Below are 50204 nucleotides of genomic sequence, written 5' to 3'. Positions count from 1 at the left end.
CTAAGCGGAGAAGAGCCGTTTTTCTAATTCAAATTATAGATTTTTATCTTGCTCAACTTCACACTTTTAGATTGATAAAAGTGCCTAGCCTCACTAATATCTCGCGCCGAAAGAGCGATACTTTCAACGCTGGCCATTAGTTTCATTATTCATATTAATTATATTTCGTAGTTGCACTATTGTGCAGGAGATAGACCATGTCCGCATCGTTTCCGTTAGTGAAACTCACATTTTTAATTGCGATTTTGACCGCTGTCGGCCAAATGACACAAACGATGTACGTCCCGTCCATTGGCCATATGGCGGGAGAATTTTTAGTTTCTCCTGCATCACTGCAGGCGGTCATGGCATGTTATTTAATCCCTTATGGACTATCACAATTTGTCTATGGTCCATTGTCAGACCGCCTAGGACGCAAACCGATTATTATCGCTGGGTTGCTGATTTATATTGCAGGATCACTACTCGCATTATTTGCTCACCAATACGATTGGTTTTTGGTCGGTAGTTTTATTCAAGGGCTTGGCATTGGGTGTGGTGGCGCAATGTCTCGAACCCTTACTCGAGACTGTTTCTCAGGAGCAGAATTGCATAAGGCCAATAGCCTTATCAGCATGTGCGTTATTTTTTCGCCACTCATTGCTCCTGTTCTTGGTGGGTACTTAACAGAAAGTTTTGGCTGGCGCTCTAGTTACTTATTTTTATCCCTATTCGCGATTGCCGTGGTGATCACTATGATGACGAGTATGGTAGAAACATTGCCTAAAGCGGCTCGCAGACACGAATCGGTTGCAAACAGCTATCGCTATGTGCTGAGTGACAAACGTTTCCAAGGGTATTTAATTTGTCTCGTGGCGACTTTCTCTGGCGTCGCGGTGTTTGAAGCCGCTGCAGGTGTATTACTTGGTGGCGTTTTGCAACTGCCTGCCACCACCGTCAGCTTATTGTTTGTCTTACCGATCCCTGGTTATTTAGTTGGTGCGGCGCTATCGAGTGTTATTGCGTTGAACTTCAACGAAAAAAGCGCCTTGTATGTGGGCTTGGTAGCGATAGCATTAGGTTCATTGGTGGTGTTTGTTCCTGGAGTGTTGGGGCAAACCAGCGCATTGACCCTAATTGGTGGTGCCACTGTCTATTTTCTCGGTGCAGGCATTCTCTTTCCCGCAGCGACCACTGGAGCGTTAACACCTCTGCCTTACCATGCAGGAACCGGAGGTGCTGTGTTAGGCGGTATGCAAAACCTTGGGGCTGGTTTAGCCACCCTTTTAGCGTCGGCTATTCCAGCTCATGACCAAATGCCACTTGGCGCATTGATGCTGTTGATGTCTGTGTTTGCTGTGGTTGGTTTGATTCGTGTTTACAGTAAACATGATCCATCAAATGAAATGCCATTGGCTGTTTAATAAACTGTAATGAAGAAAAAGCAGACAGGTCACCGCCTCTCTGCTTTTTTTATTTTAGACGTAATGCTGAATTCGACAATTCAATACAATCCCATCAAAGTCAGTCAATCTTCATCCATCCTTCCGGCACGCTTAACCCCCAACGAGACATTTCTCCCTGATGGTAAATAGCACGACCTTGTTGGCCGATTTGGATAGGAATGCGGCTTGCGTCTTCATTATTATTTAAAATACGTAACACCGTTTTGCCCGCCATTTCGCCTTGATCACGACCCGCTAACACAACACCTCCAGCCGCTTTGCCCGCACCGATCGAAAAATCCCAAAAACCAAATAAAGGAACCTCTGTATGTTGGTTTGTCCACGTTAATACAGTATCCGCTGGCACATTATTTTCGCTCTCATCGACCAAGGTTTGGTAAAGCCCCACGACTATGGCGCCAAATCCTTGCTCTTTAGCTGTGCTTATTCTTGTCTGCCATTCTTTCTCTGTCGCCACCGAAGCTATCTCTGTCGCAATGCCTAAATTCTTTTCAATCATACTCGCTTGGGTTTGCATAAATTCCAACGCAATACTCGCCGTACTACCCGAATCAAATAACACCAATACTTTACGTTTATCTTTATCGAGCATCCGGCCAATTTCTCCCATGGTTTTCACATAGAGGGGGCGCTCTAAAACACCGGTCACTTTGGCTTGCCCTTGGTATTGAGCCATGAATTTTCGTGGGTTTGAATTAATACCCAGAAACACGATTGAGATTGGCTCGTTGTAGAGTTTCGGCAACATATGAACCAACGCATTGTCGTCTCCTAAAACCACTACCTGTGGTTTCAGTTGCTGATATCGGCTAAAGGCTTGTTCGGCGATTTGTGAATAACGGCTCGCTGGTACACGTTTGGTGTCCATCTCAAAGGTATGCAGTTCATGCGCAGGCGTTAACGACTGCTTAAGGGCGGATACATAGCTAGCGTCCCATTCATAACCTTGCTCGTAGCTCTCTATTAAGAGTACTTTTCCCGCCATCACGGGCGCACTTATCACACACAATATCCATATCCAACGCATGAACTGCCTCCAATGATTCGGCTATTTTTTATAGTGTAGTCAATAAGATGTTATTCACACTTCCCATGTGACATCTATACTCAAATTATCACTCAAAAAAATGAGAAGCAGGATGAACAAAAGCCGAACATTTAATGAAAGCATAGATAACCCACTATCGAGTCGCATTGGTCGCAGGATCATTTTTTTCCTTGTCATTTTGAGTGGTGCTGTCACCTTGATGACAACGTTAGCACAAACGTATTTCGACTATGACAGAGAGTTCGATGATGTGGCTCAGCGTCATCACGAAATAGAATTCGTTCATGCCGAACTGCTTGCCACTTCTTTATGGAATTATGATCTCGTTGCACTTCAACAGCGCTTAGATGGCTTAGTAAACTTGCCTAAAATTGATTATTTGGAAATCACGTCTGGCGGTTATCAATTCAGTGCCGGAGAAAAAGTGACGGAGCAATTAGTCGCACACCGTTATCCCATGCTTTATATCAACCCAAAAACGGAAGCCAAAGAGCAGATTGGCGAGATCTACGTTGAGTCTAATGCCCAAGAAATCTACAACTACTTAATCAAGCAGTTTCTACTGATACTGGTCGTGAACGCGGTTAAGACTGCCTTTATTTGTTACGCTATTTTGATGATTTTCCATGAGAGTGTAAATCGACGTGTCTTTGCTATTGCTCAATACTTACGCAAATACAACCCTCGCCATCCACCAAAACCACTAAAACTTCCTCATAAGAAATGGATTATGGGGCATAACGATGAACTCACTTGGCTGGCCGATGAGACCAATAAAATTACCGGAAATGTAACTACGTTGTACAGTAATATAAAACTTGAACAAGAACGATTAGCCGATTTTACGGACGTCTCATCCGACTGGTTATGGGAGACAGATAGTACTGACAGGTTGATTTACACTTCCGAACCCATGCGTCAAGCTTTAGAGATCAGTGAAAATAGCAAGCCACTGCTTTCAGAGATTGACTCACTGCGAGATATGAAAAAATTACTCCAATCCATTACTAAACACTGCTCGTTTTCAATGTGTGAAGAGACAATTATCATCAATGATTGTAAGCACTATTTGATGTTTCAAGCAGTAGCACGATATGAGAAGGATATGTTTCTCGGGTTACGGGGCACAGCTATTAATATTACCGAGCTAAAACTGGCGCAGCTTGAACTACAAAAACTCAACCAAAACTTAGAGCGTCAAGTCGCCAAACGAACTTGCGATCTGGAAAACAGTATTGAGCAACTAAAAGCCACGCAAACACAGTTGATTGAATCTGAGAAATTAGCGGCTTTAGGTGGTTTAGTTGCAGGGGTGGCACATGAAGTCAACACGCCATTAGGTATCGCGGTGACCGCAAGTTCGGTAATCATTGAGGTAACACAAGAGCTAAATAGCGCCTTCGCCAACCAAACACTCACAAGTCAGCAGTTTTCTGAATTGATGCAGAGAATGAATGAAACCAATACGATGCTTGAAAGCAACTTAAATCGTGCTGCCAAACTGATCCGAGACTTTAAACAAACAGCGGTCGATCAGGTATCTGAGAGTCGTAGTCAATTCTCGATCCACCAAGTATTAAGCGCGCTTATCGCTAGTCTTCATCCCGAGACCAGGAAAATCCCTGTTACACCCGTACTAGAGGGTGATGAAGGACTAACCATGAACAGCTTACCTGGAGTATTGACTCAAATAGTCTCTAATCTAGTGATGAATAGCGTCAACCACGCTTTTAGTGTCAACCACGCTTTTAGTGATGAGCAAAATCCCATCATAACCATTGCGTTCAAACAGGAAGGAGAAAATATCCTCTTAGAATATAAAGATAATGGCTGTGGCGTCGAACCAAAACTGCACCATAAAATCTTTGAACCCTTTTTTACCAGCAAAAGAGGCCGTGGCGGATCAGGGCTTGGCTTGAATCTTGTCTTTAATCTAGCAACTCAAAAATTACAAGGAAAACTAGATTTTAGTTCTAATGTTGGCCAAGGTGTTCATTACGTTTTTACTCTCCCTAAGGCTCTTGAACTTGTTAATGATGATGCTGCAATAAATGATGCAGTAATAATAGACAGAAAGTAATAATAGATAGAAAGTAAGAGGGTCAAGGTTGCCAATCATCGTAAGGACGGTGAATAGCATCATAGAGTATTTTCAACTCTCCACTTTCCTCTAGTTGAGAGAGTATTCGCGTTAAGTATTGATCAACCTCATCACCTTTAGAGCCGTGAGCAATGACAAATACATCCTTGAAATCGGCAAAGTGTTGGCGTGAAGCATTGATGCTATTTGAGCGCGCGACTTCAAAAGGTATATAGCTAGGAACGGCCTCAACGTAGTATTTATCAGGCTGGCTCCAAAGCTGTTCTGACGTGATTCGATTGGCTTTATTTGTATAAAGAACATGTGCCACTAAACCGAACGACTTCGTACTAAAACGAAATGGTAACTTTCCTTCAGGATCATCAACATAAATCGCGGGTAAGGCAAAGTCAGCTTGCTTATTAACGACCCCATGTACAGCTCGATGCAAAGGGAAAACTTCAATATGGATCTCTGTATCAGGGTCGACCTTATCCATGTACCTCACTAATTCGACAAATGGCCCCGAACCATCCGCATTAATCAGTCCAGGGAGTTCACCAAGGTGTGCGACCATTTGTTTAGGTTCATTAAGTTTGGGATTTGAAGGATCAATTTGTGCTTGCACAAAAGGAATCTGAACGATGGCTAAGCTAGACGTACACAAGCCAACAATCGTCTTTAATTGGTTACTTTTCACTCTATCCTACTCCCTGAAAACGGATTTATTTTTCGGTTCCAAAAAAGATTCTAGTCTGGAAACTGTTTACGAATAGTGATGAAATCATCCCAATGTGCCAACATCAGATCGACCAACATCGGATCAAAATGTTTTCCTTTTTGCGCGACAATTTCTTGCTTGATTGTCTCTTCCGGCCAAGCATCTTTATAACTGCGTTTCGAGCCAAGGGCATCAAACACATCAGCTAATGCTGTGATTCTGCCACTGATAGGAATGCCTTCACCGGCTAATTGGTTTGGGTAACCGCTTCCATCCCATTTTTCATGGTGAGAACCGGCAATCTCTTTCGCTTTGATAATTAAACTGCGTTTTGAACGACTTAAGATATCAACACCGTATTCAACATGTTTTTGCATGATCGCCCATTCTTGAGCGTCCAATTTCCCTGGTTTATGAAGAATACTGTCAGGGATCGCCACTTTACCTACATCGTGCAGGGGTGACGCATTTTTAATCATATAAATATCCTGCTCAGGTAGGGTCATTAATGTGGCTAATTTTTCACAGATCAGAGAAACCCGCTGTACGTGAGCCCCTGTTTCTTTGCTTCTGGCTTCGACGGCATTGGCTAAGTTATAAACAAGCTCCCTCGATGTTTCGCGTAAATCAAGCTGTAAATTTAAGTTTTCAAAAGTTAACCCTATGTTGTACATATAGATTTCAAGCAAGCGTTCGTCATTTTCAGATAAGCGCTCAAGCAAATTAATATAGAGTAAATTTTCTACACCACGACTGTCTGTCATATAAAGTACAGAGGCATCATCGTAGCTATGAGACATTTTGCTTTGCAGTGCAAGCTGGCAGCGCTTAGCCACTTCCGAAGGTAAGCGCGAGAAATCACAGTCAGAATAAAAATCGACAAATCCTCCAATAGCCGCCAACGTTAAAGCACACGAACCTTCGCCTTCAGATTTAGGCTGAACGATACAATAAAATGCCGATGCATGGAGTTTAAGTAAAGAAGTGAGCTGGCTCAGTACCGATTCAGCATAGGTTTGTAAGGTTGTGGTATTTTGTACCTTCGCTGAGGCTTCAATCACGCGTTTAAGCCCCTCTTTTTGCTCTTCTATCAAACAAAGATCCCGATAAGATCGCAACATCGAATAGAGCAGGGTTCTGAGTTTTTGTGTGGTAAGTTCTGTTTTCTCTTTATAGTCATCAATTTCATACTCTTGGATGACCGTATCTTCGGGGGCTTGCCCTGCTTGCCCGGTACGTAATACCAAACGAATGATTCTATTCTTACACTCTTCACGGATATGCCTAACTAAATCTAACCCCGCGTGTTCCGTCTCCATAACTACATCAACGAGCGCTAAAGCTATATCGGGCTGAGTATTCAGCACTTCTCTGGCTTCAAGACCAGACATAGCAGACAGTAGCTCTAGTGGCCGTCCTTGAAATGAAAACCCTCTTAGCGCTAAACGAGTGATCTGGTGCATCTGCTCATCATCATCGACTAGCAGTACTCGCCATGGTTTATTTTCAACACTAAGTTCATGACTCTCTTCACTCTTTGGTTGAGTCTCTTGTCGAAAATCCGCAAACAGATCCATCGCTTATCTCTCTATATTGACAATATTCCTACTCTTATAGGTTTAGCACATAACCGTTTTGTTGGTGGTTAGAATCTAATTAATGTGATGAATAAATTGATTTTTACAAACCATATCCTCAATGATATTGATATTTCAATCACCTTCATAAGCCGTGCTCGAGGTGCGATAATTTCATCGCGTTTAGTAGATAAGAAAGTTTATGAATGAAGAGTGCCATTTACCAATGCCGTGGAATTAATCATTTCGTTTTTTACGAAATTCTCGTGGTGTGCAATGGCTCCATACCTTAAAACGAGTACTAAAGTTTGCTGGGTTAGGATAGCCGACAATGTCACCGACATGTTGGATTGGCCAGTCGGTAGAAACAAGCAAACGAGCGGCGTACTCCATACGCATTCGCGTTAAGTGGGCTTTAGGACTGTGGCCAAAGTGCTGCTGACATAAACGATGTAAATGAGCTTGCGAGCAAGGAAATAATGCGGCGAGATTTTCTATTGTCCAATCTTTATGCAGCTGGCTCTGGACTCGCTGAAAGACGCGATTTAAACGTAACGAAGTACGCGAGAGCGGTAGTTCAATCGGTGCTCGGAGCATGATTTCTATCTGTTCAACAATGCGTTGCCCGACCTGCTCACCAAGCTCAGCAGGCAATATTAAGGTTCGCAGTAGCGCTTGAATACTCGCATACATGACCGCAGCGATAGGCGTTAATGTGTAATGTATTTCTTCTTTTACGGTGTTTTTCCAATGACGCTGTGGTGCAAGAAAGATCCACACCACTTGCCACTCTTCTTCTTCAATTCCAAAACCATTTTCGACACCCGCTGGTACCACAATTAATGAGCTCGGTTCCAGTAAGTAACGGTCAGTTCCACTCGTTAGCCAACCTTTTCCCTTCACCGTGTATAACAGCATATGCACGCTCTGATTTTTCCGATAAACAGAAAACATTTCGCGGCAGGTTGCAATTCCGCATTGCACAATGCCGCTTTGCTCCAATGCTAAGACGCGACTTTGGTCAATAAATTCTTGATGTGTTTTATCTGAGATGGAATACCGTTCTTGCTTGTCTGACATATGAGAGTTTGGCAAAAGTTATAGAGGTATTGAGAGAATACAAAAATTACGATTCGATTTACACTTGCCGCATATCAAAATGAGGTAATGCAGCATGTTTATGACTCCCTTTCATCAGCTAGACCGTCAATTTTGGCGCAAATTGATCGATATTGGCGTACCGGTATCCCTCCAGTCAATGCTGTTTTCACTGTTAGGTGTAGTGGATATTTTTATGGTCAGCCAATTAGGTGAATCCGCTACGGCGGCCGTTGGTGTTGGCAACCGAATATTTTTCTTTAATCTCATCGTTATTGTTGGCGCTAGCGGTGCAGTAAGCGTGTTAGCTTCGCAATATTTTGGTGCAGGTAACATCGAGGGCATAAAACGGACATTGGCTCAGTCTTGGATAGTGGCTCTGCTGTTTACACTCCCCTTTATGCTGCTCTATTTGTGGATACCTCAGTCTGTTGTTTCTTTAGTGGCCAATGATGCTCAATACGTCACACTAGCCGCGGATTATTTATGGATCACAGCACTTAGCTTATTTTGTACCGCATTAGTAGTGCCACTAGAGAGCGCACTACGTTCTGTCGGCGTGGCAAAGTTGCCAACTCAAGTAAGCATTCTGGCCATCATTATTAACGCAGTCTTAAACGCTTTACTCATCTTTGGCCTGTTCGGCTTTCCAGAATTGGGGGTTGTGGGTGCAGCGATTGGCACAAGCATCTCACGCGGCTGCCAAACCATGCTGCTTTTTTGGCAAGTAAAGCGACATTACGCTCATCTATTGCCCAATCGCGAAAACTGGCAGCAAGCAAAAATGAAACACCATAGACAGCGCTATTTTAAAGTCGCAAGGCCAATGATTATTCACGATTCAGCATGGGCGGCTGGCATTTTGATTTACAACGTTATTGTCGGCCAGTTGGGCGTTTCTGAACTTGCGATTATCTCACTGCTTTCCCCCATTGAAAGTGTACTCATTTCCGCCTTTCTTGGATTTGCCGTGGCCGCCTCTATCTTGCTTGGACATGAAATTGGTGCACAGCGTTACGAACGTGCCGCGCAGACTTCTTGGTGGTATGTACTTACTAGCTGCGGGCTGGCGTTGCTGCTGGCATTGTTCTGCTTTTTGGCTGAACCTTGGATTTACGCTTTGATCGAAAAAAGTCCACTGCATGATACACAAATGGCCGTGAATGTTTGCTTAGTAATGGCGTTTGGGATGGTACTACGGGTATTTAATATGGTCGGTATCGGTGGCGTGTTAAAAAGTGGCGGCGATATTAACTACAGTATTTTCATTGACTTATTTGGCCAATGGGCGATTGGCATTCCGTTGGCTTATTACACAGGGTTGGTTCTTGGCTGGCCTTTGCATTGGGTTATGATGGTTATTATGCTTGAAGAGGCCGTCAAAATTATCCTTACAACACAACGGATCTATTCCAAACGTTGGATCAATAACTTGGTCAACGAGACAGAGCCTTCAACGCTCCAAGCATAATTAAACCGAGTATAACTCTATGCTTGGAGCGAATGTAACCAACACAGTTGCTGATTAAGTAGGAAATGTCTTAGTGTTACGCCTTATATTTGAACTGAGCAATCTCACTATTTAGTGTCTCTGCTTGCCCAGAAAGGTCGGTAAGCACTCCATCAACATCATTCACTTGTCCAGAAACCGACAGTGAAGCATCGGCAATCGAAGTAATGCTACTGCTGATTTCATCCGTTACTGATTTTTGCTCTTCTGTCGCGGCAGCAATTTGCACATTCATGTCATTCAGTTCGGTTAACATTGACATGATTTGAGCAAGCATATCCGTATTCAAATGGCAGGTTTCAACCCCTTTCACCACGGTTTTATTGGCCTTTTCAATTCCCTGCGACACACTGTTTATTTCATGTTGTAGCGAATCGATTTTTTTACGGATCTCTTCAGTAGAAGTCTGCGTGCGCCCTGCTAATGATCGCACTTCATCGGCAACGACCGCAAAACCACGACCCTGCTCGCCAGCACGTGCTGCTTCAATCGCCGCATTAAGGGCCAGTAAGTTGGTCTGCTCGGCGATACCTTGGATAACATCAAGCACTTCAGCAATAGAATTACTTTCACTATGGAGCCGCTCAATAGCTTCCACCGCCATCTTCATCTCATCGCTCAACAAACTGATTTCATTTCCCAACGCTTCCCCGACGTCGACACTTTGTGACCCTGTATCATTAGCTGATTTCACATAATCGGCAGCTCGGCTAGCAAACTGCGCTACCTCGCCAATTGAAGCACTCATTTGATTTACCGCCGCCGCGACCGATTCTGTTCTCATACTCTGCTCAGCAACAGCGCCTCGCGTGCTCTCCATATTGGAAGACATACGATGAGTGCTGCCGTTGAGTGACTCCGTCGCCCGCGCAAACTGCTCAATGGTTTTCTGTAAGCTGCTAAATAGCTGGTTAAAGGCAACCGCAACTTCCGCCATTTCATCTTTACCCTTTTCACTTAAACGCGCGGTTAAATCATTCTCCTGATTAATCCGATGCAGCTCTAACGACGCACTGCGGATAGGTTTGGATATACCACTTCCCACGATGTAAGAAATAAAGAGTGAAAGCACCACAAGAACAGCAATACTAATAAACACCGTCTGCAATACTGAACGCTCTAAAGTCGAGACATCTTGCAACGCCTCAGATTGATCGATTTCAGTTAATATAGCCCATTTTTGTCCTAAAACATCCAGAGGTGCGTAAGCCGAAAGTACTTCAACATTACGATAGTCTTTGATGGTTTCTAGGCCTTGTCCACCCGCCAATGCCTGTCGTACCGCGTCGGTCTTGATGCGTTGACGCCCAATGGCCGAACCCTTGGTTTTGATTTGCTCAATGGTGGCAGGCTCAACACCAATATCAGTTAAGGTTTGAAAGTATTGCTCAGGATCTTCTAATAAAAACCGTGATTGACTGCGCAATAAACCATCTTGCCCCACAAGGTAAGTTTCTCCACTTTTACCGAGCCCCGCATCAGCCCAGCTACCGCCAAATGTCATGATGTTGTTGATCACATCGATCGGCATCTGAAAGATCAGCGTACCTACCCGCTGCTGTTCTTTGAAAATTGGGGCCGAAATAAACGAAGCCGCTGCCTCATAGGAAGGATAATAAGGTGCAAAATCTTCGAGGTAGGATTGCCCCTCTTGCAAGTTTTTTGCCTTAGCAAATGCATGGCCTAGCCCCGAATTTTGATATGCGCCAGTTGATAAATTGGTCGCAAAATCCAGTTCTTTAAACACGGTATAAACCACGTTGCCTGACAAATCGACAAGGAAAATATCGTAATAGCCAAACGCTTCTAAAAATCGCCTAAACGAGGCGTGATAACGCCGGTGAGCTTCATCATAGCTGCTGCCCAATGAATCAAAATCCAAGTGATGTTTGGATCCAAGCTCGTTAGGGTTTACGCCGATGTAGCGAGCCTGCAGTGCTTTTCCCTGCTCTGAAAGCTGTGCAAACGCACCAAGCTCATTTGGCTGACTGCCACTGTTTTCCTGACGGTAAGTACGACCAAACTGATCACGATAATACCGTTCTAGCGCATCCATATCTTGGGGCGTTATACGGTGGGCAGGATAACGAGAGAACGAACGAGTAAAAGAATCCATTGCTTCTTGAGTCGATACCTCGGAAGACAAGGTCTCAATTTGCAGACGGATCTGTTTGAAATAGTTAGTTATTTCACTCTTTTTGATTTCGCGTACGGAGGTAAGTTGATTTGCGGCTCGGTCATAAAGTGCTTGGCTTGAGAGCTCTGATGCTCGCCACCCAACAAAACCACCGCTGATTACCACGCCAACTGAACACAAGATAGTACATGCCGCAATGATTTTCGTTGATATTTTCATAGTCAAACCCTACGCATAGAAATGAACAATTTTTTGTAAAGCCATCGTCGCCCCCAGCCACTGGGTTTATATGAAATTTGTATTATGAGCTTTTCAAAGTGTAGGTCACGGTTTGGCTTTTGCGTAGAAAAACGACCGGATACATCCAAACAGCTTGAAGTTGCGGGTAGGCGGTAAGTGAGCTCATCCCCATGAGCACAAGTAAACTCTATGCTGGGGTGAGCAAACGTAGCCAGCACTGCTGCAACTTCAAGTGCACAACGACGGGAAAATAACCACCAGGTCGAGTTATAAACCTAAAACATTGATAATATTAACTTTCATCGATTAATCCATCACATATTAATCCATCACATTTTGCGGCGCAGATAAAATCGTTTTTGTGCAATCCTTTGATGGAATGGCTCCACCAAGTCACGGTCACTTTTCCCCACTCTAATAACAAACTGGGGTGGTGGAATTCCGCTTCAGCTAATTGAGCAACTTGGTTAGAAAATGCCCACGCCAACTTGAAGTTTTTGAACACATACACTTTTTCCAACTGGGGGATGTCATCACGTACAACAATAGACCACCCCTCAAGCTCAGTGAGTAGTTGCTGCTGCTCGGGGATCGATAATGCTAGCGCATCAAGGCTACAAGCTTCACAACGTAATTCTTCAAGCATGGGTCTCTTCCTTGGGTTGAAATAAGGGGGCCAACAAGCCTGCCTGCATGGCACTTTCTACCTGCTGTACAAGATTTTCTTGGCTCAAATGGTACAGATCTCGTAGATCATCCAACACATAGTAAATGGGTTGCATGATATCAATACGATATGGCGTTCTCAGCACTTGTTGGATGTCAAATTTTTCACGTATGGCCGTTTGATTATCAAGGCTATACACGGTTTCAGCGGGGGAGGATAAAATACCTCCGCCATAGATTTTTACACCGTCACTTTCTTGCACTAAACCAAATTCGACCGTAAACCAATAGAGCCGCGCCAAATAAGCTCTCTGTTTTGGGCTCGCGTTAGCCCCAAGCTTGCCGTAAACCTGAGTAAATGATGCAAAATCAGGATGAGTAAGCATCGCGCAATGACCAAAAATCTCATGAAAAAAATCCGGTTCTTGCAAATAGTCAAACTCTTCACGGCTACGCAAAAACGTGGCAACTGGAAATTTTTTCTCTGCCAATAAGGCGAAAAATCGATCGAAATTAATTAAAGCGGGCACCGGCTCGACTTGCCATCCGGTTTCACGTTGCAAAATACGGTTGATATCGGGCAACTGAGGAACCTGATCTTTAGAGAGTTGCAGCATCGCTAACCCATCCAAATAGGCTTGGCATGCTCGCTGCTCAACGACGGTCTCTTGACGTGCGATCAGATCATACCAAATCCGATCCTCTTCGTTACTCCAGTCAATGAAACCTTTGCTATTTAATGGCTTAGAATGATACTGCGTCATACCACAACCTTTTAACAAACCGATTACATTAAGCCTATCGCTTCGTGAAAAGTCTGCCAATCTTAGGCTCGACATCTGACGACGCTCACGCGTAACAAATATTTTACATTTATGGTTTTTTTACTTAGATATCATGGATATGATTATGGCCAACCCGTTTGACTTTACGGCGTTCGCCGACAACACTAAACAGTGCCAACAGATCAGAAAATAAACGGATATATACCCACTTGTTAGGGTTGTAGGGAACGCGATTATGTTTGAAGAAAATTTGACGCCGCACACACCGCTTTGGGTCCCTAGCCAAGACCGCATCAAAGCGTCCAATTTAAACCAGTTTATTGAGCACATTAATATGCAAGGTGAGGCGATAGAAAGCTACTCACAACTGCATCTCTGGTCCGTTGCCGAGAGAAAACAATTTTGGTTAGAAGTGTGGCAATTTTGCGATGTGATCGGCTTTCGTGGTAACTGCATTTACGGTGAGGGGATTGCGAGATGGGACGACTTCACCGCCGCCAGAGACACAATTTGGTTTCCCCAAGCACAATTGAACTACGCGGAAAATCTGCTCTCTTATGCGTTTCAACAACCGGAAGGCATTGCCGTTTGGTTTAAAAATGAAAATGGGCAAAGCAAGAAGCTAACATGGCAGCAACTCAGTGATCAGGTTTCTATTATCCAGCAGTGGTTAAAACAAAATGGAGTTGAAAAAGGTGATGTTGTCGCCGGTTACTTACCCTATATGACCGAAACTTTAGTGGCTATGTTAGCGACTACTAGCTTAGGAGCTGTTTGGACATCAACCTCTCCTGATTTCGGTGTCGACAGCGTAGTAGAGCGTTTCGGCCAAGTACAACCCAAAATTTTATTCTGCTGCAATGGGTATACGTTTAATGGCAAAACCCATCTCATGGAAGAAAAAAACGGTCAGATTGCCGATGCTATTTCGAGCCTACACAACATTTGTCAGATCGAATATTTACAGCAACGCTCACTCACGGCTGATTTTAACGACGCTTTTTCTGATTGGAATGCGATTCTCGCAAGTTACCTTCCACGTGGGCTACGCTATGAACGCGTTGGCTTCAATGACCCACTGTTTATCTTGTACTCATCAGGTACGACAGGTAAACCCAAATGCATCGCCCATTCGGTTGGCGGTACGATTTTAAATCATCTCAAAGAGCATCAATTACACTGTGATATTCAACCGGGCGATCGTGTGTTTTATTACACCACTTGTGGGTGGATGATGTGGAACTGGCATGTTTCGGCGCTCGCTAGCGGTGCTACGTTGGTTATTTATGATGGTAGCCCAATGTATCCGCAACCGGGAGTATTGTGGGATTTGGCAGAAGAAGCCAACATCACTTTGTTCGGTACATCGGCCAAATATTTAGAGGCACTGCAAAAAACCGCGTATTCACCGAGCGATTACTACCCTCTCTCCTCACTGAAAACATTATGTTCAACAGGTTCGGTTTTGTACCCAAAACAGTTTGATTATGTATACGCCAACATAAAAGCGGACTTACACCTCGCCTCTATCTCGGGTGGAACCGATATTTGTGGCTGCTTCGTGCTTGGCAACCCCATATCGCCGGTGTATCGAGGAGAATGCCAAGGCGCAGGCTTAGGACTTGATGTCGCCGTATTTAACGACCTTGGTCAACCCGTGATACAACAACGGGGAGAGTTAGTCTGCTGCAACAGTTTCCCTAATCAACCCATCGGGTTTTGGCATGATGATGGCCAACGTTATCACGATGCGTATTGGAGCAAGTTCTCTGGTGTATGGCACCACGGTGATGAAGTTGAGTGGACCGACAATGGTGGAATACGTTTTTACGGGCGCAGTGACACCACCTTAAACCCTGGAGGCGTGCGTATCGGCACGGCGGAAATTTATCAGCAAGTGAATAGCTTGCCTGAAATACAAGATTCGGTCGCAGTGGGTCAGAAAATCGATAATGATGAGCAGATCATCCTTTTTGTACAACTGGCTCCACAGTGCGAACTCAACACCCTACTGGTGAACACCATCAAACAGCGCCTAAGAGAAAACTGCTCCCCTCGTCATGTTCCTGCGCAGATCCATTCCATCAGTGATGTGCCTCGCACCAAATCAGGAAAACTAGTAGAACTCGCGGTGAAGCAAGTACTGCATGGCGAGACAGTCAAAAACTTAGGTGCAATTGCCAATCCTCATGTATTAGAAGAAATCCACGCGCTGTTTACATAAACATTATTCTTGAAATAAAGGCGATGGAAGTTGATGTAGGCACAGCGGTAAATATTTCGGCAGCTTGTCAAATAACCCGCATCTTTTCGTGTAATTTGTCAGTATGTCAGTGATATGCTTTTGAAAAAGTTTGGAGGAACCGCCTTTATTTATGGATTATATTCACCTTTCAAGAATCAGTTTAAAACACCTAACAGCGCTACACGTCATGCTCAGTACCCGCAGCGTCACGCAAACAGCGGCCCAGCTCTGCATTAGCCCTTCAAGCATCAGTAAAAACTTGTCGCAATTGCGCATTCTCTTGGAAGATGAACTATTTTATCGTGATGGTACACATTTAATACCTACCCCTTTCGCGCTACAAATGGGCCCCACTGTCCATTCAATCCTCTCTAGCATGAATGGATTGCTGCATCACTCAAATTTCGAACCTCAACATTATCAGGGGAAATACCGCCTTGCGATGCGAGAAAGTGCCTTTGAGTTGTTTGCTCCTATTTTGACAAACGTAATAAAAAATCATGCACCGCAAGCTTCCTTTACTATCTACTCGAAAGATCACTATGGCTTCGACGCCCTGCAAAGCGGGCTGATTGATTTCGTCATTTTACCACACGATATCAGCCAGCCCCCAACGCGAGATAAAGAGCTCGTGTGGGAAGTGATTGCTCACGATGAAATGGTCTGCTTAATGCGTAGTGATCATACTTTAGCCAATGAAGAACTCACTATCGATCACTACCTTGCTCAATCGCATATCGGCATCATGGACAAAGAGCTGGCTGAACCTTTTTTTGAACAGAATTTAGCTCAATCTCATCGAGCTCGTCATGTTCCGGTTGTTGTTGCTGACTTTGGTGCGGCCGCCATCTTATGCAAGCATACTGACTCACTCTTTACTTGCTCCAAACGCTGGGCGGAACAAGCGATGCAAGCTAGGGAGTTGCTCATCAAACCGTTACCTTTCAATTATGGGAAAGTGGCTTACAGCTTAGTGTGGAATAAGCCCAGTATGAACGACCAAGCTTTGAAATGGTTGTGTGATCAGCTCAAAAAACCACACTGATGTTTGTGAATCAACATTGAAAATTTAGCTCAATGCTTAAAATAAAGAAGGCCAGCACTATTTTGCGCTGGCCTTCTTTATTTATCTTCTGATGTGCTTTTATTTTTGCTTAACCCTAGCCATGAGTTATCAGTCAACAAACAGAATTATTCGTGATCAACGCCTTATAGTCTTCTAGGGAGTGACTATCATGACACTTATCAACAAGCTAGAGCTTACGCAAGTTGGTCATTATGGAACAGTGAAATAATGTAAATAAGCCATTCTCAATCTGGAAAACCATTCAATTTATGATGTTATTTCCTACCAATGCCCATCACTACTGGCGCTAGACCTTTTGAATTTTTAATCTCAAACGCAACTGCGGTTTCCACTTGGCTAAAACCTGCGCTTTTCAGTTGTGTCTCAATTTGGTTTTGGCTAAGGCCATAGTCAGGAACATCTTCTTCAACCAACCAGTCCCAATGAATAAAAACGCCATGCTCATCTAATAGAGAATGAATGATGGTAAATACTTCATTAAGATTCGGCACAAACGCGCACACAGATGACGCCACAACAAGATCGAATTGTTTGCGAAAGGCCGGATGTTGCGCGACTAGACCACGGGTCAGAAAATCCACCACGGGTTCAACGTTGACCAACTCTTTTTTATCCAACTCTTCAATCATGGCCTCAGAGCCATCGAGCGCGACAATATCTCTGGCATGGCGAGACATCATTTGGCTCAGCAAGCCCGTACCACACCCGAAATCAAGAACATGTTTACCTTCGAGAGTGACCCGTTTCTGTAATTGCTGAAACACATTTTGAGCAAAAAGCGTTGTGGATTCGTCCTGCTCCCACTGAGCCGCACACTCATCCCATTCGTTCGCCATCATGGCCTCCGTGTTACTTCTTGTATTGGGGAAATTTTCCCAAGAATAAACCAAAACTGTGTTACGTTCATAGAGTTACAGCTCAATCTTGACTAAGAAATGATGAACTGGCTTTGATTGGCGAGAAAACCGTCAGTTGGTAGAAGAACATCAGATAGGCAGTGGTACTAAAATTGTTTATGATCAACCCATTATTGTGCCTTAGAGAACGTTATGAACCTTTCTCAAATTGAAGCATTTTTCTCTGTCGCGGACACGGGCTCAGTCTCCGAAGCGGCGCGACAATTAGAATGTAACCGAACCAAACTCAGTATGGCGATTAAAGCGTTGGAGAAAGAGCTCGATACCGCTCTTTTTGTGCGCACCGGCAACAACCTGACTTTATCTGAAGCGGGGAAAGCAATTTATAAAGATTGTGAAAGTGTTTTGGTGACCATTGCGCGAATAAAACACACCTGTACGCAAATATCACGGGGCTTCAACGCCGAGATGTGGATTGCCCGTGATGATTCTCTTCCTGATGCCTTGTGGCAAGATTTTGCACACCAGCTGAATAATCGTTTTCCCGCGACCTCGTTTAACCTTGTATTGGCTTCAAGCGGCGACTTAGCCAACTTGATTGCCACTCATCAAGTCGATTTTGCTTTTGGCGTCGATTATGAAAGAATCAACGACCCGCGGATCACTTATCAACCTTTGGGTAAAATCCGGATGATGTCGGTGTGCAAAAGTGACCACCCGCTAACTAAAATTTCGCGAGTCACCGACGAAGAACTGCGCAGAGCAATGCAAGCCGTGATGGTCTATTTAAACGAAAAAGATAACCCCGAATTACAACCTTTCTCTCGTCGCTACATTGGCTTCTCCAGTTTCGATTACATGCTCAATACCATCTTGACTGAGAATGCATGGGGCGTATTGCCAGAACCTTTAATTCGCCACTTCCTACGTGAACAAAAACTAACGGTGATTAAACACACCTACGGTCTCACTCAAGAAGATTACTGCATGTTTACGGCCACGGGCATGGCCGAACACCCTGGCATGAACTGGTTAGCCGATAAGTTGCGTGACTATTTGTTTGATTTTTAATTTTCGTTGTTTAGTTTCCAAGATGCCCACATTTCAAACAATCTAAAGCGAAGACAGTCAGCGTCAATTATCCTGACAGGCAAATAACAACATAACTAGTTGTTTTAATTAAAAATAAACTTACTTCCCAATATTCAAGCCAACGACCAATGCACTTAGAGATTGTCAAAACCGTGCTTTAAGCCAAAATAACAGCATGTTTTCAACAGGTAGTCTTTTATGTGTGCTCGAACAAGAAATAATGAAAATCGCATTTTGACGATTTCGGCCCTTTTAGCTTCTGGCTTTGCTGGTGGCGGACTTGTGGTTGGTATGCTTGTCGGTTCACTGGTTATCGTGTTTGACGGTGTGTATTCACTGGTTAGTTTGCTGTTAACATTATTGTCGCTGGTGGCGTCACGCTACATTCGTAAACCTTCTGACTCGACTTTTCCCTTTGGACGCGCGGTGCTAGAACCTGCGGTTATTGCTATAAAAGCCAGCGTTATTTTGTTAGTCGTGAGTTATTCGTTGTACTCGGCTGTCATGGCATTGTTTAGCGGTGGTCGAGAAGTGGATGCTTCTATCGCCACTGTTTTTGGCACAGTGAACGTGATTGGTTGTGCGATTGCGTGGTGGTTCATGGTCAACAAGAGTAAACGTTACTCTTCTGGTTTGATTGACGCTGAAGTAAAACAGTGGCAAATGGACACGCTATTAAGCGTCGCGGTAACGGTCGGTTTCATTGCCGCTTGGTTGATGACCTTGTCTCCTTGGGCAAAATATGCCGTCTATGCAGACCCAATCATGATGCTATTAATGTCGTTTTACTTTATCAAAGTGCCTTATGACATGCTTAAATCGGCAACACGTGAATTGTTGATGATGTCACCAAACAAAGAGATTTGTAAAACTGTGGATCAAGGTGTCATTGCCGTAGGAGAAGAATCAGAGCAAGATATCGAGTTGACTGCGGTGACTAAAGTCGGTCATGAGCTGTGGGTCAATGTCGACATTCGCCCTGATGAGAATGAAATGATTGCACTTGAAGATATCGAAAGTACTCGTCGCTCACTACATAAGCGTTTATCAAAGCTGCCATTCGTACTGCAATTAACCATGAACGTGGCTCGTTAATCAGTCTCAATTAAACGGAAAAAGCCCTCTCGTTCCCGAGAGGGCTTTTTTTTATACATAATAAAGCTGTTGCGATGTCAGGCTATTGGCATTTTCTCTTGCACCGTCGATTGACGTTCTCTGGTCGCCCACCAACAAATTAAAGAACCCATCGTCACCATAATCACACCTTGCCAAAAGCTTAGCCCAAGCGCTACACCTAAGATTAGCGATGAAAGCAAGGTTGAAATCACTGGTGTGAAATAAGAAAGAGTCGCCAATAGAACCATGTTGCCACGCAAGATTGCCACATTCCAAAGTGCATAACCGCTGCCCATCACCACACCCGTTAACGCTAAATTCAAGGTTGCTGGAACGGTAAACACTAAAGTGCTTTCGCTGCTAAGAAAATACTTAATCCAGAGGGCGATAGCAGTAGCCATAAAGAACAGGATAATGGCATTTTGTCCATTGGCTAACTGTTTGGTGATATTGCAATAAACAGCCCAAATAATCGCCCCGCCAAACGCCATGCTATAGGTTAAGGGATTAGTCGCAATATTGGCTGATATTTGCATCACCGAAAACCCACTATCACCAGTAATGGTCCAAGCAACCCCGACAAATGCGAGCGCAACGCTTGGATACACAAGAATATGGACGGGTTTACGGCTGAGAAATACCGCAAACAACACCGTCAAGGCTGGCCACAAATAGTTAATCACCGCCATCTCGAGCGCTTGATGGCGATCATTGGCCATACCTAACGCTAATGCTAAGCAGATTTCGTAGCTCACAAAAAGCGCGCCACCGATCAGAACATAACGCAGAGAAAAGTGTTTGAATTTAGGCACGCCCATGACAAGCATCAGAAATACTGAGCTCACAGTGTAAATCAGTGCCGCCCCACCAATTGGGCTAAATTGCTCGGTGACCGTTCTGATTAGCCCCATTAGACAGCTCCACAGCAAGATAGCCGCAACACCAAATAGTGTATGTTTATGCTGCTTCAATGATGCCCTTCCTTAACTGCACTATGCAGGTCAGATGTTCCATTCATTTCTTTTAATGAACGGAGCACTCTCGCTGGTGTGCCCCCGACTAGGCTATCAGCTGGCACATCCTGATTGACCACTGAATTTGCCGCGACAACCGAACGCGCACCAATCGTGACTCCTTGATTAATCACAACGTTGCCACCAATCCATACGTCATCTTCAACCGTAATCGGCTTACAAAATGTTTCCCACAAGCGGCGGCTGCGATAATCCAAAGCATGCGCTGGCGTATAAAACTGGGTGTTAGGGCCAATCAAAACATGATTACCAATCGTGATTTTAGCGCCATCAAGCATAGTGACATTCATGTTGATAAAGGTTTCATCACCAATGGAAATTGTTTCACCGAATTCACAATAGAAAGGAGGCTGCACCACACTTTGTTGACCAATTTGACGATATAGCTGAGTTTGCAATTGATGGCGGGCTGTAGCATCGGCGCATTGGTTGATCTGCAACAGTAAATGTCCTGCTTTGCTACGAATGGCTTCCATTTCTGGGTCTGCACCGTCAAACACCATACCATTCATCATTTTTTCCATTTCGGTCATGAGCCGTTCCTCCTTATGCATCTAGTGTATTTAGACTACTTGGATAAACAAAAGAAAAAAGAGAAAAGCTCACTGTTTCACTTTCCTCTTTAATTTCAACCAACCTGTAACGCACAGGAAAAGGCAAGATCAGAGCATATTGCTTTTTCCTAGTCTTATTGATTGAATGGCTTAAACAATCGCCCAACTGTGAGTCATTGTGACACCTTTGCCTAACATTAAGCAGACAGAACAGTACTTTTCTAATGAATCGGTCGTCACTTTTTCAACGACATTAGGGTCAAGATCAACGCCTGATACGTCGAAATGGATATTGACTAGCGTAAAAATCCGCGGCGCAGTTTCACGGCGCTCAGCCGTCAATTTGGCGTTACATGCAGTGACCTGTTGATTAGCCGATTTTAAGCCATCAACCACATCCACAGAGCTACAACCTCCCGCAGCCATCAGAACCATCTCCATCGGGCTAGGCGCGGTTGCACCACCACTGCCATCCATCACCACCGAATGACCAGATTGGGATTGGCCCAAGAACTTGAAATTTTCGACCCACTTTACTTCAGCTTGCATTATTTTTGCTCTCTTCTCTGTGCGATGAAACTACAGGTTATCGGTTGGAAAAATCACGCCCGTTTGGCGACGTATTTCTGTCAATAATTTGGAAACGGTGAGTGAGCGTAATTTGCATTGCTCATCTATTGTCTTGTTCTGTATCTGATCTGCAAATTTTTGTGCTTCGTAAAACATGCGGTTGGCGTGTTGCTCAATACTCAGATCTTGGGTTTGACCACTACGGTTAATTCTCGTAATGCGGTTGCAGGTAGAAATCATCTCAACGTGCAGTGCGGCCTCTTCACCTTGAATTTCGCTCGGCAAATAGGAGTCACTGGTTTTTGAATGCATTAATAGCACATCAAAACCGTCATATCCTAAGATCACACTGCCGTTACCATCAACCCCCGTCTCCAGTAAATGCGCTTGGGCTTGTACCGATTTAGGCTCACCAAACAGTTCAATGGCTGAGCCCAAACAGTAATAACCAATATCCATGATCGAACCATTAGAGAACTCGGGCAAAAAGGTATTGGGCATCTCACCTTTGAGATATTTAGGGTAACGAGAGGAATACTGGCAGTAGCTGAGCACCGCTTTACGGATAGCGCCAATCTGCGATAGCTCTTGTTTGAGAACGGAAAAATTGGGCAAATGTGGGGTTATAAAGGCCTCAAATAATACTACGCCATGCTGTTTGGCAACTTGATACATCTGCTGTGCTAATGAGAAATCAGAAGCCAGCGGCTTCTCACAGATAACATGTTTGCCCGCTTGCATCATTTGAATCGACTGTGGACCATGCAGTACATTCGGGCTGGCGATGTACACGGCATCCACATTGTCACTCTCACCTAGGCTCTTAAGGTCAGTAAACAAAGCAGGAGCATCGTATTTTTCGGCAAATTGTTTCGCCCTGTCCAGCGAACGGGAATAAACCGCTACGAGCTGAAATTTCCCAGTATCCAATGCCCCTTCAATAAACTGGTCAGTAATCCAGTTGGTTCCAATAACGGCTAAGCGAATCATCATCACATCCTTTCATTATTTTCACCTATTATCTGGAGTTACTCCGCAGGAAGCAATGTTAACCTCACCACTTATTATTTTCAGGTGGCCATTATTTTCAGGTAACCAAAATAAAGAAAACCCCACTAAGCTCTCGCTTAGTGGGGTTTCAGTTCTTACTCGCAGCAATCCAGCTACTGATAAGTGCTCCCTGCATCAATTCCTTGATAGTCTGCTGATTCCCTCAGCGCATTCCCTTTCATCGCCTTCCTAGCGGTGTCCTTAACTCCGTCGTCCCGACAGATGTGTGCACTTTTCCTTTGCACCGTCCATTAACTTTCCTTGATAACCATCCTAGTTATTCAGCATCCAGCTAATGTCCTTCGCTATCCTTGCCGATCATCCTTCCTGAATTATCGAATCTTCGTCCTGAAGATGACCTATCCTTGGGTCTTTCCTGTTCCGTGTCCGCTTCCTGCTGACAACTTCAGATTACGGATTTCACTTTTTTCAGCAATCCCCCACCTGTTGTTTTTTCTCTGCCAGAAAGACACAAAATGAAAATTATCATTTAAATTCAAATAATTAAAAATTTCAATCTCTTTTTATTGCATAGCAAAACGTTAAAGTCTCACGATACGTGTAAGAGATCTCTCACAAACTTAATCCTATAATTGCCTATCGCCGCAGCTAAGATACCCGCACGAAATGAGATAGAGCTCTCACTCTAATACTGATTGGCACGGCTGAATTCTGTTTAGAAATGAGAATTGCTCTAGACTAAGTGTGAGAAAACTAGGATATTAATGTCGATCTTAATCACACATCTCCCTCGCTACTGAGGAAATGCAAGAAAATCGTCAGAGGAACAACACATGATTTCGAAATGGGCACAGCGCTTTTACCAAATGGCAGAACTTGTTGGCTCTTGGAGTAAAGATCCCTCCACGCAAGTCGGCGCAGTGATCACTAAGCAAAATCGCATCGTTTCGGTTGGATTTAACGGTTACCCGCATGGTATTTCAGACAGTGCAGGCACCGATGATCGTGATATGAAATACCTCAAAACACTGCATGCTGAGGAAAATGCCATCCTATTCGCCAAGCGTGATTTGGATGGTTGCGAAATTTATGTGACACATTTTCCTTGCCCAAACTGTGCAGCAAAAATCATTCAAACTGGGATTTCCGCAGTACACTGCCCAGAACAAACAGAAGACTTCTTATCCCGTTGGGGTGATAAGATCAAAGTCAGCCAAGATATGTTTTTACAAGCGGGTGTTAAAGTAAACTGGCTACCGCTTAGTGATTTGAAATAATTAATCAATGGTCAAAAAAACCGCCCTGCCAAATTGGAAGGGCGGTTTTTGTTTGGGAACGTTAACGAACAATCAGGCCGAGTAAAATACCAACTGCGCCAAAATCAGCATCACTAAACGTTGTGTTAGCAAAACCTAGGTTTCCAAGCACTGGCATTAAAAATACAGGTAAGAACGTGATCAATAAACCTTGCGCAAATGCACCCAAAATAGCACCACGACGCCCACCTGTGGCATTACCAAATACCCCTGCGGCAGCACCAACAAAGAAGTGTGGAACAACTCCAGGAATAATCACTGTCAAACCCATAATATAGAGTAAGAACATACCTAATAAGCCAGCAAGAAAACTAGATAGAAAGCCGACCAAGACAGCATTTGGGGCATAGGGAAATACCACAGGACAATCTAATGCTGGTTTAGCATTAGGAACTAATTTGTCTGAAATACCTTTAAACGCAGGAACAATTTCAGCAATAACCATACGTACACCTTGTAAGATGACATACACACCCCCCGCAAACGTAATAGATTGCATCAGCGCAAACATAAACCAATGTTTTCCACCGCTCACTTCACGCACAAATTCCCCACCAGCAAATAGACAGGTCACCATAAAGATGATGCCCATAGTAAATGAGATCGCAACGGGTGTATCACGTAAAAATAGTAAACTTTTAGGAACATTCATATCTTCCGTAGAATGTTCTTTATTACCAAATTTACTACCAATAAAACCAGCTAATACATAAGAAAGTGTAGAGAAGTGACCAATAGCAACATCGTCAGAACCTGTAACTTGACGCATATATCGATGTGCAATTGCTGGGAAAAACACCATAACACTACCAACGACAATGGAACCTAGGGCAATCAATGGAATACCGGACATACCGCTTGATGACAAAATTGCAGCCACCATCATCGACATAAATAAAGTGTGGTGCCCTGTTAAGAATATAAATTTCCATGGTGTAAGGCGTGCAATCAATATATTTACCAGCATCGCGAAAAACATGATCATCGCCATTTCTTTACCAAATGACTTTTGAGCAATAGACACGATGGCTTCATTATTTGGAACGACACCAGTAATGCCAAAAGCATGCTGGAATATGGTCGCAAAATCTCCTAGCGAACCAACAACTAGCCCCGCACCAGCTCCAAGAATAATGAAGCCCAAAATAGTTTTCACGGTACCTTTAATGCATTCCGTCAATGGTTTTTTCTGTGCGATCAAACCTATTAATGCGATCAAGCCAACTAACACTGCTGGCTCAGAAAGCACGTCATTCATTAAAAAATTAAAGAATTCCATAGTGCCTCCTACAACACACCAAGTTCTTGAAGAGCCGCTGACAAGCGTTCTTTCATTGCGTTTTTATCGACCATATTATCCAAGCTCACAATCTTAGGCTCAACACCCAATGATTTTAGTTGGTCTGTTATATCATTTGTACCAATAAAGATGTCGCAAATAGTTCCCTTTGCGGAACCTAAATCTATGTGGTCGATTTCAGCGTCAACATTTAGATCTTTCACTATATTTTTGATACTTATTTCCATCATCAAACTTGTACCTAGTCCGTGGCCGCAAACTACCATAATTTTCATTATATTCACCCTCTGCTTTATTGTATTTTTACTATTATTTATCGTGTTTTTACTATTAATAGTCTTGGATAACACGCAAAATATCTTCAACAGATTTGGCTGAGCAGATATATTCTACGTCTTCTTCATTCATAAATAATTCGGCTAATTTAGATATTGCATCTACGTGACTATTACTATCTGTCGCGGCCAAAGTAACCAGCATTTTTACAGGATCATTGCCATCCGAATTAAAGTTAACTCCATCTTGAATTACCGTTAGGCCAAATGCTAAACGATTAACCCCATCTTCAGGTCGAGCATGAGGCATCGCCATTCCAGGTCCAACAACATAATAAGGACCGAGCTCCCTATGTGACCGAAATATAGCTTCAACATAACTTGGATTAATGGCCTTATTTTCAATCAATGGTTGACATGCTTTGCGAATTGCATCTTGCCAGTCGTCAGCAGATTTATGCACTCGAATAACGTCTTCGGTTAATAGTTCACGTAACATTTTTTAGGTTCTTGATATGAATAGGTAGCATCAATTTATCTGTCTATCCAAATAGAAAACCAGATCGAAATCACAAATGGTAGCGCTATCTTTATGTGTTAGTTTGATTTGTGATAGCGCTATCATTTATTGAAATCATAGTATTTCATGTATCGGTGCAAGAATAGTTATACGGTAATATCAACACGCCCGAGTGTGTGTGTTAAAATCACATCGCTAACTTATTAATAACATGAAGATAAATATGAGCGAATCGCGAAAACGTAGAAGCACGGGAAAGGTTACCATTGCCGATGTCGCAGCTAAGGCGGGTGTTGGCACAATGACGGTATCAAGAGCATTAAGAACACCTGAGCTTGTTTCTAGCAAACTAAGAGAAAAAATAGAATTTGTTGTTGAAGAACTAGGTTATATCCCAAATAAAGCAGCTGGCGCTTTAGCATCTGGCGAAAACTATTCAATAGCATTAATCATCCCATCGCTAATTGAAAAATCTTGCGCTGTGTTTTTACCCAATTTCCAACATTCGCTTAACCGTCAGGGATACCAGTTACTGCTCGGTTATAGTGATTATTCCATTGATAATGAAGAGAAACTATTAGCCACTTTATTGGAAAGTCAACCAGCAGCTGTTGTGCTATTTGGAAGTGAGCACAGTTCAAAAAGTCACCAACTTCTTCAACGCGCTAACATTCCCGTCATTGAAATTGCTGAGTTGAATGAATCATCAACGTATCTGAATGTCGGCGTTGATTACTACAAGGTTGGCAAACAATGTACTCAACATCTCATTGAAAATAGATATCAAAATATAGGGTTTATTGGAGCACGTAGCCACCACTCCGTTCTAAGAAATGAACTGCGGGGTTGGCAAAGCGCATTAATTGATAACTACCAAGCACCTGATCACTTTCTAACAACTCATGAAGCTCCCTCTGCACACTTAGGTAAGGAAGGAATTTCTAAATTGTTATTAAGGGACCCAACGCTTGATGCTGTGGTATGTAGCCACGAAGAAATAGCTCTGGGAGTATTATTCGAGTGTCAGCGTAGGCTGATTAAAGTTCCTACGGAAATGGCCATCATCTGTTTGGATGGATCATCTCTTTGTCAGTATGCTTTTCCAGCCATTAGTGCCGCTCATGTCAATTATGAACAGCTTGGTCTTTTGGCCGCTGAGCGCTTATTAAAACAAATCAAAGAACAAACTCTTGAACTGGAATCAACAAACGTTGGCTTCCAGTTACAAAAACGAGCTAGTACCGTTCGTCCGTGATCACCTTGTCGCAATCAACAAGGTGGCTTATAGGCTTACAGCTGAATTTTCTTAATCATCCCAGCTTCAGCATGGCCGGGTATATTACAGGCGAACTCAACATTGTTATCCCCATGGAAGTGCCATAACAGTTGTTTCGCTTTACCCGGTGCCACGGTGACGGCACTGCCACCATCGTGTTTATGATTGCCCATTTGGCGCATCATTTCTCGGTGTTTTAGCTGCTCGGCGGCTGAACCAATCGAAAATTCGTGCTCAATTTTACCTGTGTTCATAACGACAAATTGCACCACATCATCGGGTTCAATATTCACCTCCTTTTTGAAGGTGATTTTCATGTCATCCGAGAGTAAAACATGCACCACTCTATCGGGTTTTGCTCCTTTGGCAGGCATGCCGACTTCTGACATGTCATCCATCGCCATGTTCATCGTGTCTGTTTGCTTCATCGCCATGCTGCCATGATCCATTTTGCTATGATCCATTTCAGCCATGACAGAAGAAGTGAACAACGCCAGTGAAAGTGTGATTAGTGTTTTTTTCATTTTGATTTTCCTTAAATTCATCCAGTTACTATTTATTTTCCGATTGGTGCTTAGTTTTTACTTTGCCAACTGCACGCTATTTGAGTGTTGCGATTTCACGGTTTTTCCATAACTTGAATACCGCAGGTAGAACCAATAATGTGAGCAATAGTGCTGAAGCCATGCCTCCAATCATGGGGGCGGCAATGCGCTGCATTACCTCCGAACCGGTTCCCGTGCCATACATAATCGGGATCAGGCCAATAATAACTGTCAGTACCGTCATCATGACTGGGCGCACGCGCTGTCCTGCTCCTTCGCCAATTGCATTGATGAGATCTTGGCTGTCAATGGCCGCACCATTTTCCTGTGCATCAATTTTTTTGTAGTGCCAAGCTTGGTTTAAATAAACGAGCATGATCACGCCAATTTCTACCGCAACACCTGAAAGTGCAATAAACCCCACCCCCACGGCGATTGAAAAGTTGTAGCCAAGGTAGTGCATCAACCACACGCCACCCACCATCGCCAGCGGCAATGTCGCCATAATGATCAACACTTCTCCGATTCGCCGGAAACTGAAATAGAGTAGCAACATGATGATTGCGATCGTGATCGGTGCGACAACACTTAAGCGCGCTTTGGCTCGCTCCATGTATTCATATTGACCAGACCATACGAGAGAATATCCTGCTGGCAGCTGTAATTGCTCCGCTACCGCTTGTTGCGCCTCTGCCACATATGAACCGAGATCGCGTCCATCAATATCGACAAAGACCCAGCCGTTTGGCCGTGCGTTTTCGGTTTTTATCATCGGCGGGCCGTCTTCGTATCGAATATCAGCCACATCGGCCAAGGCCAAACGTGCACCGTTTTGAGTCACCAAAGGTAAGTTTTGCAGCTTGACTACCGAATCACGGTAATCTTGCGGGTAACGTACATTGATCGGGTAACGCTCTAACCCCTCAATGGTTTCCCCTACATTCATGCCCCCCACTGCGGTTGAAACGACTTGCTGTACATCTTTAATGCTTAGCCCATAGCGCGCCGCTTGTAACCGATTGATGTCTATCGTTACATAACGGCCACCAGCCACACGCTCAGCATAAACCGATGCCGTACCTTGAACGCGGTTAAGGATAGGTTCAAGTTGCGCACCGATGGTTTCAATCTGTTTGAGATCGGGACCCGCTATCTTAATACCAATCGGTGTTTTGATCCCTGTAGCTAACATATCGATGCGTGTTTTGATTGGCATCACCCACGCGTTGGTTAACCCCGGAAATTGCACTAAACTGTCAAATTCCTTGCGTAGCGATTCTGTGGTTACACCTTCACGCCATTGATCGCGAGGTTTAAGTTGGATCACCGTTTCAATCATGGTTAAGGGCGCGGGATCGGTTGCGGTTTCTGCACGCCCCATTTTACCCCACACAGTTTTGACCTCTGGTACGGTTTTGATGAGTTTATTGGTTTGCTGCAATAGTTCACGCGCCTTACCAATCGAGATCCCTGGATAGGTTGTCGGCATGTACATGAGATCGCCTTCATCTAATGGCGGAATAAACTCACTGCCTAATTTGCTCATTGGGTAATAAGCGGAAGCCATTAATGCCAAAGCCAATACAATCATGCTTTTGGGATAACGCAAACTCAGGTTGAGTAGTGGACGATAAAGTGCCACAAGCCCTTTATTGATAGGATTTTTGTGCTCGGAAATAATATTGCCACGCACAAAATAGCCCATAAGAACAGGGACGAGCGTGATCGCTAAACCTGCGGCGGCGGCCATGGCATAGGTTTTAGTAAACGCCAATGGCGAGAACATCTTGCCTTCTTGGCCTTCGAGTGCGAAAACGGGCACAAAACTTAACGTAATGATAAGTAGTGAGAAAAATAGTGGCGCACCGACTTCTTCAGCGGCTTTGCCAATCACCTGCCAGCGATTTTTGTCGGTCAGTGGGGTGCGTTCAATATGTTTATGCACATTTTCGATCATCACAATCGCCCCGTCGACCATAGCACCGATAGCAATGGCGATCCCCCCAAGTGACATGATATTGGCATTGATACCTTGCCAATGCATCACAATAAAAGCCGATAGAATGCCCACGGGCAAACTCAAAGCAATCACTAATGATGAGCGGATATGGAATAAAAACAGCGCACACACGACCGCAACGACAATGAACTCTTCTGCTAGCTTATGCCAAAGGTTTTCAACGGCTTGATTGATCAAGGTTGAACGATCATAAGTGGCAACAATTTCGACACCTTCCGGTAAGCTGCGTTGGAGATCAGTCAATTTCGCTTTGACGTCATCAATCACTTGGCTAGCATTTTCACCAAAACGCATCACGATCACGCCTCCAACCGCTTCTCCTTCACCGTTAAACTCAGAAATACCACGACGCATTTGTGGGCCAAGGTTAATATCCGCCACATCACCTAACAATAATGGCGTTCCTTTGTCGGTCACTTTCAGTGGTAGCGCTTTAATGTCATCAATACTGGTCAGATAGCCACTGGTGCGTACCATGTGTTCGGCTTCCGCAACCTCAATCACTGACGCTCCCGACTCTTGGTTACCATTTTGGATCGCCGCATTGATTTGTTGCAAAGTCAGGTTATAAGCGCGTAGCTTTGCCGGATCAATTTGCACTTGATACTGCTTAACCATGCCGCCAACGGTAGCCACTTCGGAGACACCATTCACCGTTTGCAGCTCGTACTTCAAAAACCAATCTTGCAAACTGCGTAGCTGCGCAAGATCGTGTTGGCCGGTTTTATCTTGCAGTACATAACTGTAGATCCAGCCAACCCCCGTCGCATCCGGCCCCAAGGTTGGTTTGGCATTGGGTGGCAGTTTTGGCGTCACTTGGCTTAGATATTCCAATACCCGCGAGCGAGCCCAATACATATCGGTTTGATCATCAAAGATGATGTAGACGTAGGAATCACCGAAGAATGAATAGCCACGGACCGTTTCTGCCCCCGGAACGGTAAGCATCGCCGTTGTGAGTGGGTAAGTGACCTGATCTTCCACTACCTGCGGCGCTTGGCCGGGATAGCTGGTTTTGATGATCACTTGCACATCTGAGAGATCCGGTAAAGCATCAACAGGCGTGTTCTTTACACTGTAAAGTCCGCCCAAAATGAGAAACAGAGCCGCCACCAACACCAAAAAACGGTTATTGATCGACCAACGAATAATCGCACCAATCATTGTTGACCTCCTAGTGTTTCTGCGGCGGTAATGTTCGTCTCACTACTTGCCTGCTCACTCGCTTCCAGTGCTTTTAGTACATATTCGTCACCCTGCTTTGCCACTAGAAATCGAACCCTTTGCCCTTCAGCAAATAAGCTGAGATCAAACTCCTCCTCAACCGTGAAGTTCATCTGCCCCGCTTGCCAGCTCCATTTACTTACCGGTTTATAGTTAAGTGTGAGCATCCCGAAATCAGCCATAAGCGTACTGATGTCTCCCGTTAACCAAGCTTCATTGGCAGCTTCGACTCCATTAATACGTGATAAATCAGCACTTTGACTCGACTCTGAATCTAATAGGAAATGCGCCGACGTGACGACCGTGTCTTGTTCCGTTAACCCTTGTAAAACTTCAAGGCGCTCGCCTGCTTCGCGGCCAACTTCAACCCTTGCTGAACGGTATTTGCCATTTCCTTCAGCAAGTACGACGCGCGTCATGCCGCCCGAATGAATAACTGCTGATTTAGGAATGGTGAGCACCGCTTGTTGCGATACGGGCTGCAAAGCGATATTGGCGAACATGTTAGGCTTCAACTCTCCATTTGGGTTAAGAAATTTCAAACGCATACGCAGCGTTCGGGTTTTCGGATCCAAAATGGGATAGACGTAATCTATCTTCCCTTGCCACTCCTTGCCGGGAATAGCATCCAGTGTCATTAACGCTAAACTACCCGACGTAATCCAATGTGCTTGGCGCTCGAATACCTCAGCGTCAACCCACACTTCGTTTAAAGGACCTGCGCTTATCACCGCTTGCGCTGGCGATAAGTATCCCCCTTCGCGAATATTCAAACTCGCAATCACCCCATCAGCAATGGCTTTGACCTCTATCGATTGAGTGGCTTTGCCTCGAGCGATAATCTGTCTGATCTGTTCACGATCAACCCCCAGTGAAACCAAACGCTCGGTTGCGCCTTTCAGTAAACTTTCACGGCTGGCTCGATGAGCATTTAACAGCTCCTCCTGCGCTTTAACCAGCTCTGGTGAGTAGAGCGTAAATAAGACATCGCCTTTACGAACCCGCTCTCCAACCGCATTAATGTTCAGTTTTTCAACCCAACCAGCAACGCGAACATTCGTTTGCCACAATAAACTGTCATCAAACGCAATGTAGCCGACTGTCTCAATGCGTGGAGATAACTGCGCAAACACCACGGGTTCCGTTTTCACACCCAAGTTATTTTCGACCGCAGCACTGATGGTCACCGTGCCACTCTTCTCTTGTGCTTGCGTCGGCGATTCGGTGTACACAGGGATGAGGTCCATCCCCATCGGTGACTTACCCGGTTTATCACGTTTATAGTTTGGGTCCATCGGCGCAACCCAATACAGCGGTTCAGACATCGCATTGGTTGAGTTCATTGCCTCCATATCATGACCAGACAGGTATTGATTGATACTAAACCCCAGTAATCCACCTATCGCTAAGGAAAGTACGGCTATGTTTAATGATTTCATTGAGTTCTCCTACTTTTCTACAGGCGTAAGTGTTTCTAAAGAGGTAAGTGAAGGGGCAATAGCTTGAAAATCGAACCCATTTAATAGATAAGCGAGGTTACTTTTGGTTAGGTTTAAATCGGTCATTAGGCGTACTTGCTCTAATTGCAGCGCTAGTTCATCGCTGGCGGCATTGACGACATCATTAAACTGGGAGGTATTGTTTTCATAGCCTCTCTCAACCGCTTGAGTGCGGGCTTTCGCTTGCGTTAATAAGGTGGTTTGATAGCGCGATAAACGCTGTTCGAGGTTCATTTTATCAACCAATAAGGCATTCACTTTGGCGTTCATCTGCGCCAATAGAACATCGCGCTGTGATTTAGCCGCGCCCACTTGATATTGCGCCGCAGCGTGGTTTCTATCTTGGCGGCTCCCCGTAAACAGCGGGATATCCATGGTGAGATAAGCACTGACCATATCGGCTGCGGGTCCGCCTTGCATACTGCTTGCTTGGCGATAGGCGTACATCACTTCCACACCAAACTGAGGTTGATAGGCCGTTTGTGCTATTTCGACTTGCGTTTGGTTGGTGTGAATTGCCGCTTCTGCCATGCCGACCATCGGGTGAGTGACCAACAAAGCGTAGTGAGTGGTACTGTCGTTAACCGTAACCAATTGCGCATCTAAACGGGACCAGTTCACTGACTCTTCAGCGGCTAACATAGGCTGTTCAACCAACCAAGCTCTACCTAACCATTCGGATAATTGCGACACAATGCGTTGCTGCATTTGTTGATTGGCTTGTAATTTGTCGTCCAATTTGGAAACTTGTAACCGCGCTTGCAGCAAATCTTGCGCTTCACTTTTACCTAATGAATAGTTCGTTTCAATAAAACCAGCCAGCTCACGCATTAAGGTTTGGTTTGCCCGCACAATACGTTCAGCGCGTTGTTGGTAGCCTAACTCTAACCATAATTGAGTCATGCTGTTTGCCACTTCCAACTCACGTAAATTAACCTGAAGCGCAACACCAGTGGCTTGTTGCTTTGCTTTTTTCGCTTGTAATGCCAAGCTTGAACCCCGTTCAAACTGCTGCATTAAGCCCACAGAAATGTTAGTCATAGGATCTTCATCAAACTTAAAACTATCAATGGGCAAACCACCAAAGCCAACTTTGATCTTAGGATCCATCAGGGTTGAGCTGGCCATTCCAGTTTCTTGTATTGCTTGAGACTGAGCAAAATATTGCTTGCGGACGGCATCATTCGATAATGCAGCGTCAATCAGCTGAGCTAATTGTTTTGCATGCGAATCTGGCTGAGCCATCGCGGCTTGTGGGGCTGCATTCACCATCAAGGGGAATGACAAAACGCCCACTATACTGATCGACCAAGCGATCACAGAGAGTTTAAGGTTCACAATAAAATTCCATCTTTCATGCATCGCAAAAGGTTGAGATGCAACAGAGAGTCACGAACCTAGTTAAAGGTCGCACAAACACGCCATAGGCGTAATGAAAGGGAAATTAAACGATAGGGGGACGGTAAAGTGAGCGAGCGACCATCACAATGCCACGCGTTGCTTCTGCATTGATCAACAATAAAACCGCGTGAGGTGTGAAGGGTTGGTGTTCAGTGATAAAGAAAGCTAACGTGGTCATGCACATGACGCTACAACAGGAATCAACACCTTGGTCGCTGTGATCGATACAATCGTTACTCATCGCTGATGAAGTCATGTCACTTGCATCGGAATCATGGTGCGCAGCGTTCATATTTGAGCAGTGTTGCGGCGGGTTTGCATCGTCAGTCACTGAATGGGATACAGCCGAAGTCGGTGACATTGTGATCGCCATTAAAGGTGCACTAGACACTAAGCTTGAAGCAAGCAGCGTCATCATCACCAACATGGAAACCCAAATTGTATGCAGCGAAAGTTGCATATCCAATATCACTATCTGACTGAAAACTCTCACAGACTAAAGCTTGCCCTAGGGGTAAGGTCAATTAATTTAAATTTCGAAAATCGATAAAAATAGCGATTAGGCTATCTTCTCAAGAGTTCGCCACTTGCAGATCGCTAAAAATATCAAAAAGTTGCTTGGATTTATAAGGTTTGGGCAAATACGCATCCATGCCCGCGTCAAAGCAGCTTTTAATATCCTCCTCCAAAACGCTGGCGGTTAAGGCGATAATGGGTAATTTTTCAACGCCTTGCTCTTTTTCCCATTCGCGGATTTTCTTAGTCGCGGTTAAGCCATCCATCACTGGCATCATGCAGTCCATTAACACCGCAGCAAAATGACCACCTTGGGTGATGGCATCTACCGCTTCTTGCCCGTTGTTGGCCACCACATAACCAATCCCTGCCTTTTCAAGGAAAAAGCTGGCGATTTTTTGGTTCATCAAATTGTCTTCAACAATCAAAATACGCTTATGATTGCACTTTAAGTAGTCTAACTGACTCTCCTCGACTGGCGTTAAAGCCGTCTCTGTATCGGCCACTAATGCTTTGAGGGCACGTTCAAAACGCGTCCCTAAAAAAGGCAACGTGATACTTGCCTGCGCAATATGAATTGCGTCTTTGTTGACGAACAAGTGATGCTGCAGAACCACTATTTTTGCACTGGAAAAATGCTCACGCAGCGCAATGAGATCCGATTGCACGCTGTGGCTTAAGCTTTGGCAATATAAAATACATACGGCGCTAAGCCCACTCTTGACTGCTTGTTCAACATCACGCGCTTCATTGAGTTGAATCCCCCATTGAACGCATTCACGTCGAATAGCGGATGAGTAGTTAGACATATTGGTAATTAACAACGCCTGCGTGGCAAGAGGCTCAACTTGCGGCTGATCTTCGGCAACCTCAATCGGGACGACAAATTCAAAGCAGCTACCTAAGCCTTTAGTGGACTGTACATGAATGTCACCCTGCATCAGATCGACTAATTGACGGCAGATAGCCAACCCTAGCCCAGTCCCACCAAAACGACGGGTAATACTGCTATCTTCTTGAATAAAGGGATCAAAAATCGTGTTCAACATCTCTTTATCGATGCCACTTCCCGTATCGGATACAGCAAAACGTATCGAGGTTATATCGCCCGTTTCTAAGGTTAAACCCGTGTTGACATAACCATCTTTGGTAAATTTCACCGCATTGGACAACAAGTTCATCAAGACCTGCTTCAGACGATATTCATCCGCGATGATAAAACGAGGTAATGCAGGGTCGAGATAAATATTAAGCTCAATATGCTGGCTCAACGCTTTCGCGTTCACCAAGTTCACCGTGTCGTATACCAATTCAGCGAGTTCAAAGCGATGTGGAGCAAGCTCCAAGTTGCCTGATTCAATTTTAGATAAATCGAGAATATCGTTAATCAAGATCAGCAACGCTTGCGAAGAGGTATCAATATCGGCCAGGATTTCACGCTCATTCCCCGTAAACTCGCTGCGTGACAATATTTCAGTCATACCGATGATTCCATTAAGAGGCGTTCGGATCTCATGCGACATATTGGCTAAGAACGCGCTTTTGGCTCGATTAGCGGCAATTGCCGCTTCCTTTGTTTCCACCAAAGCACTCTCGTACTGTTGCTGTTTCTCAATAATATGGTTGAGATTGATCGTAAAACGGGAAAACTCATCTTTGCCATCAATCGGGATCTGTTCAATGCCGTTCTGCTTTTCACGCAATCGACTCATGGTATTGATGATCCGCTTGAGCTTTGACGAGATGCGAGATGAGGTACTTGCTCCTAGTACAAACAGCAGCGCCAACACGGCCAACAGCAATGCCGATATACTTAACATACTCATTTTTTCTTGTTGGAGACGCACATTCAGTTGAGCCGATAAGTGTTGGTTGACACTTTGCACCAGTTTATCTATCGCCAAGTAACGCTCTTCCACATTTTTGACATAAGAAGCTAATGCTTGAGGATCCGCTTCATTACTAACGATTTTTTCGCGAATCAAAGCGGCTTGGCGAAATTCAGGTTGCGTAAACAACTGCACCAGTTGTTCGAGTTGAGCGCCGTTATCAATGATACGTTCGAAGTATTGTTGCTGGCGCTCAACAGCTTGAAAGTATTCTGTTTGTCGAGATTGAAACACCTCTTGAACCATGGTTAATTCTTTGATTAACCACGCCTCTTTTTGCACCCAAAATACAAACCAATGCAGGTCGCTATACACCAGATCCAAGGTATGGATATCAACAGGCGCAAGAAAACTGTTGGTTTTTTGCAGATCGGCCATCACTTCATACAAAAGATTAAATACTTGGCGGCCTAATTCTAGGGTCTCGCTTTGTGAGGCCGACGGCAACTCATCCAACAAATGGTGAAGGTCAAGCACACGGTTTTCTATCAATGTACGGTTGCTTTTACTCCCAAAATGACTATTTGTAGAACCTGTATCCAGCATAATTTTATCCAGCGATTCAGCTAGATCCTGCTTGAGCTGCGGCCGAGAGTCCTCGCTATTTTCGCTACGCAGCTGCGCATTGAGCAAGGTATAAAAAAGGACAGAACTGGTGGTGACCTGATTGATTGCCCCAATCTTTTGGTTCAACACATGGTATGTGTCTAAACGGCTTTCAAATGGGAGGAATAGACGCCATGCCACAGCCAGAATAACCAGTGTTGGTATGAGGCAGAGTAAGAACAAGCGTGCCTTAATTGAGAAGTGGGTAAGTATTACCATTGTTATCATCCTTGGAAGTAATACATCCTAGCCAATGGTTAAATAGTAGACGTTATTTTATGCGTCTGCGCTCTTATTAAGATAAAACCAGCGCAGTAACGAAAGCGTTGCCCGTCACTATTCATCCAATAAGCGTGATGGTGAATTAGCCGAAAACTCACCATATTTTAAGATAACAATTTGAATCTAATCTCATTTTTATGAAAAAGGAAAAACCTCAGGCATCAAATATTTGAAGCAGACCATTATCATCACAAAATAAGTCGCGACTTTAGAATTTGTCAATATCTCTAACCACCGCCAAAAACCACTCAATACGCTGATTTTTACCTAGTTTTCAGTAAAAAATGTCGTCATTATTTTTGCTAGCAGAATAACCATTCCACATTTACAATCCGGCCACATAAAAACAACAATAAACATCGACTTGTATCTCAGCACAGATGACCGTGCCAGATACGCGTTCACCAGCCCTACACTGTGAACATTACTGCTTAACATAACGTGAAAGGTCCCAAGTCAATATGAGCCCAGAGAAACATCTCTCAGACTGGCAAGCCAGCCAAACGATTGCTGAATCTATGTCTCCCCTCATCGGTCAGCTTTATCGCCAACAAGGTGTTGAAGTGGTTTTATTTGGAAAAACACTCATCAACGCCACCACCATTGATATCATCAAAGCACATCGCGTTGTCCGTCGCTACACGGGCGAGGCGCTTTCAACCCAGCAAACGATGTCGATTTTACAAAAGTTGACCACGCTTGCTCTGTCGCCATGTCGTGTCGACATTGGCCAACTTGCTCATCAATTTTGGCAACAACATGATGATGAACATGGCCTTGAGGATTACCTGCTAACGGCGCTTAATGGTGCGTTGAATGGTGAAACACTCAGTGAACCTAAGGATGTGGTGCTGTACGGTTTTGGTCGTATTGGTCGCTTGCTGACTCGTCTTTTGATAGAAAAAAGTGGCCCGGGCTATCCACTGCGCTTGCGAGCGATTGTCGTTCGTGGGGGTAAAGCAGGAGATTTAGAAAAACGGGCAAGCTTGCTACGCCGTGACTCAGTTCATGGCCAGTTTAACGGCAGCATCATCATCGATGAGGCTCGCAAGGCCATTATTGCCAACGGCAATTATATCCAAATCATCTACGCCAATAAGCCACAAGAGGTTGATTATTCACACTATGGTATTCATAACGCGTTAGTGGTCGACAATACCGGTGTCTGGCGTGATAGCGAAGGGCTTAGTCAACACTTGAACTGTCAAGGGGCAAGCAAGGTGCTGCTGACAGCACCCGGCAAAGGTGAGATTAAAAATATCGTGTTCGGCGTAAACCACGCTGATATTCAGCCCGAAGACACCATTATCTCAGCCGCCAGTTGCACCACCAACGCTATCACACCGGTATTGAAAGCAATTCATGATCAATATGGTGTACTTTCTGGCCATATCGAAACGGTGCACTCTTTTACTAATGATCAAAACCTTATCGACAATTTCCATTCAGGTGAACGACGTGGCCGAAGCGCATCGCTCAACATGGTGTTAACCTCAACGGGTGCCGCCAAAGCGGTTGCAAAAGCGTTACCTGAACTCGCGGGTAAGTTAACCGGTAATGCAATTCGTGTCCCTACGCCAAACGTGTCGATGGCCGTAGCTAACCTCAACTTAGCCAAGGCAGTGGATAAGCAAGATCTCAACGCATATCTACGTGAAATGGCGCTTAGCTCGCCGCTTTCAGCACAAATTGATTACACCGACTCAACAGAAATTGTCTCCAGTGATTTGGTTGGCTCTCGCCATGCTGGCGTGGTTGATGGTGCAGCGACGATCGCTCAAGACAACCGCTGCGTGCTCTACATTTGGTATGACAATGAATTTGGCTACAGCGGCCAAGTTGTACATTGTATGGAGCAGATGATGGGCGTTCGTTACCGAACTTTCCCAACTACCGCCCAGTAAACGGATTAATATTGTTTTTATCTCCACAACATAATAATAGTGAGTGTTTATCTCACCCCCCCCTGCTTGCCGCCTTTTGATATAAGGCGGCTTTTTTATGAAGTGATCAGTTCAATGAGATTTCAACGTCCGAAACTAATCTGCTCGAACACGCTAAGGCATAGCCTTGTTCACGCAGCGCCTTCTGGTCATTCAAAGCCTAAGGTTGCAAAATATTTATCAAGTTTCGATGAGTGATGCTGGTGCAGTTGGTCCGATATAAATTTCTTTCACACCCAATGCGAGTAGCGTCAGATCGATAACGATCGCCTTTTGTTCAAACCAAGAAAGAACTAATGTCAGTGGGAGTTCATTCACACCACAAACAAAGACACCAAAATGACTCAAAATTTGAACTATCTGTCAGAGTCCCAATATTATTGGGGGAATGAACGTCGTCCATACCACTCCAAAAAATTAGAGACACAACATTCATGTTGGATTCATCTTGGCTGCGTTAACCTAGCTTCAATTCAGAAAGAGGTACAGGTTATGAATAGATTTATTGTGACTACATTTGCGCTGGTTGTAGGGTTTTTCGCGTTGATGCTGAGTTTGCTGCTCGCCATTCCTCTCGCTATTGCGGCGATCATCACTGGCAAACGTATAGAAAAGCAGCTCAAGCGCCACACCTTTACGTCAAAAAGCGGCTACGTTATTGAAGGTGAATATGAAGAAAAAACTCAAGCACACTATCGATGAACAACCCTATTCGCACTCTTTCATTGGCACGGCGAAACTCATTAGAAACGGGAGGCATTTCCTCCCGTTTTTTGGGTATTAGCTAAAGAGTCATGACGACACGGATGGCAAGCGCAATCAGTACTACGCCCGACAAACGGTCAATCAATACGGCACGCGCGCGCAGTTTATCGAGTAATATCGGGCTAGAAAGAATTAAGGTGATGAATGTATACCAAAGCCCGTCCACTAAAAATGGTGTTAACACAATAATAGCTTTACTGCTCAGTTCGTTGCCGATGGCGACAAATTGACTGAATAACGCGATGAAAAATAGCGCGATTTTAGGACTAAGCAGAGAAATCAATAATCCCTCTTTAGCCGACTGCCACACACTGACCGTCTCACCCGATTCTAATTTAGCCGCCACGCCCCCTTTTGAACGTAATGCATTGATACCCAAATAGGCCAAATACAGCGCACCTGCATAGCCCACTGTTTTAAACAGCAAGGGCGATTTATGCAATACAACCGCTAGGCCAATCAAGGTAATGAAGGCATAAACGCCAATACCAAATGCGTGCGCCCACGCCGTTGCAAACCCATTTTTACGCCCACCAGCGAGGCTGTGTTTGGCCACCATCGCTAGGCTTGGCCCTGGCGACATCGCGCCTAAAATACAAATGGTAAATAGTGATAACCAAACGGTGAATGTCATGGATTTCTCGCTGTTGTTTCGGTGATTTAAAGTCGTGATTTAAAGTAGCGACGATAACGAAATGACTCGCATAACGCTACCTGAATGTGGCGCTGCCCAAACGGCCTGATGTTGCAGCTTAGCCGTTGCACCCAATGGGCATAGGCAAACTGAGATAGATGCATATTATTTCGCTTCAGCGTATGCTAACCGCCAGAACGATATTTGGGAACGGAAGCCGTGAATAAGTTAAAACAAGAGATCACCTTGCTGTCTGGTATTGGACAACTTTCCACCACTTTAATGGGAACAGGGTTATTTATGATCCCAGCGATTGCCGCTGGTATTGCAGGTGAGCTCTCACTGTGGGCATGGCTACTGCTGTTTGTGGCGATTTGCCCGATTGCACTGACGTTTGCCGCTCTGGGTAAGCGTTACCCTAACGCCGGCGGAACCGCCTACTTTGTCCGCCAAGCTTTTAACGCTAAGTTGGAACGCTCGGTTGCTTGGCTTTTTGTCAGCGTGATCCCTGTCGGCGTTCCGGCCGCTGTCGCATTGGCGGCAGGCTTTGCTCAACAACTCCTCCCTGCGCCACTGAACTCGGCGATGATGGCGCAAGTATTAACCGTACTGTTGCTGATTGCGGTCAATTTGGCGGGCACCAAATCTTCCGGGCAGTTACAAACCGTTATTGCGCTGAGCATTTTCGTATTAGTTGGTGCTTTTTTCTGGATAGGCGATGTTGGTGCTGCAGATTTAACCATGCCCGCACTCAGCACGGACAGTATTTGGCCGATTGGCGCCGCACTCGGAGTGATGTTCTGGTGTTTCGTCGGGATTGAAGCGTTCGCTCATATGGGAGAAGAGTTTAAAAACCCACAGCGCGATTTTCCGATCGCGATCATTGTCGGCTGCTTTGTGGCTGGAATCACCTATTGGGCATGCTCGGTGGTCATCCTTAAATTTGGTGCGTATGGCAGCGCAGAATTTGATAGCACCTCTATTCCTTGGCTGAGCGAACAAATTTTTGGTAGCAGTTTGGCAACGGTAATAAGCCTCATCGGGTTTTTTGCGTGCTTTGCGAGCATCAATTTATACACACAAAGCTTATCTCGCATGGTGTGGGCACAAGCAAGGCAATATCGACCAGAAAGCGCAATCGCCCGAATTTCAATCCGCGGCGTTCCAGCCAATGCAACCATTGCTGTTGGAGTTGTATTAATGGCTTCTTGCCTGCTTGGTGAATGGTCTGGTCTCAATCTGGAATTTTTCCTAAAACTTGCGAATGGAATCTTTGTCTTAGTTTATCTGTTAGCGATGTTCGCCGCTTATAAATTGCTCAGTGGCATCAACAAACTGTTGGCGGCAATTTCGTTGATCCTCTGCACTGCGGTATTTATCTGCTTAGGCTGGTCAATGCTGTATGCTCTGACTATCCTCATTTTGCTCTCTTTACCTTGGCAACGTTTGGCAAGAAAAAGTCAGCCGAAGCAAGAGCTTTAACGTATCGCTTACTTTGCGGTATTGCCGTGACCACTTAAGTGGGCATCATTCTGCAAATAAAAAATTTTGCCAAACAAAAGGCTCTCAATACAGAGAGCCTAAAAAATAGCAAGGAGAGGATATTAAATTTAAGTGCGGATGTGCTTAATCGCGCTATTTAACTCATCGACATTACGTTGCAAATCAACAACGACAGGCCCGAGTTGATTGATGGCAACGTTCATATCACCCGAAAGGGCTTTAATGTTACTGAGATTGCTGGAAATTTCGTCGCTCACAGCCAATTGCTCTTCTGTCGCAGCCGATATCGACGTATTCAATTTATGGATCTCAATTGCCGATCCTTGGATGGTACCAAGCGCTTCGTTCGCCACCGACATATTAGAGCGCGTTGACTGCATTTTATCAGCACTCACCCGGATCGTTTTGGTCGATTGTTCTGCTTTCTCTTGCAGCATCGAAATCATGCTTTCGATCTCACCCGTCGATTGTTGAGTTCGTTGGGCAAGTGAGCGTACTTCATCCGCTACCACCGCAAAACCTCGACCTTGCTCACCCGCACGAGCAGCCTCTATTGCCGCGTTCAATGCCAGTAGGTTGGTTTGTTCAGCAATCGCTTTAATCACATCAAGTACATTACCAACGTTATTAGACTCATTAGCAAGTTGCTGGATGATCTCGGATGTTTTGGTAAATTCACCCTCTAAATCACCAAATTCATGGGTCGTTTTATCAAAGACCTGTTTACTGGTACTGGCTTCTTTTTCCGCGCTGCCCGCATACTCTTCTGCCATGGTGGTGCTTTCTGCCACACTAGAGAGCGCCGATGTCATCTCTTCCATCGCCGTCGCCGCCATTTCAAGTTCTTGATTTTGCTGATTCGCCACTTTGACGTTTTGTTTGGTGACATCGCTTATCGTTTCAGAGATGGCCGAAATGGTATGGTTTACTTGGTTTATTTTGCTAATGGTGGTGGCATAACTACCAAGCACCTTATTAATGGTGCCGCCGATTATACCCAGTTCGTTGTGACTGTTATCGTCAACTCGCAAAGTCAAATCAGAATTTTTGTCTACTTGTTGTAGCAATTTAGCCATGGTATCAATCGGCTTCACTACTTTTCGGTTAACAATGGCATACCCAATAATGGCAATAACAAAAACGCTAATTAAGGAGATATTACCAATCAATACCGTACTTTTTACTTTCTGCGCCGCATCCATGAATTGTTTATTGGTTCGATTTTCTAATTCAATAAAGAACTTATCGATCGGAGCCATGATTTTGGCTTTCTCTTGATGGTATTCATTACTGTGTAAGAGAGAAATCGCCATATTACGGTCTGGCTCTTTTCTAACGGTGTAGTTGCCATTGCTATCAGGGTAAAGCCCCTTAACAGCATTCATCGCTTTGACTTCCATGTTCACTAAGCCATCTGAATTAGCTTGAGCTTCTTTGAGCAAACTAAACTCTTGCGGAGTAAAACCAAGATCCGTCATCATTTGGTTGAGGGAGATATTTTTACCGTCTGCTTTAGGTTTTTGTCCATATTGCAACACAAGGTCCCAATATATCGTGTGATAGTTCTGCGGGCGAGGTTTCTTACCATTACGAATATCAAGAATATCCATGTACATTTTTTCATACTTTTCATCGCCACTGACCACATAAGTTCGGCCCAACCGAGTTAAATCATCAGAGCTTTGACGAAGCTCATCGGCCGCTTGGTAAGATTGATAACGAACTTGAGCCATATTATCAACTTGTTGCATTAGCCCATTGAGCTGTAATACCGTCACAACACTAATGACAATACCGATACCGATACCGATACCGATGACAGCAAACACGAGCTTCATGGTGTTGTTGATATTCATAAAAGTATCCTTCTTCATTTATCAACGAAATTATTTCTGTTTATTCATTGTTATTATTGCTCTTAGCATAGGATGAGAATGGCCAAAATGTCGAATTTTACGCCACAATTATTGCATCAATTTTAAGCACCATCATACTTCAACTTATTTTTTCAGTCGGTACTGGCAACTGAGCCAATACCTCTTTAGCCGCTTCAAAATCAAAATCTTCAATCGCATGCATCAAACTTTTCTTTTGCTCGTCAGACCATAAATTGCATTGTTTAATTTGGTGGATCATATGAATCGCATCAGCATCGTAGTTTTCAACACATTGCACTAATTGTTGGTAGAGCAACGTAATATCACGGTGCTCTTGCTGCGGATATAATTGTGTCTGCTCCCAATCCCTTAACTCATCCAACAAAGTAGACATGAACTTTGAGACCGTGTTGAGATCTTGAATGGCGGGTTTCGTATGTCGCTGCACAACCCCTTCCATCTCGTTGGCTAGCTGCGCAATAGGCTCAATCCCTAGATTAGCCGCGGAGCCTTTTAGGGTATGCATCACTCGCTCTGCCTCTTCCCACTGCCCCTTATCAATCAATTTAGGGAATGTGGCTATTTCTTGCTGCTGGCTGGCAAGGAAGTGATCCAATATTTCAAAGTATCGCTGCGCATTGCCACCAATTCGGAAAATCGCTTGCTCCACATCAATACCGGTCAATTCTGGATAGCCAGTGCTCGGTTTCACTTGATTCGGTAATACCGTAGAGGGTACTGGAGTGGTTTCATCCGCCTTTAAATATTTGCGTAGTACGTGGTACAAGCGCTGTACATCAATTGGTTTCGCCACATGATCATTCATACCTGCATTTAAGCAGTGCTCGACATCTGAAGACATCGCATTGGCGGTCATTGCAACAATCGGTAGCGTTTTCCACTCCTCATGCTGGCGGATCTCTTTCGTCGCACTGATACCATCCATAATGGGCATCTGCATATCCATCAGCACTAAATCAAAAGCTTCTTGCTGCAATTTCGTCAAAGCTTCTTGTCCATTATTAGCAAGAACAATGCTCAATTGAGTACTTTCTAACAGGCCGAAAGCCACCTCTTGGTTCACTTCGTTATCTTCTACCAAAAGCACTTTTTGCCCAATAAATGTTGGCCTTGTATCATGATCAAGATACTCATGGCTCTGCCTTAATTGCTCGATGCCGTAGCTGTCCATAATGGCATCAAGGAGATTTGATGGGTTCACAGGTTTCACAATCAAGGCATCGACTAATTTACTGTTTTCTCCCACCAAGGAAATTTCTCGGCCGTAAGCCGTAACGAGGAATCGTTTAGTATTATCAAAAACACCCAATGGTTTCATTCTCTGCAGCAACTCTATGCCATTCATACCCGGCATATTCCAATCAATAAACAGCATATCAAAATGCGTATTGCGGATTTCATCGAGCGCCTCAAAACCGTTACTGACTGACTTCGCTTCAAAATGCATCGCATTGAGCAAGGTCATTAAAATATTGCGTGCCGAGTCATTATCATCGACTACCAACGCACGTTTGCCTGCTAGAGCGCTGAGTGGCTTAGCGATATCGCGCATTTTGGCTTCTTGCAGGCCACACTCAACCGTGAATTCAAAGGTGGATCCTGACCCTTCTTCACTGCGAACTTGAATGTCGCCACCCATCAATCCGACTAGCTGTTTACTGATGCTAAGCCCCAAGCCCGTGCCTCCATATTGGCGAGTAATGCTATTATCAGCTTGAGAAAATGCAGAGAATAGAGTGGTTACGTTAGATTCAGCAATGCCAATACCTGTATCAGAAACGGTAAACTTCAAGGTCACGTTGGCGTCGTTTTGCCCCACGACTCGCGCCGAAACGATGATCTCCCCTTGTTCAGTAAATTTCACCGCATTGCCACATAAGTTAACGAGAACTTGCCCCAAACGCAGCGGGTCGCCCACCAAGCCCACAGGAATATGTGGGTCGATGTCTAATAAAAACTCGATGTTTTTCTCTTGGGCTTTTAGCGAAATCAAGGTGGTGAGGTTATCCAATACCTCATCAAGGCTAAAATCAATGTGCTCAACATTCAGCTTGCCCGCCTCTATTTTGGAAAAATCCAAAATGTCGTTAATGATGCCAAGTAAGTTTTTCGCCGATTCATTAATCCGTGAAATGTATTTTTGTTGCGTAGGATTGAGCTCGGTATTGAGCGCTAGATGGGCCATGCCCAAAATGGCATTCATTGGTGTACGGATCTCGTGGCTCATGTTCGCGAGGAAATCGCCTTTGGCTTGGCTCATGGCATCCGCGGTCTCTTTAGCTTCTCTTAATTGCTCTTCCATCTGCTTGCGATCGGTTAAATCAAGCAAAATTCCGACAATTCCAGAAACTTCACCACGATTATTTTGGAAAGAAGCTTCGTATACCAACATCTCTCTTTTGTGGTGCGAAGCGTCATAGAGAGACAATTCGTAATCTTGCGAAGACTGCTCCTCTCCAAGCCTTTTATGTACTTGGGCAAAAATGGTCGCCGTTTCATTTTGAAAGATATCTTGCGGCGATTTACCGATAATTTGCTCGGCCGACAGGCCAACTAAATCCATAAACTTAGCGTTAATGGTGAGATACGTACCCGAGGCCGACAAGCAATACATGGGGTTCGGCGTCGCATCGAGGATCTCTTGATTCAGTTGAGATTGTTCGAGTACTTTCTGCTCGGCTCGTCGCTGAATTTCAATGTTTTGGCTCAATTGAATACTGACCGATAAGTCATCCAACATTTGCGATAACCACTGAAATTGCAAACTCGACAACGACCCGATAGTACCCAGCTCTAGTAAAGCGACAGGATGCTGATTGACGTGCAGCGGCAAATAATACACTTCGTTAATGACTAACTTGCCACCGTTAAATTCAATGTGACAGTTGCCATCGAGTGCTTTCATCGCATAGGGCTGACCGCTGAGCAACACGCTAAGCTGCGTCGATGATGGATCGGTGTATTCTCTGGCCGAATGCTCACCATAACCCACTCCAGCCACTCGTTTTAATACGCCCTCTTGATAGATGTACATGCCAACCATTTCCAAAGGAAATTGATGCAGTAAGAATTGCGTAACTTCATTACACAAACGGTCCGTAGAATCGTTTTTGCGCAGGATGATATTGAAATCTTTAAGTAAAGTATTTTGGCTAAGCTGCTCAGCGATATGATGAAACACCACATTCAAACTGTCGATAAAATGTTGCAGCTCTGCATAGGCGGTTTGAGTGATGGTAAACGCGTAATCTTCCCGTTTGACTTGAGTCACAACCGTTTTGAGTAGCTGACTTAACGGATTGATGTAAAGACGCCACAGCAGAACAAAGGAGGCGATGATCACGCTGAGTAAGGTTAATACTAACGCCAAGTTTATCCATTCATAACGCAGCGCTTCGCTATCGGCACGTTGGATGTTTTGCTCCATGCGTTGCATGATCGATTGATGCGCAGAACCAATCGCCTGCATAATTTTCGCCTTTTCCGCGAAGTATTGGTCACCATAGAGAATAGCCCGAGCCAATTCCAGATCCGGCTCACCTGTGTCGACAAATTCGCCTTGGCTATTCTTTTTCCATCCTTTGATGGCCATGAAGGCTTCTCTTTCGAGTGACACCAGTGAATCAGACAAAGTAAGCGCATTTTTGAGCTCCAAAAACTCCACCGATTCAATGCCCGAAAGACGCATTCTATCGAGTAACGAAGGGTTGTCTGGTGCGCCACCCAGTGAGCGGGCAAGTAGTTTGTTTTGTGCAACGACATCCCAAAATTCGTACTCATTCCCTTTCGGTAACGGCACAGAACCATTTCTGACGCTCAGCACATAATTAAAAAGGTTGAGCCACTTTTCATCGCCAGTCGAAGCGTAGGCTCGGGCAAATTTGGTTAAGTGATCTGAGCTCTGCTTCAACTCTTGTGACAGACGATAGAAACGGTAAAGTTCGTCGTTCAGTTGTCGGCTCTCCGTTCTCAGAGCGGCTACTTTGTCTGTGATACTAAACATCGCAATGGAACATAATCCCATAGCAATAAATAAGACGGTGAATAAAGTTCGGATGGATCGCATGTGAAGCGCCTTCTTAATAATTTTCTCACTCTACTAACGCTGAGATTAGCTATAGTTATTGATAAGTTTAGACTTAAACCCAACCTTCGCCGCTCAATTGCTATTTTTTATTAGGAAAGACTCATGCCCATCGAAAACTTGGACAATTGTACCGTGTTAATCGTCGATGATTCGCCAGATAACCTTGCATTTATGTCACAGGGGTTGGCTAACCGATATCATGTCAAGGCCGCTAAATCAGGCCCGATGGCGCTCAGTATCTTAGACAAGTTTTCTATTGACCTAGTGTTACTCGATATTGTGATGCCGGAAATGTCAGGTTTTGAAGTCATACAAAAGATCATGGCAAACCCTAACACCCAAGACATCCCTGTGATTTTTCTGACCGCAAAAGATAACCCTGAAGATCAAAAACTGGGGTTTGAGTTAGGTGCGGTTGACTATGTATACAAACCCGTAAGCGTACCGTTGCTAAGAGCCAGAGTAGATACTCACCTGCAAAACAAAATTTCAAAAGACATACTGAAAAACCAAAATGGCTACTTGGAAAAAGAGGTGATCAAACGTTCAAATGAATTGGATAAAATGCAAGACGCGGTCGTGTATGCTCTCGCCAGCCTCGCTGAAACCAGAGACCCGGATACGGGTAACCATATCCTGCGAACACAACATTACGTCAAAGCGTTAGCCAAACAACTGGCTAAGTTGCCAAAATATCAACAAAAGCTAACGCCGAATGTTATTAATACCTACTTTAAAGCCGCCCCTTTACACGATATTGGTAAAGTGGGCATCGCCGACAACATACTATTAAAACCAGGAAAACTGGACAGTGATGAGTTTGAGATCATGAAAGGCCATGCCAGCTTAGGGCTACGTGCGCTAGAAAAAGCGGAAAAGATGTCAGGCGCGAAAAATGACCTTATCGATATGGCGAAAGAGATCGCCCATGGGCACCATGAAAAATGGGATGGCTCTGGCTATCCTAACGGTTTACAAGGTGATGCTATACCGCTCAGCGCACGGTTAATGGCTGTCGCTGATGTTTATGACGCTCTGATTTGCCGACGCATCTATAAGGAGCCGATGCCTCACGCCGATGCGAAAGGGATTATTTTGGACGGAAGAGGAAGCCATTTTGACCCAGAAGTCATTGATGCCTTCTTGGCAATAGAAGAGCGCTTTATTTCGATTGCCCATGAATACGCCGACGATTGATATCTTGGTAAGCAACCTATTATTAAACAAAAAGATAAACGTATGAAGGTAACCTTTCGCCCCGCAAGTGACAGCGATTATCAATTTGCTTTTGATCTAAAAAAAGTCGCAGAAATGGATGGTATTACGGCGACATTTGGCTGGGATGAAGAGTTGCAGCAAGTGCTGCATCGCCAAGAATGGCATTCTGGTCTACCAACGATCATCTGCGCTGATGGCCAACCGATTGGCACTTATTTACTGCAGAGCAAGCATGAAACGCTCTACTTCTCACGCTTTTTTATTCTGCCAGATTTTCAAAATAGAGGGGTGGGTAGCCAAGTGTTACAACTGGTCGTCAACCAAGCCAATCTGACTCAATACCCTTGTAAGCTCTGTTGTTTGCAAGGTAGCCCCGTCGGTGCTTTGTATCAGCGATTTGGGTTTACGCACTACCAAATGGACGATGAGTTTTCTCATATGCATTTCATTCCAACGCCCAAAGGCCAATAGCTCAGTAACCTTTGTGCTATCTTAAATTAAGGTTAGCGATCGGCAAACAGCCTACGCGGCGAGAAAATAAGCTTCATCATTAACGCCAGCCCCCCTGTAGCACAACAAAATAGTTACATTTGTGGCTCTTCTCCGCTTTAATG

The 50204-nt window shown here is 44.5% G+C and carries 38 protein-coding genes and 1 pseudogene; 14 read left to right on the top strand and 25 right to left on the bottom strand.

Annotated elements, in window-relative coordinates; genetic code table 11:
* Positions 1 to 197 precede the first annotated feature (197 nt).
* On the top strand, positions 198 to 1403 hold the full coding sequence (gene emrD, locus PL85_RS14850) for a multidrug efflux MFS transporter EmrD (protein WP_013868437.1): 1206 nt from the start codon (positions 198 to 200) through the stop codon (positions 1401 to 1403).
* 100 nt (positions 1404 to 1503) lie between these two features.
* Here the strand turns inward: emrD and PL85_RS14845 are convergent, their stop codons facing one another.
* Positions 1504 to 2472 (bottom strand): ABC transporter substrate-binding protein, encoded by a 969-nt coding sequence (locus PL85_RS14845; protein WP_019282669.1) that lies wholly within the window; start codon positions 2470 to 2472, stop codon positions 1504 to 1506.
* Positions 2473 to 2584: 112 nt separating this feature from the next.
* On the opposite strand from PL85_RS14845, the gene PL85_RS14840 reads away from it, so the two are divergent.
* Positions 2585 to 4573 carry a sensor histidine kinase gene (locus PL85_RS14840; protein ID WP_214649668.1) on the top strand — a complete coding sequence of 663 codons (1989 nt, stop codon included), beginning with the start codon at positions 2585 to 2587 and terminating at the stop codon, positions 4571 to 4573.
* A gap of 22 nt (positions 4574 to 4595) precedes the next feature.
* On the opposite strand, the gene PL85_RS14835 is transcribed toward PL85_RS14840, so the two are convergent.
* The 3 genes from PL85_RS14835 to PL85_RS14825 form a co-directional block, all read right to left on the bottom strand.
* Positions 4596 to 5273 (bottom strand): ABC transporter substrate-binding protein, encoded by a 678-nt coding sequence (locus PL85_RS14835; RefSeq protein ID WP_115340038.1) that lies wholly within the window; start codon positions 5271 to 5273, stop codon positions 4596 to 4598.
* 50 nt (positions 5274 to 5323) lie between these two features.
* Positions 5324 to 6871, bottom strand: coding sequence for a DUF3369 domain-containing protein (locus PL85_RS14830; RefSeq protein WP_115340037.1), 1548 nt, complete (start codon positions 6869 to 6871; stop codon positions 5324 to 5326).
* Positions 6872 to 7108: 237 nt separating this feature from the next.
* Positions 7109 to 7951, bottom strand: coding sequence for an AraC family transcriptional regulator (locus PL85_RS14825; RefSeq protein WP_174223863.1), 843 nt, complete (start codon positions 7949 to 7951; stop codon positions 7109 to 7111).
* A gap of 94 nt (positions 7952 to 8045) precedes the next feature.
* Here PL85_RS14825 and PL85_RS14820 point away from each other — a divergent pair, with 94 nt between their 5' ends.
* Positions 8046 to 9440 (top strand): MATE family efflux transporter, encoded by a 1395-nt coding sequence (locus tag PL85_RS14820; protein WP_115340035.1) that lies wholly within the window; start codon positions 8046 to 8048, stop codon positions 9438 to 9440.
* A gap of 76 nt (positions 9441 to 9516) precedes the next feature.
* On the opposite strand, the gene PL85_RS14815 is transcribed toward PL85_RS14820, so the two are convergent.
* From PL85_RS14815 to phhA, 3 genes are all read right to left on the bottom strand, one after another.
* Positions 9517 to 11841, bottom strand: coding sequence for a methyl-accepting chemotaxis protein (locus PL85_RS14815; RefSeq protein ID WP_115340034.1), 2325 nt, complete (start codon positions 11839 to 11841; stop codon positions 9517 to 9519).
* Positions 11842 to 12148: 307 nt separating this feature from the next.
* Positions 12149 to 12502: a 4a-hydroxytetrahydrobiopterin dehydratase gene (locus tag PL85_RS14810; protein ID WP_115340033.1), complete on the bottom strand. Its 354-nt coding sequence runs from the start codon at positions 12500 to 12502 to the stop codon at positions 12149 to 12151.
* A complete protein-coding gene (phhA, locus tag PL85_RS14805) occupies positions 12495 to 13286 on the bottom strand; it encodes a phenylalanine 4-monooxygenase (protein ID WP_017045087.1) in 792 nt (263 codons plus the stop codon). Before phhA ends, PL85_RS14810 begins: the two co-directional genes overlap by 8 nt.
* Positions 13287 to 13557: 271 nt before the next feature.
* Between phhA and PL85_RS14800 the strand changes: the two genes are divergently transcribed.
* On the top strand, positions 13558 to 15531 hold the full coding sequence (locus tag PL85_RS14800) for an acetoacetate--CoA ligase (RefSeq protein ID WP_115340327.1): 1974 nt from the start codon (positions 13558 to 13560) through the stop codon (positions 15529 to 15531).
* 151 nt (positions 15532 to 15682) lie between these two features.
* Positions 15683 to 16597: a LysR family transcriptional regulator gene (locus tag PL85_RS14795; RefSeq protein WP_174223862.1), complete on the top strand. Its 915-nt coding sequence runs from the start codon at positions 15683 to 15685 to the stop codon at positions 16595 to 16597.
* Between the two features lie 296 nt (positions 16598 to 16893).
* Here PL85_RS14795 and PL85_RS14790 read toward each other — a convergent pair whose 3' ends face one another.
* Positions 16894 to 17475: a class I SAM-dependent DNA methyltransferase gene (locus PL85_RS14790; RefSeq protein ID WP_174223861.1), complete on the bottom strand. Its 582-nt coding sequence runs from the start codon at positions 17473 to 17475 to the stop codon at positions 16894 to 16896.
* Between the two features lie 213 nt (positions 17476 to 17688).
* Here PL85_RS14790 and PL85_RS14785 point away from each other — a divergent pair, with 213 nt between their 5' ends.
* A complete protein-coding gene (locus PL85_RS14785; RefSeq protein ID WP_010319645.1) occupies positions 17689 to 18567 on the top strand; it encodes a LysR family transcriptional regulator in 879 nt (292 codons plus the stop codon).
* A 219-nt stretch (positions 18568 to 18786) separates the two neighbouring features.
* A complete protein-coding gene (locus tag PL85_RS14780) occupies positions 18787 to 19683 on the top strand; it encodes a cation diffusion facilitator family transporter (RefSeq protein ID WP_115340031.1) in 897 nt (298 codons plus the stop codon).
* Positions 19684 to 19760: 77 nt separating this feature from the next.
* Here PL85_RS14780 and yddG read toward each other — a convergent pair whose 3' ends face one another.
* The 4 genes from yddG to PL85_RS14760 form a co-directional block, all read right to left on the bottom strand.
* Positions 19761 to 20675, bottom strand: a complete 915-nt coding sequence (yddG, locus tag PL85_RS14775; protein WP_013868422.1) for an aromatic amino acid DMT transporter YddG — start codon at positions 20673 to 20675, stop codon at positions 19761 to 19763.
* Positions 20672 to 21271, bottom strand: a complete 600-nt coding sequence (locus tag PL85_RS14770) for a sugar O-acetyltransferase (RefSeq protein ID WP_026027405.1) — start codon at positions 21269 to 21271, stop codon at positions 20672 to 20674. Before PL85_RS14770 ends, yddG begins: the two co-directional genes overlap by 4 nt.
* Before the next feature lie 171 nt (positions 21272 to 21442).
* A complete protein-coding gene (locus tag PL85_RS14765) occupies positions 21443 to 21841 on the bottom strand; it encodes an OsmC family protein (protein ID WP_026027404.1) in 399 nt (132 codons plus the stop codon).
* Positions 21842 to 21871: 30 nt separating this feature from the next.
* Entirely contained in the window at positions 21872 to 22852 is a 981-nt protein-coding gene (locus PL85_RS14760; protein ID WP_069212189.1) for a Gfo/Idh/MocA family protein, read from the bottom strand.
* Between the two features lie 854 nt (positions 22853 to 23706).
* Between PL85_RS14760 and PL85_RS14755 the strand changes: the two genes are divergently transcribed.
* Positions 23707 to 24150 (top strand): dCMP deaminase family protein, encoded by a 444-nt coding sequence (locus PL85_RS14755; RefSeq protein WP_010319355.1) that lies wholly within the window; start codon positions 23707 to 23709, stop codon positions 24148 to 24150.
* Positions 24151 to 24211: 61 nt separating this feature from the next.
* Here the strand turns inward: PL85_RS14755 and PL85_RS14750 are convergent, their stop codons facing one another.
* From PL85_RS14750 to PL85_RS14740, 3 genes are read right to left on the bottom strand one after another with little or no spacing between them, the layout of a single operon-like run.
* A complete protein-coding gene (locus PL85_RS14750; protein ID WP_019282681.1) occupies positions 24212 to 25468 on the bottom strand; it encodes a PTS ascorbate transporter subunit IIC in 1257 nt (418 codons plus the stop codon).
* 8 nt (positions 25469 to 25476) lie between these two features.
* Positions 25477 to 25764 (bottom strand): PTS sugar transporter subunit IIB, encoded by a 288-nt coding sequence (locus PL85_RS14745; RefSeq protein ID WP_094124180.1) that lies wholly within the window; start codon positions 25762 to 25764, stop codon positions 25477 to 25479.
* Positions 25765 to 25819: 55 nt separating this feature from the next.
* Complete coding sequence (locus PL85_RS14740) at positions 25820 to 26263, bottom strand: PTS sugar transporter subunit IIA (RefSeq protein ID WP_017048182.1); 444 nt, start codon at positions 26261 to 26263, stop codon at positions 25820 to 25822.
* A gap of 244 nt (positions 26264 to 26507) precedes the next feature.
* Between PL85_RS14740 and PL85_RS14735 the strand changes: the two genes are divergently transcribed.
* Complete coding sequence (locus tag PL85_RS14735) at positions 26508 to 27539, top strand: LacI family DNA-binding transcriptional regulator (RefSeq protein WP_115340030.1); 1032 nt, start codon at positions 26508 to 26510, stop codon at positions 27537 to 27539.
* Positions 27540 to 27574: 35 nt separating this feature from the next.
* On the opposite strand, the gene copI is transcribed toward PL85_RS14735, so the two are convergent.
* The 6 genes from copI to PL85_RS14705 form a co-directional block, all read right to left on the bottom strand.
* Positions 27575 to 28084, bottom strand: coding sequence for a copper-resistant cuproprotein CopI (copI, locus tag PL85_RS14730; protein ID WP_176429669.1), 510 nt, complete (start codon positions 28082 to 28084; stop codon positions 27575 to 27577).
* A gap of 76 nt (positions 28085 to 28160) precedes the next feature.
* Entirely contained in the window at positions 28161 to 31289 is a 3129-nt protein-coding gene (locus PL85_RS14725; RefSeq protein ID WP_115340029.1) for an efflux RND transporter permease subunit, read from the bottom strand.
* Positions 31286 to 32788, bottom strand: a complete 1503-nt coding sequence (locus PL85_RS14720; protein WP_115340028.1) for an efflux RND transporter periplasmic adaptor subunit — start codon at positions 32786 to 32788, stop codon at positions 31286 to 31288. The genes PL85_RS14725 and PL85_RS14720 overlap by 4 nt, the downstream gene beginning before the upstream one ends.
* Positions 32789 to 32797: 9 nt before the next feature.
* Positions 32798 to 34210 (bottom strand): TolC family protein, encoded by a 1413-nt coding sequence (locus PL85_RS14715; protein WP_115340027.1) that lies wholly within the window; start codon positions 34208 to 34210, stop codon positions 32798 to 32800.
* Positions 34211 to 34292: 82 nt separating this feature from the next.
* Positions 34293 to 34709, bottom strand: coding sequence for a hypothetical protein (locus PL85_RS14710; protein WP_094125608.1), 417 nt, complete (start codon positions 34707 to 34709; stop codon positions 34293 to 34295).
* A 112-nt stretch (positions 34710 to 34821) separates the two neighbouring features.
* Entirely contained in the window at positions 34822 to 37488 is a 2667-nt protein-coding gene (locus PL85_RS14705) for an ATP-binding protein (RefSeq protein ID WP_115340026.1), read from the bottom strand.
* 515 nt (positions 37489 to 38003) lie between these two features.
* Here PL85_RS14705 and PL85_RS14700 point away from each other — a divergent pair.
* A complete protein-coding gene (locus PL85_RS14700; RefSeq protein WP_017049972.1) occupies positions 38004 to 39446 on the top strand; it encodes a glyceraldehyde-3-phosphate dehydrogenase in 1443 nt (480 codons plus the stop codon).
* A gap of 225 nt (positions 39447 to 39671) precedes the next feature.
* Here PL85_RS14700 and PL85_RS14695 read toward each other — a convergent pair.
* Positions 39672 to 39815, bottom strand: a pseudogene (locus PL85_RS14695) (hydroxylamine reductase); the annotation flags it as partial.
* A 162-nt stretch (positions 39816 to 39977) separates the two neighbouring features.
* Between PL85_RS14695 and PL85_RS14690 the strand changes: the two are divergent.
* On the top strand, positions 39978 to 40187 hold the full coding sequence (locus PL85_RS14690) for a hypothetical protein (protein WP_017045072.1): 210 nt from the start codon (positions 39978 to 39980) through the stop codon (positions 40185 to 40187).
* An 82-nt stretch (positions 40188 to 40269) separates the two neighbouring features.
* Here the strand turns inward: PL85_RS14690 and PL85_RS14685 are convergent, their stop codons facing one another.
* Positions 40270 to 40884 carry a LysE family translocator gene (locus tag PL85_RS14685; protein ID WP_096036917.1) on the bottom strand — a complete coding sequence of 205 codons (615 nt, stop codon included), beginning with the start codon at positions 40882 to 40884 and terminating at the stop codon, positions 40270 to 40272.
* Positions 40885 to 41088: 204 nt separating this feature from the next.
* On the opposite strand from PL85_RS14685, the gene yjeH reads away from it, so the two are divergent.
* The gene (yjeH, locus tag PL85_RS14680; RefSeq protein WP_115340025.1) at positions 41089 to 42366 is read left to right on the top strand and encodes an L-methionine/branched-chain amino acid transporter; all 1278 of its coding nucleotides are present in this window, start codon (positions 41089 to 41091) and stop codon (positions 42364 to 42366) included.
* Between the two features lie 128 nt (positions 42367 to 42494).
* Here yjeH and PL85_RS14675 read toward each other — a convergent pair whose 3' ends face one another.
* On the bottom strand, positions 42495 to 44243 hold the full coding sequence (locus PL85_RS14675; protein WP_115340024.1) for a methyl-accepting chemotaxis protein: 1749 nt from the start codon (positions 44241 to 44243) through the stop codon (positions 42495 to 42497).
* A 139-nt stretch (positions 44244 to 44382) separates the two neighbouring features.
* Complete coding sequence (locus tag PL85_RS14670; RefSeq protein WP_064626620.1) at positions 44383 to 48351, bottom strand: hybrid sensor histidine kinase/response regulator; 3969 nt, start codon at positions 48349 to 48351, stop codon at positions 44383 to 44385.
* Positions 48352 to 48474: 123 nt separating this feature from the next.
* Between PL85_RS14670 and PL85_RS14665 the strand changes: the two genes are divergently transcribed.
* Positions 48475 to 49569 carry a response regulator gene (locus tag PL85_RS14665; RefSeq protein WP_064626619.1) on the top strand — a complete coding sequence of 365 codons (1095 nt, stop codon included), beginning with the start codon at positions 48475 to 48477 and terminating at the stop codon, positions 49567 to 49569.
* 42 nt (positions 49570 to 49611) lie between these two features.
* The gene (locus PL85_RS14660) at positions 49612 to 50061 is read left to right on the top strand and encodes a GNAT family N-acetyltransferase (RefSeq protein WP_064626618.1); all 450 of its coding nucleotides are present in this window, start codon (positions 49612 to 49614) and stop codon (positions 50059 to 50061) included.
* Positions 50062 to 50204 lie beyond the last annotated feature (143 nt).

The sequence above is a fragment of the Vibrio anguillarum genome, assembly GCF_001989995.2.
In the GTDB taxonomy this organism is placed as follows: domain Bacteria; phylum Pseudomonadota; class Gammaproteobacteria; order Enterobacterales; family Vibrionaceae; genus Vibrio; species Vibrio anguillarum.
This window is presented reverse-complemented; position numbering and strand designations above follow the sequence as displayed.

Coding starts and splice junctions, on each gene's coding strand:
- emrD (WP_013868437.1), top strand. CDS start 198: ATGTCCGCATCGTTTCCGTTAGTGAAACTCACATTTTTAATTGCGATT.
- PL85_RS14845 (WP_019282669.1), bottom strand. CDS start 2,472: ATGCGTTGGATATGGATATTGTGTGTGATAAGTGCGCCCGTGATGGCG.
- PL85_RS14840 (WP_214649668.1), top strand. CDS start 2,585: ATGAACAAAAGCCGAACATTTAATGAAAGCATAGATAACCCACTATCG.
- PL85_RS14830 (WP_115340037.1), bottom strand. CDS start 6,871: ATGGATCTGTTTGCGGATTTTCGACAAGAGACTCAACCAAAGAGTGAA.
- PL85_RS14825 (WP_174223863.1), bottom strand. CDS start 7,951: ATGTCAGACAAGCAAGAACGGTATTCCATCTCAGATAAAACACATCAA.
- PL85_RS14820 (WP_115340035.1), top strand. CDS start 8,046: ATGTTTATGACTCCCTTTCATCAGCTAGACCGTCAATTTTGGCGCAAA.
- PL85_RS14810 (WP_115340033.1), bottom strand. CDS start 12,502: ATGCTTGAAGAATTACGTTGTGAAGCTTGTAGCCTTGATGCGCTAGCA.
- phhA (WP_017045087.1), bottom strand. CDS start 13,286: ATGACGCAGTATCATTCTAAGCCATTAAATAGCAAAGGTTTCATTGAC.
- PL85_RS14795 (WP_174223862.1), top strand. CDS start 15,683: ATGGATTATATTCACCTTTCAAGAATCAGTTTAAAACACCTAACAGCG.
- PL85_RS14790 (WP_174223861.1), bottom strand. CDS start 17,475: ATGGCGAACGAATGGGATGAGTGTGCGGCTCAGTGGGAGCAGGACGAA.
- PL85_RS14785 (WP_010319645.1), top strand. CDS start 17,689: ATGAACCTTTCTCAAATTGAAGCATTTTTCTCTGTCGCGGACACGGGC.
- PL85_RS14780 (WP_115340031.1), top strand. CDS start 18,787: ATGTGTGCTCGAACAAGAAATAATGAAAATCGCATTTTGACGATTTCG.
- PL85_RS14770 (WP_026027405.1), bottom strand. CDS start 21,271: ATGACCGAAATGGAAAAAATGATGAATGGTATGGTGTTTGACGGTGCA.
- PL85_RS14765 (WP_026027404.1), bottom strand. CDS start 21,841: ATGCAAGCTGAAGTAAAGTGGGTCGAAAATTTCAAGTTCTTGGGCCAA.
- PL85_RS14760 (WP_069212189.1), bottom strand. CDS start 22,852: ATGATTCGCTTAGCCGTTATTGGAACCAACTGGATTACTGACCAGTTT.
- PL85_RS14755 (WP_010319355.1), top strand. CDS start 23,707: ATGATTTCGAAATGGGCACAGCGCTTTTACCAAATGGCAGAACTTGTT.
- PL85_RS14750 (WP_019282681.1), bottom strand. CDS start 25,468: ATGGAATTCTTTAATTTTTTAATGAATGACGTGCTTTCTGAGCCAGCA.
- PL85_RS14745 (WP_094124180.1), bottom strand. CDS start 25,764: ATGAAAATTATGGTAGTTTGCGGCCACGGACTAGGTACAAGTTTGATG.
- PL85_RS14740 (WP_017048182.1), bottom strand. CDS start 26,263: ATGTTACGTGAACTATTAACCGAAGACGTTATTCGAGTGCATAAATCT.
- PL85_RS14735 (WP_115340030.1), top strand. CDS start 26,508: ATGAGCGAATCGCGAAAACGTAGAAGCACGGGAAAGGTTACCATTGCC.
- copI (WP_176429669.1), bottom strand. CDS start 28,084: ATGAAAAAAACACTAATCACACTTTCACTGGCGTTGTTCACTTCTTCT.
- PL85_RS14725 (WP_115340029.1), bottom strand. CDS start 31,289: ATGATTGGTGCGATTATTCGTTGGTCGATCAATAACCGTTTTTTGGTG.
- PL85_RS14720 (WP_115340028.1), bottom strand. CDS start 32,788: ATGAAATCATTAAACATAGCCGTACTTTCCTTAGCGATAGGTGGATTA.
- PL85_RS14715 (WP_115340027.1), bottom strand. CDS start 34,210: ATGCATGAAAGATGGAATTTTATTGTGAACCTTAAACTCTCTGTGATC.
- PL85_RS14710 (WP_094125608.1), bottom strand. CDS start 34,709: ATGCAACTTTCGCTGCATACAATTTGGGTTTCCATGTTGGTGATGATG.
- PL85_RS14705 (WP_115340026.1), bottom strand. CDS start 37,488: ATGATAACAATGGTAATACTTACCCACTTCTCAATTAAGGCACGCTTG.
- PL85_RS14700 (WP_017049972.1), top strand. CDS start 38,004: ATGAGCCCAGAGAAACATCTCTCAGACTGGCAAGCCAGCCAAACGATT.
- PL85_RS14690 (WP_017045072.1), top strand. CDS start 39,978: ATGAATAGATTTATTGTGACTACATTTGCGCTGGTTGTAGGGTTTTTC.
- PL85_RS14685 (WP_096036917.1), bottom strand. CDS start 40,884: ATGACATTCACCGTTTGGTTATCACTATTTACCATTTGTATTTTAGGC.
- PL85_RS14675 (WP_115340024.1), bottom strand. CDS start 44,243: ATGAATATCAACAACACCATGAAGCTCGTGTTTGCTGTCATCGGTATC.
- PL85_RS14670 (WP_064626620.1), bottom strand. CDS start 48,351: ATGCGATCCATCCGAACTTTATTCACCGTCTTATTTATTGCTATGGGA.
- PL85_RS14665 (WP_064626619.1), top strand. CDS start 48,475: ATGCCCATCGAAAACTTGGACAATTGTACCGTGTTAATCGTCGATGAT.
- PL85_RS14660 (WP_064626618.1), top strand. CDS start 49,612: ATGAAGGTAACCTTTCGCCCCGCAAGTGACAGCGATTATCAATTTGCT.